General features: G+C 45.9%; 53 protein-coding genes and 5 tRNA genes (2 of these 58 cut by a window edge). 20 read left to right on the top strand and 38 right to left on the bottom strand.

Features of this window, described 5'->3' with window-relative positions; genetic code table 11:
- Window positions 1-44, bottom strand: a tRNA-Ala gene (locus B4H10_RS11145) (it extends 105 nt beyond the left edge of the window).
- Between the two features lie 81 nt (window positions 45-125).
- Complete coding sequence (locus B4H10_RS11150; RefSeq protein WP_292018862.1) at window positions 126-1,691, bottom strand: tetratricopeptide repeat protein; 1,566 nt, start codon at window positions 1,689-1,691, stop codon at window positions 126-128.
- A 161-nt stretch (window positions 1,692-1,852) separates the two neighbouring features.
- On the opposite strand from B4H10_RS11150, the gene B4H10_RS11155 reads away from it, so the two are divergent.
- From B4H10_RS11155 to B4H10_RS11170, 4 genes are all read left to right on the top strand, one after another.
- Window positions 1,853-1,929, top strand: a tRNA-Val gene (locus B4H10_RS11155).
- Between the two features lie 183 nt (window positions 1,930-2,112).
- A complete protein-coding gene (locus B4H10_RS11160; RefSeq protein WP_154662685.1) occupies window positions 2,113-2,283 on the top strand; it encodes a hypothetical protein in 171 nt (56 codons plus the stop codon).
- A 142-nt stretch (window positions 2,284-2,425) separates the two neighbouring features.
- Entirely contained in the window at window positions 2,426-3,328 is a 903-nt protein-coding gene (locus B4H10_RS11165; RefSeq protein WP_059075631.1) for a mechanosensitive ion channel family protein, read from the top strand.
- Window positions 3,329-3,348: 20 nt separating this feature from the next.
- Window positions 3,349-4,743 carry an SGNH/GDSL hydrolase family protein gene (locus B4H10_RS11170; protein WP_083237063.1) on the top strand — a complete coding sequence of 465 codons (1,395 nt, stop codon included), beginning with the start codon at window positions 3,349-3,351 and terminating at the stop codon, window positions 4,741-4,743.
- 83 nt (window positions 4,744-4,826) lie between these two features.
- Here the strand turns inward: B4H10_RS11170 and B4H10_RS11175 are convergent, their stop codons facing one another.
- The 5 genes from B4H10_RS11175 to B4H10_RS11195 are packed head-to-tail and all read right to left on the bottom strand — an operon-like array spanning window position 4,827 to window position 9,219.
- A complete protein-coding gene (locus tag B4H10_RS11175; RefSeq protein ID WP_292018863.1) occupies window positions 4,827-5,330 on the bottom strand; it encodes a hypothetical protein in 504 nt (167 codons plus the stop codon).
- An 18-nt stretch (window positions 5,331-5,348) separates the two neighbouring features.
- Window positions 5,349-6,962: an AAA family ATPase gene (locus B4H10_RS11180; protein WP_292018864.1), complete on the bottom strand. Its 1,614-nt coding sequence runs from the start codon at window positions 6,960-6,962 to the stop codon at window positions 5,349-5,351.
- Between the two features lie 5 nt (window positions 6,963-6,967).
- The gene (locus tag B4H10_RS11185; protein WP_292018865.1) at window positions 6,968-7,405 is read right to left on the bottom strand and encodes a hypothetical protein; all 438 of its coding nucleotides are present in this window, start codon (window positions 7,403-7,405) and stop codon (window positions 6,968-6,970) included.
- On the bottom strand, window positions 7,402-7,617 hold the full coding sequence (locus tag B4H10_RS11190; protein ID WP_292018866.1) for a hypothetical protein: 216 nt from the start codon (window positions 7,615-7,617) through the stop codon (window positions 7,402-7,404). Before B4H10_RS11190 ends, B4H10_RS11185 begins: the two co-directional genes overlap by 4 nt.
- Before the next feature lie 12 nt (window positions 7,618-7,629).
- Entirely contained in the window at window positions 7,630-9,219 is a 1,590-nt protein-coding gene (locus B4H10_RS11195; RefSeq protein WP_292018868.1) for a hypothetical protein, read from the bottom strand.
- 234 nt (window positions 9,220-9,453) lie between these two features.
- On the opposite strand from B4H10_RS11195, the gene B4H10_RS11200 reads away from it, so the two are divergent.
- Entirely contained in the window at window positions 9,454-10,734 is a 1,281-nt protein-coding gene (locus tag B4H10_RS11200) for a nucleobase:cation symporter-2 family protein (RefSeq protein WP_414674018.1), read from the top strand.
- A gap of 94 nt (window positions 10,735-10,828) precedes the next feature.
- Here the strand turns inward: B4H10_RS11200 and B4H10_RS11205 are convergent, their stop codons facing one another.
- Window positions 10,829-11,989 (bottom strand): pyridoxal phosphate-dependent aminotransferase, encoded by a 1,161-nt coding sequence (locus B4H10_RS11205; RefSeq protein ID WP_075581556.1) that lies wholly within the window; start codon window positions 11,987-11,989, stop codon window positions 10,829-10,831.
- 143 nt (window positions 11,990-12,132) lie between these two features.
- Window positions 12,133-13,596, bottom strand: a complete 1,464-nt coding sequence (locus B4H10_RS11210) for an alanine/glycine:cation symporter family protein (protein WP_292018870.1) — start codon at window positions 13,594-13,596, stop codon at window positions 12,133-12,135.
- Between the two features lie 500 nt (window positions 13,597-14,096).
- Between B4H10_RS11210 and B4H10_RS11215 the strand changes: the two genes are divergently transcribed.
- Both B4H10_RS11215 and B4H10_RS11220 read left to right on the top strand, forming a co-directional pair.
- A complete protein-coding gene (locus tag B4H10_RS11215; protein WP_292018871.1) occupies window positions 14,097-15,002 on the top strand; it encodes a LysR family transcriptional regulator in 906 nt (301 codons plus the stop codon).
- Between the two features lie 280 nt (window positions 15,003-15,282).
- A complete protein-coding gene (locus B4H10_RS11220; RefSeq protein WP_059075620.1) occupies window positions 15,283-16,644 on the top strand; it encodes an ATP-binding protein in 1,362 nt (453 codons plus the stop codon).
- On the opposite strand, the gene B4H10_RS11575 is transcribed toward B4H10_RS11220, so the two are convergent.
- The 13 genes from B4H10_RS11575 to B4H10_RS11280 form a co-directional block, all read right to left on the bottom strand.
- Window positions 16,612-16,692: a hypothetical protein gene (locus B4H10_RS11575; RefSeq protein ID WP_113856329.1), complete on the bottom strand. Its 81-nt coding sequence runs from the start codon at window positions 16,690-16,692 to the stop codon at window positions 16,612-16,614. The two genes, B4H10_RS11220 and B4H10_RS11575, sit on opposite strands and share 33 nt — an antisense overlap.
- Before the next feature lie 26 nt (window positions 16,693-16,718).
- On the bottom strand, window positions 16,719-16,946 hold the full coding sequence (locus B4H10_RS11225; RefSeq protein ID WP_292016935.1) for an SDR family NAD(P)-dependent oxidoreductase: 228 nt from the start codon (window positions 16,944-16,946) through the stop codon (window positions 16,719-16,721).
- A 104-nt stretch (window positions 16,947-17,050) separates the two neighbouring features.
- On the bottom strand, window positions 17,051-18,166 hold the full coding sequence (locus tag B4H10_RS11230; RefSeq protein ID WP_292016936.1) for an acetamidase/formamidase family protein: 1,116 nt from the start codon (window positions 18,164-18,166) through the stop codon (window positions 17,051-17,053).
- 8 nt (window positions 18,167-18,174) lie between these two features.
- Window positions 18,175-18,339, bottom strand: coding sequence for a hypothetical protein (locus tag B4H10_RS11235; RefSeq protein ID WP_292016937.1), 165 nt, complete (start codon window positions 18,337-18,339; stop codon window positions 18,175-18,177).
- A 182-nt stretch (window positions 18,340-18,521) separates the two neighbouring features.
- On the bottom strand, window positions 18,522-19,715 hold the full coding sequence (locus B4H10_RS11240) for a pyridoxal phosphate-dependent aminotransferase (RefSeq protein ID WP_292016938.1): 1,194 nt from the start codon (window positions 19,713-19,715) through the stop codon (window positions 18,522-18,524).
- 23 nt (window positions 19,716-19,738) lie between these two features.
- Window positions 19,739-21,187 carry a sodium:solute symporter family protein gene (locus B4H10_RS11245; protein ID WP_292016939.1) on the bottom strand — a complete coding sequence of 483 codons (1,449 nt, stop codon included), beginning with the start codon at window positions 21,185-21,187 and terminating at the stop codon, window positions 19,739-19,741.
- Window positions 21,188-21,232: 45 nt separating this feature from the next.
- Entirely contained in the window at window positions 21,233-22,087 is an 855-nt protein-coding gene (locus tag B4H10_RS11250) for a CoA-transferase subunit beta (RefSeq protein WP_292016940.1), read from the bottom strand.
- Window positions 22,088-23,218, bottom strand: a complete 1,131-nt coding sequence (locus B4H10_RS11255; RefSeq protein ID WP_059075614.1) for a CoA transferase subunit A — start codon at window positions 23,216-23,218, stop codon at window positions 22,088-22,090.
- A gap of 146 nt (window positions 23,219-23,364) precedes the next feature.
- On the bottom strand, window positions 23,365-23,646 hold the full coding sequence (locus B4H10_RS11260) for a hypothetical protein (protein ID WP_292016941.1): 282 nt from the start codon (window positions 23,644-23,646) through the stop codon (window positions 23,365-23,367).
- Window positions 23,639-23,881 (bottom strand): 4Fe-4S dicluster domain-containing protein, encoded by a 243-nt coding sequence (locus B4H10_RS11265; protein ID WP_292018872.1) that lies wholly within the window; start codon window positions 23,879-23,881, stop codon window positions 23,639-23,641. The genes B4H10_RS11260 and B4H10_RS11265 overlap by 8 nt, the downstream gene beginning before the upstream one ends.
- 12 nt (window positions 23,882-23,893) lie before the next feature.
- The gene (locus tag B4H10_RS11270) at window positions 23,894-24,418 is read right to left on the bottom strand and encodes a 2-oxoacid:acceptor oxidoreductase family protein (RefSeq protein WP_292016943.1); all 525 of its coding nucleotides are present in this window, start codon (window positions 24,416-24,418) and stop codon (window positions 23,894-23,896) included.
- A gap of 12 nt (window positions 24,419-24,430) precedes the next feature.
- Window positions 24,431-25,252, bottom strand: a complete 822-nt coding sequence (locus tag B4H10_RS11275) for a thiamine pyrophosphate-dependent enzyme (RefSeq protein ID WP_292016944.1) — start codon at window positions 25,250-25,252, stop codon at window positions 24,431-24,433.
- 11 nt (window positions 25,253-25,263) lie between these two features.
- Complete coding sequence (locus B4H10_RS11280; protein ID WP_292016945.1) at window positions 25,264-26,391, bottom strand: 2-oxoacid:acceptor oxidoreductase subunit alpha; 1,128 nt, start codon at window positions 26,389-26,391, stop codon at window positions 25,264-25,266.
- 259 nt (window positions 26,392-26,650) lie between these two features.
- Between B4H10_RS11280 and B4H10_RS11285 the strand changes: the two genes are divergently transcribed.
- On the top strand, window positions 26,651-28,600 hold the full coding sequence (locus B4H10_RS11285) for a sigma 54-interacting transcriptional regulator (RefSeq protein WP_292016946.1): 1,950 nt from the start codon (window positions 26,651-26,653) through the stop codon (window positions 28,598-28,600).
- 44 nt (window positions 28,601-28,644) lie between these two features.
- Here the strand turns inward: B4H10_RS11285 and B4H10_RS11290 are convergent, their stop codons facing one another.
- Window positions 28,645-28,848: a helix-turn-helix domain-containing protein gene (locus B4H10_RS11290; RefSeq protein ID WP_059075608.1), complete on the bottom strand. Its 204-nt coding sequence runs from the start codon at window positions 28,846-28,848 to the stop codon at window positions 28,645-28,647.
- 606 nt (window positions 28,849-29,454) lie between these two features.
- Here B4H10_RS11290 and B4H10_RS11295 point away from each other — a divergent pair.
- Complete coding sequence (locus B4H10_RS11295) at window positions 29,455-30,702, top strand: M20 metallopeptidase family protein (RefSeq protein WP_075581562.1); 1,248 nt, start codon at window positions 29,455-29,457, stop codon at window positions 30,700-30,702.
- Window positions 30,703-30,918: 216 nt separating this feature from the next.
- On the opposite strand, the gene B4H10_RS11300 is transcribed toward B4H10_RS11295, so the two are convergent.
- The 3 genes from B4H10_RS11300 to B4H10_RS11310 form a co-directional block, all read right to left on the bottom strand.
- Window positions 30,919-31,179, bottom strand: a complete 261-nt coding sequence (locus tag B4H10_RS11300) for a Txe/YoeB family addiction module toxin (protein WP_170088017.1) — start codon at window positions 31,177-31,179, stop codon at window positions 30,919-30,921.
- The gene (locus tag B4H10_RS11305) at window positions 31,172-31,504 is read right to left on the bottom strand and encodes a type II toxin-antitoxin system Phd/YefM family antitoxin (RefSeq protein WP_349678354.1); all 333 of its coding nucleotides are present in this window, start codon (window positions 31,502-31,504) and stop codon (window positions 31,172-31,174) included. The genes B4H10_RS11300 and B4H10_RS11305 overlap by 8 nt, the downstream gene beginning before the upstream one ends.
- A gap of 83 nt (window positions 31,505-31,587) precedes the next feature.
- The gene (locus B4H10_RS11310) at window positions 31,588-32,220 is read right to left on the bottom strand and encodes an NAD(P)-dependent oxidoreductase (protein WP_292018873.1); all 633 of its coding nucleotides are present in this window, start codon (window positions 32,218-32,220) and stop codon (window positions 31,588-31,590) included.
- A gap of 208 nt (window positions 32,221-32,428) precedes the next feature.
- Between B4H10_RS11310 and B4H10_RS11315 the strand changes: the two genes are divergently transcribed.
- The 4 genes from B4H10_RS11315 to B4H10_RS11330 all read left to right on the top strand — a co-directional run bounded on the left by B4H10_RS11315 (window position 32,429) and on the right by B4H10_RS11330 (window position 38,408).
- Complete coding sequence (locus B4H10_RS11315; RefSeq protein ID WP_113856338.1) at window positions 32,429-34,336, top strand: sigma 54-interacting transcriptional regulator; 1,908 nt, start codon at window positions 32,429-32,431, stop codon at window positions 34,334-34,336.
- 603 nt (window positions 34,337-34,939) lie between these two features.
- The gene (locus B4H10_RS11320) at window positions 34,940-36,136 is read left to right on the top strand and encodes a CaiB/BaiF CoA transferase family protein (protein WP_059076602.1); all 1,197 of its coding nucleotides are present in this window, start codon (window positions 34,940-34,942) and stop codon (window positions 36,134-36,136) included.
- A 25-nt stretch (window positions 36,137-36,161) separates the two neighbouring features.
- Entirely contained in the window at window positions 36,162-37,064 is a 903-nt protein-coding gene (locus B4H10_RS11325; protein WP_059076601.1) for a hydroxymethylglutaryl-CoA lyase, read from the top strand.
- A gap of 69 nt (window positions 37,065-37,133) precedes the next feature.
- Complete coding sequence (locus B4H10_RS11330; protein ID WP_113856339.1) at window positions 37,134-38,408, top strand: SLC13 family permease; 1,275 nt, start codon at window positions 37,134-37,136, stop codon at window positions 38,406-38,408.
- Window positions 38,409-38,505: 97 nt separating this feature from the next.
- On the opposite strand, the gene B4H10_RS11335 is transcribed toward B4H10_RS11330, so the two are convergent.
- From B4H10_RS11335 to B4H10_RS11355, 5 genes are all read right to left on the bottom strand, one after another.
- Window positions 38,506-39,921, bottom strand: coding sequence for a Na+/H+ antiporter NhaC family protein (locus B4H10_RS11335; RefSeq protein ID WP_075581567.1), 1,416 nt, complete (start codon window positions 39,919-39,921; stop codon window positions 38,506-38,508).
- A gap of 19 nt (window positions 39,922-39,940) precedes the next feature.
- A complete protein-coding gene (locus B4H10_RS11340) occupies window positions 39,941-41,302 on the bottom strand; it encodes an amidohydrolase family protein (protein WP_292018874.1) in 1,362 nt (453 codons plus the stop codon).
- 278 nt (window positions 41,303-41,580) lie between these two features.
- Window positions 41,581-41,666, bottom strand: a tRNA-Leu gene (locus tag B4H10_RS11345).
- A gap of 15 nt (window positions 41,667-41,681) precedes the next feature.
- Window positions 41,682-41,757, bottom strand: a tRNA-Phe gene (locus B4H10_RS11350).
- Window positions 41,758-41,762: 5 nt separating this feature from the next.
- Window positions 41,763-41,839: transfer RNA gene (locus tag B4H10_RS11355), tRNA-Asp, on the bottom strand.
- A gap of 303 nt (window positions 41,840-42,142) precedes the next feature.
- On the opposite strand from B4H10_RS11355, the gene B4H10_RS11360 reads away from it, so the two are divergent.
- The 5 genes from B4H10_RS11360 (at window position 42,143) to amrS (ending at window position 48,152) form a co-directional block, all read left to right on the top strand.
- The gene (locus tag B4H10_RS11360; RefSeq protein WP_075581569.1) at window positions 42,143-43,945 is read left to right on the top strand and encodes a sulfatase-like hydrolase/transferase; all 1,803 of its coding nucleotides are present in this window, start codon (window positions 42,143-42,145) and stop codon (window positions 43,943-43,945) included.
- Between the two features lie 106 nt (window positions 43,946-44,051).
- Window positions 44,052-44,489 (top strand): MarR family winged helix-turn-helix transcriptional regulator, encoded by a 438-nt coding sequence (locus tag B4H10_RS11365; RefSeq protein WP_059076597.1) that lies wholly within the window; start codon window positions 44,052-44,054, stop codon window positions 44,487-44,489.
- An 11-nt stretch (window positions 44,490-44,500) separates the two neighbouring features.
- Window positions 44,501-45,835 (top strand): MATE family efflux transporter, encoded by a 1,335-nt coding sequence (locus B4H10_RS11370; protein WP_292018876.1) that lies wholly within the window; start codon window positions 44,501-44,503, stop codon window positions 45,833-45,835.
- 93 nt (window positions 45,836-45,928) lie between these two features.
- Entirely contained in the window at window positions 45,929-47,290 is a 1,362-nt protein-coding gene (amrA, locus tag B4H10_RS11375; RefSeq protein WP_075581571.1) for an AmmeMemoRadiSam system protein A, read from the top strand.
- 10 nt (window positions 47,291-47,300) lie between these two features.
- The gene (amrS, locus tag B4H10_RS11380) at window positions 47,301-48,152 is read left to right on the top strand and encodes an AmmeMemoRadiSam system radical SAM enzyme (RefSeq protein WP_292018877.1); all 852 of its coding nucleotides are present in this window, start codon (window positions 47,301-47,303) and stop codon (window positions 48,150-48,152) included.
- 921 nt (window positions 48,153-49,073) lie between these two features.
- Here the strand turns inward: amrS and trpA are convergent.
- The 7 genes from trpA to B4H10_RS11415 are packed head-to-tail and all read right to left on the bottom strand — an operon-like array spanning window position 49,074 to window position 55,522.
- Window positions 49,074-49,856: a tryptophan synthase subunit alpha gene (trpA, locus tag B4H10_RS11385; protein WP_292018878.1), complete on the bottom strand. Its 783-nt coding sequence runs from the start codon at window positions 49,854-49,856 to the stop codon at window positions 49,074-49,076.
- On the bottom strand, window positions 49,849-51,033 hold the full coding sequence (trpB, locus tag B4H10_RS11390; protein WP_292018879.1) for a tryptophan synthase subunit beta: 1,185 nt from the start codon (window positions 51,031-51,033) through the stop codon (window positions 49,849-49,851). The genes trpA and trpB overlap by 8 nt, the downstream gene beginning before the upstream one ends.
- On the bottom strand, window positions 51,030-51,647 hold the full coding sequence (locus B4H10_RS11395) for a phosphoribosylanthranilate isomerase (protein WP_292018880.1): 618 nt from the start codon (window positions 51,645-51,647) through the stop codon (window positions 51,030-51,032). The genes trpB and B4H10_RS11395 overlap by 4 nt, the downstream gene beginning before the upstream one ends.
- A 1-nt stretch (window position 51,648) precedes the next feature.
- A complete protein-coding gene (gene trpC, locus B4H10_RS11400) occupies window positions 51,649-52,428 on the bottom strand; it encodes an indole-3-glycerol phosphate synthase TrpC (RefSeq protein WP_292018881.1) in 780 nt (259 codons plus the stop codon).
- A 14-nt stretch (window positions 52,429-52,442) separates the two neighbouring features.
- Complete coding sequence (gene trpD, locus B4H10_RS11405; protein ID WP_292018882.1) at window positions 52,443-53,465, bottom strand: anthranilate phosphoribosyltransferase; 1,023 nt, start codon at window positions 53,463-53,465, stop codon at window positions 52,443-52,445.
- Window positions 53,466-53,483: 18 nt separating this feature from the next.
- Window positions 53,484-54,056, bottom strand: coding sequence for an anthranilate synthase component II (locus tag B4H10_RS11410; RefSeq protein WP_059076588.1), 573 nt, complete (start codon window positions 54,054-54,056; stop codon window positions 53,484-53,486).
- A complete protein-coding gene (locus B4H10_RS11415; RefSeq protein WP_059076587.1) occupies window positions 54,053-55,522 on the bottom strand; it encodes an anthranilate synthase component I family protein in 1,470 nt (489 codons plus the stop codon). The genes B4H10_RS11410 and B4H10_RS11415 overlap by 4 nt, the downstream gene beginning before the upstream one ends.
- A 539-nt stretch (window positions 55,523-56,061) precedes the next feature.
- Here B4H10_RS11415 and B4H10_RS11420 point away from each other — a divergent pair.
- Window positions 56,062-56,589 (top strand): cob(I)yrinic acid a,c-diamide adenosyltransferase, encoded by a 528-nt coding sequence (locus B4H10_RS11420; RefSeq protein WP_292018883.1) that lies wholly within the window; start codon window positions 56,062-56,064, stop codon window positions 56,587-56,589.
- A gap of 277 nt (window positions 56,590-56,866) precedes the next feature.
- Window positions 56,867-57,671, top strand: partial view of a LysR family transcriptional regulator gene (locus B4H10_RS11425; protein WP_292016957.1) — the 5' portion only. The gene runs 185 nt beyond the window's last position; the window shows 805 of its 990 coding nt (coding positions 1-805); the start codon lies at window positions 56,867-56,869; the stop codon falls past the right edge of the window.

The following is a 57,671-nucleotide window of genomic DNA, read 5'->3' on the forward strand; positions in this document are numbered from 1 at the left end:
TCTTGAATGCCATTCAAGCGCTCTCCCAGCTGAGCTATACCCCCATGTCGTGACTACAAGGGAGATTATAGCATTTACTGATTTTCTTGTCAAGGCAAATTTTGAATCCGCCGGGAACTTCCCGTTCAGTCTTTCCAGTCTTCTGACAGGGTCGGAAGAGAAATAGGCTCATTCATTCCGCGTCCGTTTCTTTTTTCTATCTTCATACCTAATTCCTGCCGTATCTGGTCCCGGAGGTCGTTCCAATTGGCCCAGTACTGGCGCTTTTCTCCTTCCAGAGCCTTGGTAATATCGGCCAAGGCTGTCCTGTTTTTATGGCTTTTCCACTCACACCAGGCCTTCTGGGCATAGAGCTGGCTGCGGAAGGCCTGTTCCAGGGAACCTTGTCTCTCCGTATCCAGACACTGTAATGCTTTTCCCAAATACCCCGCTGCGTCTTCATATCGTCCAGCCTGGATAAGCAGCAGGGCATAGTCCGTATTCCCTCTTGCCGGATTCGTATCCTTGGCCAGCCAGGACGCATAGCGGGCCAGCCCTTCTTGTACTTTTCCACCATAGATAGAAAGCCAGCTGGCGTAATAGGCTTGTTCCCGGGCCGGGATATACGTCCGGTCGGCTTGTTCCAGCCAGTGAGCCGCTTCCAGAGGCCGCCCCTGATTATATTCCAGCAAGGCCAGATTCCAGCAGAGCCCCGCATCATGAGGCGACAGCAAAACGGCTTTTTTTAATTCATCCCGAGCTTTTCGTTCATTTCCCTGCAGGAGCCAATTATACGCCCGCAGCGCATGAAGATGGGCATTATCCGGTTTCAATCGCAACGCTTCCTCGCAGGCAGCAGCTGCCCGTACATAGTCCTGCTGTTGGTCCGCCCAGGCGGCTTCCATGACTGGGCGATACAGCACCGGATCTTGTGCTGCCTGATTGGCCGCTCCATAGGTCAGGTCTTTCAATATACCATCCCGCCACACGGTGGCAACCTGCACCATTTTCGGCCAGGCTTCAGGCAGATGCAGTTCTTTATGCATTTCCTGCCGTTGAATTCTTTCTGTCAGAAGGTGTTCCTGCCGTTCCCCTGCATCCGCCGGAAGGGGCGTAGTCATGACTTCTTTCAGCATATGTTCCAATACCTGGTTTCCCATTCCCCAGGTATTCATGGCATACCGGACATAGCCGTCGCGATCGATAAAAATCAATTGCTCCATCCGGCCCAGTTTGCTATATGAGGCCTGGTCGGTATAGAGTTTGGGTAAAGAAATATCCCAGTCCCGCAGTTCCTGAAAACGGGACTGATTGGGCGTGGCCGGAAAAACGATGTAGAAATCAGCCCGCCCTTTGTATTTCTTCTGCATTTCCTGCACAAATTGCAATTTCTTATCCAGCTGGATGCTGTGAGGAATGGGCTGGGCCATATACAATAATGCAGCCCGATGATTCTGTCCGATATTCGACACCGTCTTTTGTGTTCCCATATCATACAGCGCCACAGACGGTATCCGGTCTCCCGGTCGGACGCCACTTTCCATCGCTTTTCCAGACTGCCAGTGTACTGTCCCAGATGAACTCATACCGATACGTTGTCTGGCAGCTGGTGCCGCTGTCTGCGTTCCCGCCTCCGTGGCAGCACACAGGCTTCCCACATACAGCGCCAATGTCACCGTCAGTATCGTCATTCTGATTGACCATTTCCCCACGTTTCTCATCTCCCCTGAATCATACAGATACTATTTTATATGATATTCAGAGTATACCATAATCACTTAAACTATGGCTATATGTTATTCGTATCCCTTATTTTTTTCACAGTGAGACTTGAAAAATCATGGTAAACGATTATAATATAACTATGTTTCACGGGATTATAGCTCAGCTGGTTAGAGCGCTACGCTCACATCGTAGAGGTCGAGGGTTCGAGTCCCCCTAATCCCACCATAAGAATAAATATGCAGCTTCTGTCAAAAGGCAGGAGCTGTTTTTTTGTCGCTCTGCAGCCGGGCAAGATCATGCACAAAAGCTATGTAAATTATAGCCATATTATATTTTATTTTCATGAAAAAGTATTGTACAATACAATCACTCAAAGGGTTATTGTATTTATAAAGGAGCTAATTCATCATGAAAAGCGTAAAAGTCTGTGTTATTGCCTGCATCATTGCCGTTGCCGCTGTCGCTGGTACTGCTTTTGCCAACTATGGCAATGCTACAAATGAAAATTTCAGCAGCCAGGTCGTATATAACTACACTGCCTATGGCAAAATGATTACAGAAGCTGCATTGAATAGATAAGAAACACTTTTGTGAGTAAAGGGACGCCAATTCAGGATTACTGATGGCGTCCCTTTTTCGTGCTCATCTGTACAAGGAAGCATAAAACGTCTACAATAAGGATATCTGCCATATTTCTTCATGACAGGAAGGAGCGTTTATCATGAGTTTAGCCGCAAATACCGCTGATACGGCCCAGACTGCAGCCTCTGCCGTAAAGGCAGATGTGCAGAACCAGGTCACCCAGAGTGTCTCCGCTCTGGATCAGTTAAAAGAATTTTTATTGAACCACGGTCCCGATGTCATCTATGCCATCATCATCTTTATTATTGGCCGCTATATCGCCAAAGGATTCAAAAACGTAGCCATCCGTATGATGACCCATGCCAATTACGATCATACGGTCATTACCTTTGTCAGCCAGATGATTTATTATGCCATCATGGCTCTGGTCATCCTTTCGGCTCTCAATAAAGCGGGAATCCCGACCAATTCGTTTTTAGCTGCATTTGGTGCCTTCGGTCTCGCCGTTGGTCTGGCCTTGCAGAATAATCTGTCCAATTTTGCTTCTGGCCTGCTCATCCTGATTTTCAAGCCGTTCAAAGCCGGTGACTGGGTATCGATTGGCGGCGTCGAAGGCAGTATCAAAGGAATCCAGATGCTAAATACGGCCGTTATCACGAAAGACAACAAAACCGTATTCATTCCCAATTCTATCATCACCTCCAATCAGGTCATCAATAGTTCCTATCAGGATGAACGGTATATTTCTTTCTTGTTCGACATCGGCTACGACAATGATCACCATAAAGCGATCGCTATCCTGAAAGACATTTTCCAATCAGACAAGCGGATTCTGAACGCCGATACGATGGAAATCGGCATCAAGGAATTTGCTGACAATTCCGTGCGTATCGCCGCGTATCCTAAAGTAGCCAATGCCGATTATCTGCCCGTATTCTATGATACCATGTCCCGTGTCAAAGACGCCTTTGATGCCGGTGGCATCGATATTCCCTTCCCACAGCGCGTCGTCTATGTGCGGGAAGAAAAGAAAGAAAATTAGTATATAAAAAGAGGTATATTATGTCTGTATTCCGCACAGTATCTGTCTTTATCCTGATTGCCCTTTCCTGTACCCCGGCACTGGCCCGTACGCCGGCAACTCCCGTGAATGCATCCCATGCCACGCGGACCGCAGTCCATGCCAAAGCGGCTGCATCCGAGCTTCCCATGGTTCAGGGCATTCCCCTTGACCAGGTCCGGGAATTGTATGATCAGGAGCCGCCCCATATTCTGTCTCATTACACGGAAGAACAACCGGCTTCCCTGCGGCCAGTCCTGCGTTGGGACAAAGTAAAAGGAGCCGTATCCTATGAAGTAGAAATCACGCCGCCTCAGATGCCTTCTCAGACGATACGTCATATTTTCGTTCCCGGATATAATGCCGTTCTCCCGGCCAATACGCAAAAAGGGACGGCAACCTGGCGCGTCCGTGCCCTTGATTTCGACTACAATCCTATCACAGCCTATTCACCGGAAGAACCGATGTACGTAGACCCGCAGCAGCAGCCTGCGCTCTACCCTCATCCGCTCAGCAAATTTAACACGGGGAATGGTGCAACACTGCTTTATCCAGTATACAACTGGGTTCCCGTGACCGGGGCCGCATCCTATAAAGTAGAAATTCTCACATCCCCCGACGTAATGCCGGATCAGGATGCACCGGACAATCTGGTTATGGGCCGCGGCACATCTCATTGGTTCGACTGGTATGACGACAGCCCCCGTATGTCCACCCAGACTTTGTACTGGCGCGTCCGTGCTTACACCAAAGACAACCAGCCTCTGGGCGTATTCTGCCCACCCCAGCCAATGATGATTAATCCGGATAAACCGTATATTATAGGCACGCTGGGTGACAGCATTACCCACGGCGGCGGAGACCTGTCCTATTCACCATCAGACTGGGAATTCAGTTATCAGCATTACCTCGATTTTGATACCATTAACCTGGGAGAAAGCGGCGATACCAGTGAGATGACACGGGAACGCTTTGAAAAGGATGTCCTTCCCTTTCATCTGAAATACCTGATCATTATGACCGGCAGCAACAGTCTTCGCGGCTGGACCAGTGCCGACGATGTCATCAGCGACCTGGCTGCTATTAAAGAGAAATGCCTCGACCACGACATTCAGCCCATTTTCCTCACGCTGCCACCTATCAATCCGGCCAATATCAAAAAAGCCTTTGACGAACCGACAGCGGAAGACTGGCGGGAACGTTTTCAGAAGGTCAATGCATGGATACGCCAGCAGACCCATATTGATCTGTCTGCCAAAATCCCGGAAGACCAGGAATTACCGACTGCACTGGGTATCGATGGCATCCATCTGAACAGTACGGGCAAACAGCTCATGGCCGAAGCCATCAATGAACAATGGGCTTCGGTGACAGGAGAAACTCAAGAAACTCGATAAAAACAACGAACCGGCTTTTTTCTATACATATCATGTACGGAAAAAAGCCGGTTTGTCATGCAATATCCACGGAATAATCAGAGTTATGCCTCATCCATGATGACGGCCACCGAACCATCTTCGCTTATGGCACGGCAGGCATTTTCATAGACTTCGACGAATGCATAATTACCGTGCAGGGCCAGTCCTCTGGCCTTTTCCATATATTCCGGCAGCGATTCGCCCCGCTTGTAATGTTCGATGATGTCCCCCGTTAAATCCAGCGTATGGACTTCATAGGGATCACCCAGGTAACACCGGGATACGATGCCAATCAGCGTGCCCCGGATGGCGATTTCCGGAAATTCCTCTTCTATGATTTTCATAAATTTATCGAGCAATTCCGGGCTGAGATGAGCGCCTCCGGCATCGAGCCGGCGCAGTGCTTCACAGTATTCCCGTGAGCGTGGCCTGCGCAGCAGGAGAGCCAGTTTTCCCGTATCCATCTGCATTTTTCCCCGCTGGCGGCGCGGTACCACCGAAAGCCGCGTATGGTTTTCGGTTTTCGTATCGGCCTGCGTCCGGGGACGCAAAATAAAACGTGCCATTCCTATCATCTCCTTACGTTAGTGGCGTGTCAGGACGCGCCGTACATGGAGACGGTCCGCCTGTGGCAGTGTTTCTTCTCCGATTGGACGGCCAGAAGCCGGAACGGCCCGTTCTCTGCCCCAATCGCGGATAGCTTCGATTTTCTCCGGACTGGTTTTCGACAGGGGAACGACATTTTCAAAGGTCGAAATCACATCGTCATCGCTCAGTTTCCCGTTTTCATCAGCCAGGCGGTGATAGGCCAGTTCCCGGACAGTAGATTCCAGATCAGCACCGGTAAAGCCGTCACTCAGTTCCACCAGCTTATCGGCAAATTCCGGAACAGCAGCCAGCCGGGCATGGAGATATCTATCAAAATAGAGCGCCAGGATTTCCCTGCGCTCTTCCGCTGTCGGCAAATCGACAAAAAAGAGTTCATCAAACCGGCCGCGGCGCAGCAATTCGCTGGGAAGCATGGAAACATCATTGGCCGTAGCTACGACAAAGACCTGTTTTTTACATTCCTGCAGCCAGAACAAAAACTGCCCCACCATGCGGGTCGATACGCCTCCATCATTGGACGAGCCGGCGCCGGAAAGGCCTTTTTCGATTTCGTCGATCCAGAGGATACATGGCGACACATTTTCCGCCGTCGTGAGCGCATCTTTCAGCTGCTGTTCCGACTGACCCACATAGCTGCCCTGGACGGTAGCGAAATCGAGGCGGTACAAAGGTAACTGCCAATTTGCTGAAATAGACTTGGCCGACATAGATTTGCCGCAGCCGGGTACCCCGACGAGGAGAATGCCCCGTGGCGGCTGCAGATGAAGCTGGCGCATCTGTTCCCGTTTTTCCGGCCGCAGCAGCTCTTTCTTTTCATCGAGCCAGTTGCGCAGGCCCTGAAGACCTCCGACGTTTTTCATATCAGGATCGACATCAATTTTTTCCAGGCCGGAAATATTGGAAAACAGGCGGTTTTTGGCAGACCGCACTTCGGCCATGTCTTCATTGCGGATTTCTCCATTGGCGACGAGAGCGGCCATGACATTTTCTGCTTCAATCTGGGTGACGCCAGCCAGCGTTGCCGCCGCGTCACGCATTTCCTCTTCGCCCCATTCGATAGGCATTTCCTGACGGTAATCGTCGATGAACCGCTTGATGATGTCATACATTTCGTCTTCTCCGGGAAGATCCAGACTGACGATGAGGCCATGGCGCTGCAGTGTATTCCAGACGGGCTTATTAGTCAGGACAATCAGACAGGTACCGTGTTCGACCGCCAGATTGACTACATCGAGAAGGCGCTGGGCGTCGGATGTATCACTGCTGATATCCGAAACTTCTGTCAGTACCAGCGTCTGATTGTCCCGGTGCTGGGTCCGCATCATATCGGCCGCGAAATCAAGCGCTGACACAAAAGACACCGCACCTTCATCGACCGCATCACCGGTGCGGATATCGTAAATGCCACGGGAAAAGGTATGGACGAAGAAACTTCCCTCTTCTATCATCGTATCCTTTACCATCTCTTCGGCAATATCCCGCAACAGCCCCAGTATACGGCTGCGTTCAATCGTATTGACAACAATCAGGGGAATACGGGCAATGAGGTACCGTTTCAATTGCTTTTTACATTCACTTTTATTGCTCATTTCGTTTATCTGCTCCCTTTATTCCGGCGCCGCAAAAGTACGTCCAGTTCACCACTCGGGTCCTGCCGGGCCGACTCTTCAAGGGCGTCGTCCATATTCTGGCGTGTTTTCTGCAATTCGTCCTGCAGCATCTGCTTTTCTTTTTCGGGCAGACACCGCATCTGACTGGCCTGAAACAGCAAATCGAGATCCCGGTCCAGTTGTTTCAAAGCCTGTTCTATAGGAATTCCATCGTCCTGGGCCTTACGGAAACGTTCTCCTATATAGTCAAACCGGGCGTTAAAGGCTGCCATGAGGCGGCTGGCAAACCGGCCGGCAACAATATCACACCAATGGAGCCGTCCCTGCTGCATGGCCGGTATGGTTTCCTCATCATTCCGGCCGGCTGCAAATTCCTTCAGAACAGGGATCCATTCTGCATAAATACCTGGTACCCTGCTCATTCCCGATACCTCCGTACGACACCGCGGGGAGGGAGAAGATCCCAGTCCGGAAGTCCAGTGATACACTGGGAATGTACCGTTTTATCCCCTGCCGGCCTGCTCTGCGCCGGTTCAGCTAATTCCGATGCCGGCTGTGGTGTCTCTTCCTGCGGGCGCCTGATCTGTATATGCCTGCGCCCAGACGGACGCTTTATATCTTGTCCTGTTTCCATGAATAGTACCTCCTATATGCGGATCCGCCGCGCACTTTCCTGATTGCGGCGAACATAGTCCGATGCCGAAAGTCCATCGAGAAATGCATGCAAATCCTGCTGCCGTTCCATGCCTTTTGTATAGTAATCGTAGAAATCAGCCGTTTCGGCCATGCAGCGGCAGATGCAGTTTTCTTCTTCCCAGGCGTATTGTTTGAATTGTTTCTCCAGTTTCCGCCGTATGCCAAAGGTAGCATAGTATACTTTAAAGGACAGCCCTGCCAGAATCAGTACGCAGGCGGTAATGAAGATATACTGATGGCTGGCATAGGCAGCCGTGATGGCGTTCATCAAAAAGGCCGTAATCCCTGCCAGGATTGCCGTCACAATCAGGCCTCCTATCGGACCGGCAAAGGCCATGCAGAGCAGGGCCACACCTGCCAGCAGCATAAAGGGATGATTATCCAAGACCCAGCCGCCACCATAGTACAGAAGTGCCCCGCCGCCGATGATGCAGAACAGCATGGCGACCACAGTCCATCCCGGCCGGTGCTTGCTAAGTTCTTCCTTCTGCCAGGCATCAATAATGGTATGCAGGGCCGAGAGATGATCCCGTTCATTTCTCCCATCTATGGAATAGAATGTCAGTTTATCCACATGGCCCTCATAGGACAGATTAGAAAAAAATTCAAAGGAATCGGGGAGTTTCTGGACCGTTTCCCCCTGCGCATCGTCAGCGGCGCTGCGGATCCAGTCTTTCGATGACGCTATCGCATACTGCCGCAGGGATATGACTGCCTTTTCTCCGTCATCGAGGCACCAGTCCGTAAGCCAGGAAATATACGGCTTATATACAGACGGCTGTTCTTCTTCAGAACGGTCGGCTTCAATGAATCGTTCCAATAAAACACTCTTGGCCTGTTCCTTTGCTACGGACGCTTCATCATCGTCCATGAGTTTCTGCAGGTCATCCAGCGCCTTCCCAGGCAGATGCGCTCCTTGCAGCAATTCTTCTACACTGGCCTTGGGAGCCTTTTTCAACAGTTTAAACTGTTCGTCTTCATTCAGAGTAACGGAACTGCGCTCCTTATCAAACCAGTCATGCCAGGTCTGGATCTGCTGCTGTATCAGCCGGGCATCCTGGCATTGCTCACTTTTCCAGTCATTCAACCTGCCTTCTACATGGCGAGATCCGGACATGTTCATCAGCCCGTCGGTATACGCTTCCATACAGTACTGGAAATGCTCTGCCAGCGATGAACCATCCTGCTGTCCCAGATACCGTGCCAGCCAGACATCTGCCGCATGGTCCCGTTCTTCCCGCAGGGAAAGGAGGAAAAAGAACAACGATGTCTTCTGGTCATCGGCCTGCAGTGCCCGTCGCAGAGCCTGCTGTGCTTTCACCCGGTCATCGGCAAGCCAGCAGATAAGTGCTGCCAATCCATATGCCATCCAGTAATCATCTGCCGAAACGAGCAGTTCTTCTGCTTTCTTTTGCAGCGTTTCTTTCGTTAGCAGCCCTGTATCCATATTTTTCAGTATACCCTGGGTCATTACCCGGACATCACGTCTGGACAATAATGCCGTCCGCGATGCGTACTCTGATTGTCCATATGCAGTCACACCTACGCGCCCCCTGAACTATGATATAACTATGTTATATTATACAAGATGTTCTTCTGCAAAAAAAGTGCCTTTCTCCCATTCGGTCTGCAATTTTCCCTGCCATTTCTATTCTTCATACTACAAAGGTGTCAAAATATGCTATAATGCTTATTATTCATTTTTAATTATTCCCATAGAGGTGAAACCATGGACTCTCACTCCACTTCTGCAACCATTCATCCTGTAGATGAAATGCTGCCATACGGCAAGCTCTTTGCGTTCGGCCTCCAACACGTCCTGGCCATGTATTCCGGAGCAGTTGCCGTACCGATTATCCTGGCACAGGCCATGCACCTGCCGCCGGAACAACTGATTCATCTGATCAACGCCGACCTTTTTACCTGCGGCATCGCCACCATTATCCAGACGCTGGGCTTCTGGAAAGTAGGTGCACGTATTCCCATGATTCAGGGTGTTACCTTCGCTGCCGTCACACCGATGTGCCTCATCGGTGTCCAGCACGGTCTGCCCGTCATGTATGGTGCCATCATCGCCGCCGGTCTGGTGACTTTTCTCATCGCTCCGTTTTTCAGCCGCTTCATCCGCTTTTTCCCGCCCGTCGTGACCGGTACAATCATCATGATCATCGGGATCACCCTCCTGCCCGTATCCGTCATCTGGATTGGTGGCGGCGGCAATACCAGTGACCCCGCCTTTGCCGGTCCTATGAACCTGTTTCTTGCCTTTATCACCCTGGCTATTGTCATCGTACTCTACCGCTATGGCAAGGGATTTGTCAGTAATATTGCCGTTCTTCTCGGTCTGATTGGCGGTACGATCATCGCTACTGTTCTGGGGCAGACGAATTTTGCCGAAGTCGGCCGCGCCAGCTGGGTCGGTATCGTCACTCCTTTTTCTTTCGGTTTCCCTGCCTTTGATATTGGCTCGATTTTATCGATGATTGTCGTCATGTTCGTCACCATGGTCGAAACAACCGGGGACTGCATTGCTATCGGGGAAATCGTCGATAAACCTATTGGCCGCAAAGATTTGGCCCGTTGTCTCCGCGCCGATGGCCTGTCTACGGTAATCGGAGGTATCTTCAACAGCTTCCCCTATACAGCGTTTGCCCAGAACGTCGGCCTTATCGCCCTGACCCGTGTCAAAAGCCGTTTTGTCGTCACCGCTTCCGGCATCATCCTCATCGGTCTTGGCCTGCTTCCCAAAATGGCCGCCATCGTCGCCTGTATCCCCAACTCCGTACTGGGCGGTGCCGGTATTGCCATGTTCGGCATGATCATCGCCAGCGGCGTCCGTTCCTTATCGAAAGTAAAATTTGAAGGCACTTCCAACCTGATGCTCGTCGCCATCAGCATCGGTGTCAGCATGATTACCCTTACCGTTCCCAATTTCTTCCACTCCTTCCCTTCCTGGTCCCAGATTGTTCTGCACAGTGGCATCACACTGGGCAGCATCACCGCCGTCGTCCTCAATATCATCTTTAACGGTATAGGTAAACAAGAGGAATCGTAATCTGCTTTTCGTTTCTCACAAAAGGAGCATTCTCTGACAGCTCGTTCTTCAGAGAATGCTCCTTTATGTCTATCCGTATACTGCGTGTCCCCTCTTACAGCGATTTAATAAATTCCCGGATTCGTTTTAGTCCTTCCCGGATATTGGCTTCACTCGTTGCGTAAGACAGGCGGATGAATCCTTCGCCATTGCTGCCAAATCCCGTTCCCGGAACGGTGACAACGTGTTTTTCATCAAGCAGCCGGTTGCTGAATTCTTCTGATGAAAGGCCGGTACCGGTAATATTGGGGAACATATAGAAAGCGCCTTTTGGTTCCCGGCAGGTAATCTTGCCGTGCATCATCGTATTCAGCCCTTCGAGCATCAACTGCCGCCGTGCCCGGTACTGTTCCAGCATATCCGCTACAGGCTGCTGACTTCCCGTGAGCGCTGCCAGAGCGGCCCGCTGCACCGGTTCGAAGACGCTGGATACGGCATTTTCCTGCATCTTTATCATGCCTTTGATGATTTCTTCATTAGCTACGGCAAACCCGATGCGCCACCCCGTCATGGCATAGGCTTTGGAGAAGCCATCGACGATGATGGTCCGTTCTTTCATGCCCGGGATTTCTGCTATGGATACGAATTCTTCGTCCGTATAGATAAGGCGGCGGTACATTTCATCGGTAATGACATACAGGTCATACTGTATCGCCAGCTGTGCAATAGCTTCCAAGTTTTCCCTTGTCGCCAGTCCACCTGTCGGGTTGGAAGGGAAGTTCATGAGGATAGCCTTTGTCTTCGGTGTAATCGCCTTTTTGATATCATCGGGATCAAACATGAAATCATTTTTTTCATATACATCGACCAACACAGGCTTGGCATACATTTCCGATACAAATCCGTTGTAATTTGCCCAGTAGGGATTGGATATGATGACTTCATCTCCCGGATCCAGAAGCGTCAGAACCGACAAAAGCAATGCTTCACAGCCGCCAACCGTAACAATGACATTATCCCGGCTGTACGCCATCCCCCGTGGCCCGTACGATGCCGCAATGGCATCGCGCAGTTCAGGAATCCCCGCATTGGGTGTATAAAAGGTCCGGCCGTCCTGTAAAGCCCGGACTCCCGCCTCAATGATGTGTTCCGGTGTGATAAAATCTGGTTCTCCAAAAGCAAAACTGATGACATTGTCGAGTCCGTAGGACTTACCAACCATGCGGCGGATTGCAGAGCCTTCCACACTGGAAATACGTTTGGCTAATGGTTTCATACAAATTCCCCCTGACACATAAATATATATTTTAAATTTTAATGATATGCATTAAATTCGCTCTATATTTTCCTGATTTTTGGTCAAATATAACGAGCACCGCGAAAACAGCTGTGCTCGTTAAAAATGTTAAGTTATGAATGTTATTTATGTTCTGCTTCTTTTTCTGCAGCCAGAGTGACTTCATCGCGCCAGATGCCCAGGCGTGCCACGCAGTCGGCAGCCGATGCATCCCATTTTCCATCTTGGAGGCGCTGTTTGTAATCATCCACCAGAATCTTGACTTTGCCACTCAGGAGGAATACGACAATGAGGTTGCAGATGACACACGTACCATAGAAGAAGTCAAAGGTAGACCACAGGGTCTTTGCTGCGCCGATAGCTCCGACGACGGCCCAGGCACAACCGATGGCATAGTAAATCTTAATCCAGACGCCTTCCAGCCCCAGTGAATTGAGGCAGATGCCGCCGTAATAAATATTGACAACACAGGTCGTAAAAGCAAAGAAGGTAATAATAACCGAAATAAATACAGCCCCGACGGCTACACTGCCAAAGGCAGAGGAAAAACCGGCTGTCGTAAGGGCAGCACCGGAAATACCCGTATTCCACAGGCCCGATGTCATGACGACCATAGCCGTCATGGTGCAGACGACGATGGTGTCAAAGAACACTTCAAAAATTCCCCACAGGCCCTGTTTGACCGGATGGTTGACCGATGCCGACGAGTGAGCCAAAGGCGCCGTACCTGTACCGGCTTCGTTGGAATAAATACCACGGGCCAGGCCCCAGCGGACGGCCAGCATGACCGTACTGCCAGCAAAGCCGCCGGTTGCAGCCGTACCGGTGAAAGCATCTTCAAAAATCATGGCAAAGGCCGCTGGAATCATGCTGGCATTGGTAATCATGACGAAGATAGCGCCGATGATGTAGATGACAGCCATGAAGGGAACGACGAGATTGGCAAAGTTAGCTATACTCTTGAGACCACCCAGGAGTACGGCCGCCATGAGAATTGCAACAGTAATGCCGACGACATAGGGATTAATGGCAAAAGCCGTATTGACAGCATTAGAGATTTCTGCCGCCTGGATAGACGGGGCAAACATCATGCCCGCAGCCATGACAACCGCCCAGAGGACGGACAGCCAACGCCAATTTTTCCCGAGGGCATTCTTGACATACCAGGGAAAACCACCATGCCAGACCCCGCTTACAGGGTCTTTTTCACGATAAGCCAGTCCCAACGTAACTTCCGAGAACTTGACGATGAGGCCCAGCATGGCGATGAACCACATCCAGAAGACGGCACCAGGACCGCCCGTTGCGATAGCGACGGAAACGCCGGCGATATTACCGACACCCAGTGTCGATGCCAGAGCCGTACAGGCCGCCTTAAACGGCTTGATATTGCCGTCACCAGAACCTTTGTCAAAGATTTTGCCAAAGGTATTCTTCATGACATGCCCAAAATACGTAAACTGAAAGAATCCCAGCCGGACCGACATAAAAACAGCCACAAAAGACGTGCCGATGAGCAGCGGCCAGCCCCAGACAAAGTCGGCATAAGCCATCATACCTTTTGCAATCAAACCAAAAAATTCCATACGCATTACACCCCCACAAAATATATAACTTCCCTCTGAAATAATATAAGGATAATATCAATGAGAGCATTATGATGGGGAAGTCAGAAACCATCCTGCTCTTTACATCCCTATCCATCATACCGAATCTATATTTGTTTTCCGAATGAATATCTGTCTATATTGTACAGACTGTACAGCCTGTTGTAAAATTCAAAATTCCGAAAAAAATATTATTAAAACTAGATATTCAGCTGTATCTTAAAAATATTAGGCATAAAATAACAAACTATCTCTATCTTTTTTAATAAAAATAGAATATATTAAGGAAAATCATATTTTGAATCACGTATTATTTTTCGAATTGTATTTTTTATATATAATTTTTCATTTTTTCTATCCATTGTTCCATAAAATTTATAGAATAGTTTAAACATTTTTAGTTCAGATGATTTGTCAGTATACTTGCAGACGATTATAATAGTGGCGTACATTTTCCGTATCATGGGGGGACTGTCATCATGACGAATCTGGAAATTGAAACGTTTCTGACTATTTGCTGGCACAAAAGTATTTCTAAGGCGGCTGAAGCACTGTATATCAGTCAGTCTTCTCTGAGTACGCGCCTGAAAAAGCTGGAACAAGAAATCGGATGTCAACTCGTCGCCCGACGCAACGGGGCCCGTTCATTGGAACTGACTCCGGAAGGAGCGAAATTTTACGAATATGCCTGTCAGTACCGGGAACTGACCCGGCAGATGCTGGCCGTATCTCATAGCAAAGGGCCAGAACAGTTGCGTATTTCCGTCGTCAACAGTATCGGGGCGTTCCTGTTCCCTCCCGTTTACGGGCAATTTCTCCGTCAGTATCCCCAGTACCGGCTGGAAATACAGGAGGCCGATAATGTACCGGCCCTTGCCAACAAAAAAATGAACAGCGGCCTGGTAGACCTCATGTTTCACAGCGACATCCAGCCATCAGAAACGCTGCATATCTTTCCCGTCTTTAGTGAACCCATGGTGCTGATCTGCTCGACCGATTCGCCGTACCCCGAACTAGTAAACAGGGAAGAGCTCCTCATAGACAGGGAAATTTTCACAAAATGGAGCGACACCCAGTACGAATGGCACCAGAATATGTTCGGCCAGGATATCCGGCCGCTCGTCCATTTAGAAATCATGAGCAACTTCCGGATTTTCACATCCCAGCCCAATTGCTGGGCCATCGTCCCCCTGAGCGTTGCCGAAGGAATTGCCGACAACGCTTCCATCAAAATATGCCGGACTGAATTCAAAATACCCAAGCGTGTCACCTACTGTGTCGCTACCCAGGCAGCCCGGACCATGCCGAGTACCCAGGCCTTTCTGGCCTGTCTCCATGAAGAATTGGAAAAAAAGCCGCCCTATCAGCTGGATATCTTGTATTGATTTGTAACCGGTCTATGCTTCGGTGAATACCTTATTGATATTCAAAATAAAAACACGCAGCAAAAACAGGCTCTATGCCCGTCTGTTTTGCTGCGTGTTTTTTTCATTTCCTCATGAAATGTGTGCGCTACCCTTAATATTCGCTCATGAAATGTGTACTCCTTACCAAATATTCGCTCATAAAATGTGTGAAATCGTCTGATATTCGCTCATGTTTTGTTGCAGCCATTGCAGAATATCGGTATAATATACAGTAGGAATACAGGAAGGAGGCCGGTTTATGTTATATTTAGAACGTAAAATTGACACCTTTTTAATACATTGGAAGGAAACCAAAAACAAAAGCCCTCTTATTGTCAAGGGAGCCCGACAAGTAGGAAAAACAGAATCCATCCTTCGATTTGCCCGCCAACAATACGCCAGCGTTATTTATATCAATTTCGTAGAAGAACCAAAATATAAAACCATAACGGAAAATGGCTATAGCGCAAAAGAAATCATCAAAATGATTTCCCTTTTGGACCCATCCAAACGATTTATTCCCGGCAATACGGTCATCATTTTTGATGAATTACAGGAATTTCCAGACATTGCAACTTCCTTAAAATTTTTTAAGATAGATAACAGATTCGACGTAATCTGCAGTGGCTCCATGCTGGGAATACAATACAAAAAAATTGAAAGTAACAGCGTTGGATACAAAACAGATTATGAAATGCACTCTCTGGATTTTGAAGAGTTTCTCTGGGCCCGCGGTTATGATCATTCTATCCGCACCACACTGCTCAATCACATGGTCACGCAAACCCCATTCAGTCCAGGAATCTTATCTACCTTCTTTTCTCTTTTTATGGATTTCTGCATTCTGGGCGGTATGCCAGCCGTCGTACGGGATTACATTGCAAATCAGACATTTGAAGGCTCTTTGAATACACAAAGGCAATTATTAGCCGATTATAGGGAAGATGTCCGCAAATATGCCAGTGGTGTTGATCAGACCAGAATTTTAAATGTTTTCGAACATATACCCGTCCAATTGGCCAAGGACAATAAAAAATTTCAAATCTCCAAAGTAGCTCCCAACGCCCGTTTTAAGGACTATAGAGGATGCATAGAATGGCTGCATGACGCGGGTATTATAAATATATGCTACTGTTTGTCTTTTCCAGAACTCCCACTAAAAGGTAATTATGAAAGTACAAAATACAAAATTTATATGAAGGATACCGGCCTGCTCGTGGCCATGCTGGATGAAGAAGCACAGGATGATTTAAGGGTAAATAAAAATCTGGGAGTGTATAAAGGCGCTCTATATGAAAATATCGTAGCCGAAGCTTTGGTAAAATCCGGCTACGATCTGTATTATTACAAAAAAGAGAACGCCACATTGGAAGAAGATTTCTTCGTCCGCACAAAAAACAGTCTTGTACCCGTAGAAGTAAAATCAACCAATAACAAATCAAAATCACTGCATACCCTGCTCAACAGCAGAACATATCCCGATATCCGGTTTGGCATAAAATTGATTCGCGGAAACATCGGTCATGCAGAACAAATTTTAACCTTTCCCTATTTCTGCACCTTCCTGCTCAAAGAATACTTACAAGCATCAGCTGGCAGTCCATCCACCATCGATGCATAAATCGGCACCAGTAATATAGCTGGCTTTTGATAAAGCCAGGAACAACACGGCGTCGGCAACTTTGTTTCACCGTATCAGCCACCAGATTCTTTATTTACACCCACCTTTCTGACATCACAAGCTAAGACATTGACCGTCATGCCAGCAGCCTTCAACTCATCGGCCAGCGCCTGGTATTCATCGGGATGTCGACTGACAATCACACAACGCGCTCCCGCTTCCCAAAACCTGCGTACAATCGATTCGCCAATCCCTTTGCTGACACCAGTAACCACGACAATCTTTCCAGCAAACTCACCCATCCTGTCATTCTCCCTCATGTATAATAGTAAAAAAATTTTACTATATATAATTTCGCCGGCATGAGGAAAATATCCTTTAGGGAATTGTGAAAAATATTTTTGCTCTACAAACTATACTGTTCTTTGATCATATCCCATAGCCCCAACTTTTTCAGTTTTTCTATAGGAGCTCTGAATGTAGCCGTCACGGTTCCCGGAGCCCGGCCAATTTCTAATCCGCCACTAATAGTAATGCGATTCATGACCTGAGGCACTGTCATATCAAGTAAATCTGCCGCACGTTGCATGGCACATTCAATAGCAATATTCAAATTAGCTCCTGTCCCTATAAAAGAAATAGGAGCAGCTTCTTCAAGTTTCACCCCCCATTTATCAGCCTCTTGTTGTGCCAGTATCCTTTCTGTATCGGTAAGCGGCTTAGCAAGATACGGCAAATCTTCCAACAGAGGCAGCAAGATTGGACCATCAAGAGTCAATCCTTTGATGACCGAAACCTGCAAAATCGCAATACCCGATACATCACAGGTATGACCGGCAATTTCTCCGTCTCCCTGCAATGCGTGCATATCACCTACGTAAACACCGCCACCGGGAACACGAACTGGTGCAATGAGTACAGATCCTGCCCTGACTCTGTTAATATCCATATGCCCATCGGTGACAGTTTTCAATTCTTCTTCACTTTGCGCATATTCATGAGGAGCGCCTACAAGAAATTGTCCAAAATCACGGGCATTATGAGAATCCGGAGTATTGACAGGCGGCGTCGTTCCTAATTGCCCTAAAAAAGGTCTCAATCGTGTAGCTATACCTGGCAAATCATGTGGGGCCAGTGTTACCACAGGATTCTGAATAGAATTATCTGGCGTCTGCATAAATGTACGACCAGAATGAGCTGCCGCTTCAGCTCCTTTTTGATCAAGTGTGACCCCGATTGTGTGATTATCATCGAATGCAATCGTATATCCACTGGTGAAAGCGAAAGGCGCTACAGGAGCATCACAGTTTTTGCAACGAATAGCATCCTGTCCAATTCCCTTAATGACCGTCTCCTCATATAAAGTGCCACACTGAGGACATTTCCCAGCAACAAATGGATCCCCCAGACACCTATCAGGAAAGACTTTATCATTACCTGACGCCGTACCATGCGATGTAATTTGAACCGAAACAATCTTAATCGCAATTGCATCTCCAACCTCAGCATTTTCTACTTTCACAGGTGTTGTCACTTCGTGACCCCACGGATAGCAGGGGTTAACATTGGTCCCCAACAGCCCGGTGCTGTGTTAGCAACAATATATCCTCCATCCGCTACCGGGCCTGTCATAGGAACATTTGGTCCTAAAATACCGTTTGTAAATGTGTTGACAAAAATTGTACGTTTAGCCATATTGCCACCTCCTCACAGAATATCTGTTTTTATATTGCCTATATATAATTTATTCTCCTAATCAACGCAATTTCCTTTTCAACATTTTTCCAATTCTCATATATTGCATAAAGAATATTGGCGACACGATAAATTTCTTTGTACGTGTCGCCAAATTCAAGTATAGAAAGAAAGTTTTAGGGTTATCTCTTTATTTCCTGAACAAGTTCAGAAATCCTGTGTACACCTTCGATAATATTATCTTCCGAAGTAGCATACGATATTCTGATGTAATCCACATAAGCATCACCGAATGCTTTGGCTGGAACTGTCGCTACATACTTCTCTTCCAACAATACTTTAGCAAATTCATCACCTGACAGCCCCAATTTAGAAACATTAACCAATAGGTAAAATGCTCCATCCGGTTTAGAATAAGTCAATTCAGGAATTTTAGATAGTTCCTTTACAATCAAATCACGTCTCTTAGAAAAAGTTTTAACCATCAAATCAACGGCCTGCTTTGTATTTTTACTTTCCATTGATTTACTTAATCCCACTTGTATGAATGTTGTACCACTTGTAGTCGAATATTGATGCGTGCGCATAATCACATCCGCCAGATGTTTAGGTGCAGCAATATACCCTACTCTCCATCCTGTCATTGCAAAAGTTTTAGAAAATCCACTGACTAATATAGTTCTTTCTTTCATATCGGGAAAATTAGCAATGGAATAAAATACTGAATCCCCATATACTAATTGACTATACATTTCATCCGATAAAATAAGGAAATTATTTTCTCTTGCCAATTTACAGATTGCAGCCAGTTCTTCACGTGTAAATACGACGCCACTAGGATTATTGGGATTATTAATGATTAACATCTTAGTTTTAGATGTAATCGCAGCTTGAATAGCTTCTATATCTAATCGGAAATCTTTCAATGGTACATCAACAAAATGTGCTTCGCACATATTAACTAATGATTTGTAATTTACAAACGAAGGAGTAAGCACAATCACATCATCATCAGGATCAACGAAACTTAAGATGGTATTATTTAACCCTTCTGCACCACCTGATGTCAAAATAATTTCGCTGTCCGGATCATAATCCACACCGGTTTCATTTTTAATATAATGCTGCAATGTTTTACGTAAGCCAGGATAGCCCCGATTGGAAGTATAGTGTGTAAAATTGTCTGTTAATGCCTGAATAGTAGCACTTTTTATATCTTCCGGCGTATCGAAGTCCGGTTCTCCAATACTTAAAAATATTACTGGATTTCCTTCATTCTTCAAGATAGTTGCTCTTTCTAAAACCTTACGAATTGCTGATGGATGTACATTTTTTAATCTCCGGGCTCCTATTGAAAAATCATATGCATGTTCCATAATATCCCTCCTATCCATTTGCATTAGTCTACTTTACTTTCTTCCTTACGATTATCAGCAGCCGCCTGAGCAGCCAGATAACTTTGTCGGAATGATTTGCCACTGACCATAATACCTATAATAATGAGCAACGCACTTGATCCTAACCCCAGATACAAAGGATTAATAGTTAAATGCAATACCATTTTAGAAATGATTGGCAGTAATGTACCACAACAAATAGATGCAAAAGCCCATTTAGGAGTTAGCCATCCCGGTTTAAAGACAGCAAGCGACAAAGGTACAAATACACCTGCTCCACGAAGAATCATGGAAAGGAAATTTAATTCCAAAATAGTCGCATTTAAATATAAATATGAGAAATAGGTGCCTACTACCATCGTAATAAGAATCGTGAGCCGATTCGTCAACAGTATTTTTGAATTAGATTTAACATGCATTAAATTTCCTACAAAGTCACTGGCAAATAAAGTGCCAATAGCCAGTGCCATCCCGGCAGTTGAACTGATAATTGCCAGTAAAATTCCCGCAATAGCTACACCGCCTAACCAATCAGGAAAATATCCTAAGAAAAAAGTAGGAAGTGCCTGAATAGGTATAATTTCCGGATGTGTCGCATGCATAAACATCCCAATAGCAACGATAGGCAAGCCTATAGGGATAATAATTGCTGAAGCCGTAAAAGCTCCACGCGCCGCTGTCTTTGCATCACTTGCAGAAAACAAAGCTTGAATATATGCCTGTGCCGATAATATACCTACCATCATTGAAAAGATATTTCCCAAAACTTCTGCCGTACCGCGACTAAATAAATTAAACCAAGGGTCATATGGAAACATTGCATGGAATTCATCGCTAGGCATAGATGCTAAATATTTAATAGCAATAAAACCACCTATTAGCAGAGAGCCCCATAGTAAAGCCATCTTTATCAAACCAGTTAAACTATTCCCTTTCTGACCGCTAAAAAACACAGTAGCAACGACAACAAAAACGAAAAGCACAGAAGATACTTCCGGGGTAATGCCTAATACTTGAATAAAAATCTGAATAGCTGCAATTGTCCCAGGCAATTGAGAAATGAGCATACTAAGGATTGTTGCAACACCAACCATGACCCCTGCCCATTTTCCATAATGAAGTGTGAAAAATTGTGGCAACGTTTCAAGACCTGTTCTCCGTAACGGTTTAGCATAAAACAGTCCCATCACGAAAAAAGCAAGTCCAGCACCTAACGCATACGCCCAACCAGCTAATCCTACTTGAAAAGCCATCTGTGCCGTGCCGACAGTCGCTCCTCCACCAATAATGACACCAGCAATACTACCAGCTACACGTGGCGCAGTCGCTTTTCTCCCCGATAAACTAAAACCAGCTGCAGAATTTACGCCTCTTGCAGAATACACTGCCACACCAATAGTAGCTAAAATCGTCAATGCAATCGCTGCTAAGTGCATGAATGAAACTTCCATTCAGCTCACCTCTTTCTCTACAACATTAATCTTCCTTTGCCATATTTATTTTCTCTTACTCTTCCTTCCCAGATACATACGCGAAGGATCTACTTTCATGCGGAGTATTTCCAATTCTTTTGCCGTCGGTGGAGTAAATGGTTTTGCTCTGGATATGTCTAAATCCCATCCCGTATTTTCTTTTACTTGTTCAGCCGTTACCCCTGGAAAAGTTTCACTCAGGTATAAGATTCCTGTCTCTGGATCTGAGCGCAAAATTGCCAAATCACTGATGACACAAACTTCCCCTCCACGGAAAATTCCTTTGTTAAACCGATTTTCACTGCCAGCTCCACGGATTCCACACGGACTCGTCAAATATTCAACATGTTCAGGAAAGCGCCTTTTTTCATGCACCATGGAAACAATAATTTTATCTGCCAGACTGGCAATATTATTAGCACCACCACTTCCAGTCATCCGTGCTTTCGGTCCTTTTCCCGTATCAGATACTGCCGCCGGCCAATATCCTCCTAAAGAAGTGGAATTTAAGTTGCCATACATATCACATTCTGCTGCACCTAAAATCCCAACCGTACAATATCCCCGGCAGGCAATAGTGCCAAATGCATCGGCCAGTGTCGATAATGTAGCTGCCCTATAAGACGCTCTTGGATCCGCAACAGAAACTGGCAGGTGTTCAATATCCGGGTCCACGGTTCCAGCCTCTAGAATAATCATCATATCAGGTGCTGTTGTCCGCTTGGCCAGTGATGCAGACAATAATGGCAGTCCCGTTCCAACAAATGCACATGCCCCATCCGGTAGTTCCCGTGCCGTGGCTACAGCAAGTAATTCCATAAACGTACTTTGATCCACTAGTAATTTTTTTTCTTTTAAATACTTTTCATACTCGTTCAATCATTTCACCCCCGTTCCAAAACGATCAACTTCCGGATTGTAATGGTACTGTGGATCCGTACGCAGAGACCATAATTTATCCCATCCAACTTTTTTTTCTAAGAATTCCCAATCATCTTTTGTGTCGGTTACATAATTCAGCCAATATTCCTTTACAACTTCTTTGGGCTTATGATTAACTACTTTAGTATAATTTCTAAACCATTCATAATCATAATCATAATAATTGGGCACACACGTTGGATATGCACCAAATGGTTGTTCCACAATGGCAGAAACAAATGCTCCTGGAATCTGATTATGTTCCGGATTTGTCCTGATTTCATCAGGTGAACAAATTCTTTCACATTCCACTATCAACGTGCGCCCGCACAAAGTTTGATCTATATCCGGACCAATCAATCCCTCCATCCGAACTGTTCCATCTAAAGCAACGCGCTGAACATGAATAACACATACCTCTGGCAGAATAGGCGGAACTAATGCAACCTTAACGCCTTCATTTCCCGTATATGCTGTTGACCGTTCTTTATATTTCTCATACAAATTCGTGGTATTGGGACACGAATCATCACCAGATTTAAACGTTCTCGGCCGGAGTCCCCAACCATCAAAGGGGTCATCAATTACGCAATATTTATGCGGTGGAATCCCCGGATGTTTCCATTCACCCTGCGCATTTTTTCCTCGCAATCCGGCTTTCCCGAAGACATCATATGTCATCAGATCGCTGCCCATATCAGTCATGCATGGCATAAACGGCAAGCCGTATTTACCTGCGATTGTGCGTAAGGCAAAACTCCAGTTGGAGTAGTCTTCTATCAGTTCGATTTCGCCATTCTGGATAGCCTGGCGGATTGCATACGCTACAGGCATTCCACCTTCCAAACCAATATACGTTGATTCGAGCCATTTAATCAGGCCTGCTCCTGCCAGCATTTCTTCTACATAGGTACCACCGTTCATGGTTACATACAGATCACCCACCCCCTGCCGGACAATCTCTCTGGCAATCGTGTTGGGCCTGCGCAAAAGAGTAAATCCCCCAAAGGCTATATGGGTACCTGGCTTGATATATTTTTGTACCGCCTCTTTTGCAGACATGACTTTATCTTTTAAGTCTTCTCCCATTCCGTTCACCTCGCTTAAAACGTTGTTGCAATTCTTTTATTTCATCATATGTTAAATATAAGTCTCCGTATCTTTTAGTTCTTGTATCGGACTTAATACACTTTTTTATTATTTTTTTCAAAATAAACTTTTTCCTGTCTGATATATTATTTTTCACATCCGATTTCCTGTACATATGTCAAAAGTAGTGATAGTTCATCATGAAAATGATTCAAATATTTATATTGCCGTTGCAGCTCATTACATATCAATTTCTTTTTTTCAGATGATAATTCTGCATCAGCAAAAGAGCTCTGCAATATATCCGCTTTTTTCAATAAATCACCTATTTGTATTTCAGGTTCTGCCAAATTATTGACAAGTCCGTTTCCAAGTAGGAGAACTCGTAAAATATCTGGCCAGTTTCCCATTTTTTTATGTTCATCCATGCTGCATACTCCCATTTTCGTGTATCGTAATAACAAAATCCGGACAAATATTGATGCATTTCAAACATCCAATACAGGTTCCATCTTCATTTACTTTCATATAATCATAACCTTGTGAGTTAACCTTACCAGAACGGCAGAACATCTGCTGCGGGCATACCATTTCACAATAACCACAAGACTTGCATAACGTTGAATCTATTTCTGGAAAAAATTTTCTATTTTTTGCATCCATAAAGTTCACCCCCTACGTCATAGTTCTAGCCGTTTCCATACCAACCTTCACGGCTTCAATATTCATATCTGCAATAGCTGGTTTAAATTTTTGTTTAATGACTTCGGCCAAACTTGTAAAACTGACAACGGGCACTTTTTCAATCATGGCACCGATTGCCACTAAATTAGCCATTTTAGGTGAACCAAGTTTCTGAGCTATTTCATGGAAGGGAATCCCATGCCAGCCCAAGGCATCACAGTTTTTCATCATGCCACAATCATATAAAACATTTGTTTTTATGTTTTTGTATTTATCGATTGCAATATCATTTAAAGCTATAATAATGTCAGGATGTTGAACTTTCTGATATAAGATTTCACTGTCACTTATGATGACTTCTGCCGAACTAAATCCGCCACGCTGCGCTACCCCATAGCTTTGGGTCTGCAACGCATTTTTTCCGTCTATAATCCCCGCCTTAGCTATCATGATTCCCGATGTCACCAAACCTTGTCCACCGGTGCCTGCAAAAATTAATTCATAGGTGTTTTTCATTGTATCCGCCCCCTATTTTCCCTGTGCCATATGCTGCCTGACAGACTGATACCGTGTCATGAAATCCGGTTCATCCCGGTCAACTAATTTTCCAGTTATGTAATAGCCTTTTTCTGCCGCATGATCTATTTCATTATATTTTTTTGCTGAAACGCCTTTTTCTTTTAGCATTTCCATCATCTTCACAGGCGTCTTCATTTGATTTCTGGGTCCGAACAAAGTTGTACACGGGCTGATTACTTCAATCATGGAAAACCCTTTTTTCTGTAGACCTTCTTTAATGCGGGTTTTCAATGCCAATCCCTGATAAGCTGTTTCTCTGGCAACATAATTAGCCCCGGCTACTTCAACGAGTTTACATAAATCAAATGCCCGTTCCGGATTACCTGCAACAGACGTCTGAGTTATAGCATGAGCTGGCGTCAATGCCGACATTTGTCCACCCGTCATTCCATAATTGCAGTTATTGACAACAATCGCCGTCAAATCAATATTCCTCCTTGCTGCATGAATCAAATGATTACCTCCGATAGTTGCGCCATCACCATCTCCCATGATGACAATAACGTGCAAATCCGGATTCGCAGCTGCAATTCCTTCTGCAAAAGGAAGCGCTCTCCCATGCGTAGTATGCAACAGATTTCCCGTCGTAAATTCGCCGGCTTTTCCCCAACATCCAATACCCGTAACAAGAACGAAATCTTTCTTTTCATATCCCAATTCTTCAATAGCCCGTAACATAGAACTCAATGTAATGCCATTACCACATCCTGCACACCACATGAGTGGCATTTTAGCTTTATTTAAAAACTGCTTTCCCGTTGCATATGCCATAACCATGCCTCCTACTCTATTGCCTGCATAATCTGTTGCGGCGTAATGCCTACACCACCACAAACATTTACACCAATAACCGGAATACTCAGATCAAATATCTTACGTACCTCTCCAGCAATCTGCCCAGAATAGTTTAATTCCGGAACGATTACTTTTTTTACCTGACCTGCATATTGAGCAATTTCCTGATTTGCAAAGGGCCATACCGTCTGCAATTGTAATACGCCAGCCTTTATTCCTTTTTTACGTGCTTCCTGAGCCGCTACTCTCGCCGCACGTACAGGAGATCCAGTAGCAATAACAAGCACGTCACAATCATCTACATCAAATTTCTTAGTAAAGATAATTTCTTCTCTATGCATTAACAATTTCGAATGAAGTTGTGCTACACGATGTTCACAGTTTTCTGGAGAATTATTGGCAAAACCATTTTCACCGTGCATCGTGCTGTTAATCCGTACAGTATATTCACTGCCAAACGCCGCCATTTCCGGAACGGCACCCGGAGTAAAATCATATTGCATGAACTGTTCCGGTGCACAATCCGGTGTTTTTCTATTTACGATTTCCATTTCACCTGGTTCAGGAAGAAGTACACTTTCACGCATATGTCCCACGATTTCATCAGGAGCCAGAATAACGGGAACTCGGAATTTTTCTGCCAAGTTAAAGGATTTGACAGCCAGTTCATAGCATTCCCGCACAGTTGCAGGTGCCAGACAGATGATTAACTGATCTCCATGACGCCCCCACCGGATCTGCATAAAATCAGCCTGTGCCGGTTTCGTTGCCAAACCGGTACTAGGGCCTACGCGTTGTACATCCACAACAACAAGGGGAATCTCACCTACGATGCCTACTCCCAGATTTTCCTGCATTAATGAAAACCCTGGTCCACTAGTAGCGGTAAAAGATTTCACCCCGGCTGCCGAAGCGCCTATGATAGCAGCCATACTAGCCAATTCATCTTCCATCTGCATGTACGTACCGCCAAGTTTTGGTAGTTCTCGTGAGCAAATAGCGGCAATCTCCGATGAAGGAGTAATAGGATATCCGGCAAAAAAGCGTGCGCCAGCGTAAAAAGCTCCTTGCGCTAATGCTTCATTGCCCTGAATTAATTGAGCTGTCCGTGTCATAATTACTCTCCTTTCAAGCTTTTCGTACTGTAATCAATCATTCATCATTCTATGTGAAATATTTATGCCAAAATAATTGAATTCCTGATTATCAATTATTCTCCTATTGCATTCCGCACGGTTATGCGGTATATTACAATTATTCATTGGTATTTTTTTCAAAAAAATCAACAAATACATTCTATTAATTAGCTTATTTTTGTTTAAAATTTATACTCTGTCTATTTTTTTTACGCATTTATGTGAGGATGAACAATTTATGAAACGGGCACAAATATTACTAATTTCAACTTACGCAGAATTGACAATGCAAGCAAAAAAGATTGCTAGAGAATTAGGCATTCCCATTGATGTATATGAAGGCGGCATTTTAAATAATGGTCATATCTATGCTGCCGCAAAAGCCGATTTATACGACGTTATCATAAGCATCAGCGGAACTGCCGAAACGATAAAAAAAATGGTTACAACTGTGCCAGTTCTTTCGATTGAAACGACATCAGGTGATATTCTAAGGGCACTAGGACAGGCAATCCGTTTTAACAAACCATTAACCTTAGTCAGCTATCAAACCAGCAAAATAAATGAATTAGAGGATTTAACCCAATTATTAAATGTAAAGTATCAACTTCTGCCTTATTCTTCAAAACAAGAATTCGAATCACAAATTTCACGTGTAATGGACTGGCATGATACGACTATAGTTGGACATGGTGGCTGTGTACAGGAACTGGCGCACCAAAAAGATATGGATTACGTGTTGATTAAGCCGAGTTATACCGCCATAAGACAGACACTCAGTTCAGCTAAAAATATAATAGAGGCCATTAATAAGGACAAATTTCAAAATAATCGCTTGACAAGCATCATCAATTATTCTTTAGAAGGTGTCATATCTGTTTCAAAAACAGGCGATATCACCTGTTTTAATACGGCTGCAAAAAAAATTTTTAATTTAGAAAAATCACCAAAAACAATCCATGATAAAAATATACCTCCACTTCTAAAAGAACTATTAGGGGACCGGTCCTTCATCCACGATAAGGTACTAAAAGCCACTCCGCAAAATCTTATTTATAGCCGTATTCCCATAAATATTAACAAAGACCTCGAAGAAACCATCATCATGGTACAAAGAGTATCTTACTATCAAAAAATAGAATATAGTACGCGTATGCAATTAGCTGCCAGAGGCTTAGTTGCCCACCATACATTTTCAGATATTATCCACTCCAGTCATATAATGGAGATTGTCATAAAGAACGCCAAGCGTTTTAGTAAGACAACGGCAACTATTTTGATTCAAGGAGATACAGGAACTGGCAAGGAATTATTTGCACAAAGCATCCATACGGAAAGTCAGGTAAAAAACGGCCCATTCGTCGCTATCAATTGCGCAGCCCTTCCAGAAGATTTGTTAGAAAGCGAACTGTTCGGATATGAAGAAGGCGCCTTTACCGGTGCACGAAAAGGAGGAAAAATCGGATTATTTGAATTGGCCCATAACGGAACTATTTTTCTTGATGAAATCGGAGAACTCCCTTTATCTATCCAAAATCGTTTATTGAGAGTCCTTCAGGAAAAAGAAATCATGAGAATCGGTGGAACCAAAGTGATTAAAGTAAACGTCCGTGTCATCGCCGCTACTAATAAAGACCTGTACGATCTCATGATGCAAAATAAATTCCGTCCAGATTTATACTTCAGATTAAATGTCCTGACATTAAAAATACCAGCCTTACACGACCGTCCTGAAGATATCAAAGGCTTAATCTGTTTCTTTTTACAGAAATATAATGTCCAATACAGCCGGAATATACTGATGTTTTCGCCCTTAGTATTATCTATATTAAAAAAATATCCCTGGCCTGGAAACATCAGAGAATTAGAGACCTTTATTGAGAAAATTGTAATCACAGCCGATTCTGACACCATCGACGAAACATTTATCAAAAATACACTAGAAGAATATACAGGAAATCACTTTAGCCTGGATAACTCAAAGCCTGATACGACTGTAATTCCTAAAGGCAATTTTTCCGAAGATCAAAGTCATATCGTTGTGAAGATTAATACATTAGAGAAAATGGAGGAAGAAATAATCAGACTGCTTCTGCAAAAAGAAAACGGAAACAAACAGAGTTTAGCTACCAAATTAGGGATTAGTCGTGCCACAATCTGGAATAAATTAAAAGAAAAAAAGGAATAAAAAGAACCCTGTCAGCACTTCCCCTATTGCTGGCAGGGTTCTTTCTATTCATCCTTCAGGCCTGTAATGTAATCCAGGGACACGTTATAAAAACGTGCTAATATAATCAACTTCTCCACAGAAATTTTTCGTTTTCCTAATTCATACATACCGTATGCTTCCTGTGTGCAATTTAAAAGTTTAGCAACTTCTCGTTGAGATAATTTTCGTTCCCGCCGCAATATTCGCAGTCGAGCATAGTATTCCATATATCTTTCCCCACCCTCCTATAATTATCTTAATTTAGTATAATACATTTTGCATAGTTTTGCAAAAATATTATCTATACGTTTTTCTTATTGCTTTAGGAGGTTCAATTTTTCTCACTTATATTAATAAAGATATCCTACTTTTTATTATAAATATTTAAGTATTGTGTCGCATTTTTTCTTCTCAACATATAGACAAAATACATATTTTCGCCATATAATCTATGTGTTATAATCATTTTCTGTAAAGTGCAGTATTATATTATGTTTATTTATGCTAATTAATATTAATATTTATATATTTTTAAAACAAATACTAGATACAAATCTATTTCATCCGATGTTTATTTCGGTGATTTATCAATCAAAATATAATTATATTATCATCGCAATTCATTGATATCCGGAAAGACATTCAAAGTTTTTATACACGAATGAGTTCCGATAAATATTTCTAAAATAAATGATAAAAAAATCATCCATTTGTTTTCTCTTTACTTTGATATATACCGTGATATAATGAAGTTGCCTATAGCAAAACAAATATTTTATTTAAAAATCTTTGCTAAAAGTCTGAAAATATTTCGAGAGGGGCTGTCTTTTCCAATGATTAATGTAAAAGCGTTAGCAGATGCTCACTATGATGAATTAGTTAAATTACGTCGTTATTTTCATGAACATCCGGAATTGTCCAACATAGAAGATGCGACATGCGATACAATCCAAAAAAAGTTGGAAGAATATGGAATCCGCACCGAAGTCGTGGAACACGGTGGCGTTTTCGGTTTTATTGACAATGGCCCTGGTAAAACTGTTCTGATGCGTGCCGATATTGATGGTCTTCCTATTCAGGAAACAGAAACCAATCTGAATCAGAAACGTGTATGTGTTTCCAAAAATCCTGGTGTAATGCACGCCTGCGGTCATGACGGCCATATTTCTATGCTGCTCACAGAAGCTAAAATCCTGCAGGAAATCAAAGACCAGTGGTCCGGACGCGTCATTTTCATGTTTGAACGAGCCGAAGAAGGCTCCGATGCGACACAGCACCTCATGCCGTACCTGCTCAAGCAGAACATCGATTACTGCTATGGCACCCATGTCCGCTGGGATGTACCGGCTGGTAAAATCAATGTAGAACAAGGAGCAGCCATGGCCGGCGGTTTTGCCTTCCAGATTAAAATCAAAGGTCACGGCGGTCATGGTTCCCGTCCAGACCTGTCCCAGAGCCCTATTGACTGTTTCCATGCATTCTATGGCAATCTGCAGGCACTGCGCATGCGCGATGTCAATCCGCTGGAATGCCTGACTCTTTCTATCGGTACAGTCCAGGCCGGCTCTGCCTATAACGTCATTCCGAATGAACTCTTCTTCGGCGGTTCATCCCGTTTCTTCAGTTATGAACATGCTGGCAAAAAATTCTACGATGACTTCCTCAAACTTCTCAAAAACGAATGCGACAACTACGATTGCACTTATGAACTGGTCCGCATGAAACAGCCGCTCTTGGAAGTCCGCAATAACCCGGTCTGCGGCGATTATGCCCGCAAAGCTGTTGCCAAATATCTCGGCGAAGACGCCCTGTACGATGTAGAACCTTGGATGGCTTCCGAAACCTTTGGTCTGACTTTGTCCCTCTTCCCGGGAGTCTTTACCTTTACCGGCATTGCCAATAAAGAAAAAGGCTGCGGCGGAAACCATCATACCCCCCAGTTTGATATTGATGAAGAAGGCCTGCGTGCCGGTGTCGTTGCCGGTGTCGGTTATACTCTTGAAATGCTCGCTGCCAAACCGGAAATCGAATTCAAACAGAATACAGAAGATCCGGTACAGCTCGGCCTGCGTGGTATGTAAGTCACAGCGAATCACCATAAAAAAAGTGGGGCTGTAACAAAATGAGCTTTATGAGCTCATTTTGTTACAGCCCTCTTTTAGTTTTCAGTTTGTAGTGGATAGTTTGTAAAAAGGATACGATAAAATAAAAGTTTTTCTTCAAACTTCAAACATCTCAATAAACAAGATGGCATATGTTTGCAAATGGTATTATGTTACAGCCAGTTCCTGTCTGATTTATTTTTTATAATGGTAACGACAGGCTAGAATATTAATAGTTTCCTCTTCTATGTTATAAATTAACCGATCTTTTTCATTGATCCGGCGACTCCAAAAACCTGCCAACGGTCCTACCAGTGGTTCTGGCTTACCAATCCCCGTATTGCCATTGCGGCTGATATCCTGAATCAACTGATTGATCCGTTTTAGCGTTTTCCTGTCTTCTTTCTGCCAATACAAATAGTCCTGCCAAGCATTATCCGTAAAGAGTTTATTCATCATCAGGCTCCAGCAATTCATGCATCCGGCTCTTTCCCGTTTCTAACTGCTGTTTTGATTCCATCAGCCAGCGATAGTTTTCTTTATTTCCCAGAACATGAATATTTTCCATCAGATTATTATACATATCTTCAGACAGGACAATGACATTCTTATTTCCCTTGCGCGTTACAACGAGCGGTTCATAATCTTCCACGATTCGATCCATATGCGCCTTCATGTGGTCACGGAATTGAGTATAATTGACAGCCATCATTTCAATCACTCCCTTTAATTTGATTATAACGTACGAATTTCTGTACGTCAATAAATAGGAATATATCATGAAAAATCCCCTCTTACAGGAAAATCTATAAGAGGGGAGGGTAAGGAGCAGGATGGCTATTCCTGCGTTATATTCAAAATGTCTCAGGCACGAACGACGGAGATGCGCTGCTTAATATGCTGGCCCTTTTCGATTTCATCGACCATGGCAATAGCATAATCAGCATAGGAAATAATCGATTCCTGCTTGCTATTCAGGGTGAATTCTTCACCGGCCAGGAGGTACTTACCTGTCCGCTGACCATCGGCCTGAAAATCAGCAGCCGGGCTGATATAGGTCCATTTCACATCGTTTCTCTGGCGTAATTCAGCCAGGGCTTTGCCCATGGCATTGGCCAGCGGTTTGAAAGCATCGGGGAAATCCGGCGTATTAACGAGCTGGGTCGTATGGTCTGGGTCAACATAGAGCGAACCAGCACCACCGACGATGAGCAGCCGGACATTCGTCCCGGAAAGGATATCGGCCAGATGAGCGGTCGTCGTCGAATGTCCCGGCAGTGCTTCCGGCGTCCAGGCCCCAAAGGCATCGATGACGGCATCGAAGCCCTGCAGGTCTTCTTTCGTCAAAACAAGGATATCTTTCTTAATATACGTCTTGGCTGGCGTTTCATTGATATCATGACGACCAAAGGCAACTACTTCATGACCTCTCTGTAAGGCTTCGGCAATAACTTTTTTGGCAACGCGGCCATCGGCTGCTACAACTGCAATTTTCATAGTATGTGCTCCCTTCTGAGAAGCCTGGCTTCTCACGACCTAATGTATTTGATGTAATATTTTTAATTACTTCTTGTAAGTGATACTATACCAGGTTCTCTGATTAATGTCAACTTTTTCATTACATTTAATCTATATTTAATTTTTAGAAGTTTCATGCTATACTACAGGTGTGTGATAAGTCGGAATACAGGGAAAAGAGAATATTATGACACAGATACTTTTAATCTCCCCGTCAGAAATGCTTGCAGAACAGATGAAAACTATTGCTGAGGAACGCGGCATAGGAATTGAAACTTGTACAGCAATTCTTGAAGAAGCAGAAAGTATTGCTATCGATGCAATAAAAAGAGGCATCAAGGTTATCATCAGTCGTAGTGGCATGGCCTTTTTATTAAAACAGAAATGCCATATTCCCGTTGTAGATACAAAGCTGACCAGCGGCAGTTATATCAATGCGTTTGAAAAAATCCGTATGGTCAATGGTCCAGTAGCATTTTTCTCTATCGATAAAATTCAAGATAACGTTCGATCTCTTTGCTATTTTCTTCATGTGGACGCCAACTACTACTATTTCAAGGATACGGAAGGTGCCCAGGCCGCCGTTAAGCAGGCCATAAAAGACGGTAATATCTTCGGTGTTGGCGGCGTCCTGACAAAAAAATTTGCAGAGAAATTGCAACTGGATTACTATACGTTGGAAAATACGCGGGAAGACATTGAAACGGCTTTGGATACGGCTCAGCAAATTCTACAATCCGTTTTGGAAGGAGAACGACGCAATCATATCTTGCAATTGCACTTAAAACGATATGAAACAATCTTTAACTATACTCACGACGGCATTATCGCTATCGATAAAAAAGGTAAAGTTGAAGTAGTAAATAAGCAGGCTGATGATATTCTTCCATTAAAAAATAAGCCATACGAAGGCCGTCATATTGAAGAAATTCTCCCAGAGACAAAACTACCTTCAGTCCTGCAAAATGGCAATAAAGAATTAGATGAACTGATGAAAATCGGCAACGTGATCATCAACACCAACCGTGTTCCTATTATTGTCGATGGAGAAATAGAAGGCGTCGTCGCTACCTTCCGGGACATAGAATCTATCAAAAACAGCGAACAGAAAATCCGCAGCAGCCTCCATCGCAAAGGGTTGGCTTCCCGCTATCGTTTTGCCGATATGATTGGAGAATCCCGCGCTATCCGCCGTGCCATCCGCATCGCCAAAAGCTATGCCCATACGAATTCCAATATTTTAATATCTGGTGAAATCGGAACAGGAAAAGAAATGTTCGCTCATGCGATTCACCATGAAAGCAACCGCCGCAATAAACCATTTGTTACCATCAACTGTACTAATTATTCATCACAAGCGTTACAAGCCGATCTCCTCGGGTATGAAAACGGTTTTTCCCCCTTTGGTATCAAAGGGAGTAAAGAAGGGGCATTTGAACTGGCTCATGGAGGTACGTTGTTTCTTGATAAAATAGGAGATTCCCCACTAGAAGTCCAGTCCTTATTGGCCCGAATTATTGATGCCAAAGAGGTACGACGGATTGGCGGCGACAAGGTCATCCCCATTGATGTCCGCATCATTGCTTCCACCAGTCATAATCTGACTAAAGATGCCAGCCAGGGCCACTTCCTAGAAGAACTCATGTATTCACTCAGTGTGCTTACTTTGCACATTCCTTCTCTTCATGAAAGGGACATGGATTATGTACTATTTTGTGATACCTGGTTTCATCGCAATTTTGGAGCCGATTACGTTCTATACAAAAAAAAGATTGATATTATCGTTCACTATTTCCAAGGATATGAGTGGAAAGGAAACATCCGCCAACTATCGAATATAATAGAACGGATCAGTGTCTTGTTAAAAAATGATATGACCGTAGAGGAAATCATATCCACTCTGCCCCATGGAGGAAACGAACTGATTCGGAATCAGAATGTAACATTAGGCAAATGGACTCGCTCATCTATTGTCGAAGCATTGACAGCCAGTCATCTTAATATATCCAGAACCGCCCGAATGTTGAATTGCAGCCGCAGTACATTATATAAAAAGATGAAGGAATTAAACATAAAAGTCAATAATATCCGATAGATTTATAAATATAGTATCAAAGGCATAAAGACACAGATTTTTCAGGAAGCATCCCGACAGTAGGAATGTCTGATATCCACTATTCCAACCAATATTTTATACGTTTTACTTGAAGAAGGAACCATAACAAGACGAAATTTTGATTTGTTTTGTTATGGTTCCTTCTTTTTATATACATATTTCTTTAATGCAATTACAGCATATTCATTAAAATAATTCCAACATATCATCAGTTTAAAAGTTTCCATTAAATTTTTTTCTTTTCTAAACAAACTGTACAAAAATGTATTGAGCACTTTGTACAATAATGGCCATTAGTCAACATATTTGCAGTCGTTTGCACGATTACTTTATTTAAAGACAGTGCTTTATTCAATTTATTATAACTTTATGATATTTACATATTGATACACAATAATACATTTTGATGCACTTTTGTACAATTACATAAATCTATTACATTTGATAATATCATAAATGCGGTTGTATAATGTGCTCGTCAAAAGGAAATCCAAAATACATATGTCCGGACAATTAACGTAAATGGGTTTCCAAACTTATCACACAAATTTATTAAAACTGTATTCCCGAAGGTGATTAATTATGACTAAAAAAGCATTAGAAGATATCGTTGTACTTGATTTGACCCGTGTTCTCGCTGGTCCGTATTGCACAATGATGCTGGCTGATTATGGTGCCAAGGTAATCAAAATCGAAATGCCCGGAAAAGGTGATGACACTCGCAGCATGGGGCCGATTAAAAACGGAGCCAGCATGTATTATGCCAATGTAAATCGCGGCAAAAAAGGTGTAACGCTGAACTTAAAACCTGAAGAAGGCAAAAAGATCTTTAAAGAAATGGTTAAAAAAGCCGATGTCGTCGTTGAAAATTACCGTCCCGGCGTCATGGATAAACTAGGTGTCGGCTATGATGTACTGAAAGAAATCAATCCCCGCATCATCTATGCCGCCGTTTCCGGTTTCGGCTGCTACGGCCCTAACCATAAACGTCCTGGCTACGATATCATTGCCCAGGCTACAGGCGGCCTCATGAGCATCACCGGTGAGCCGGGCGGCCATCCGCTCCGTGTCGGCAATGCAATGGGTGATGTACTTGGTGGAATGAACCTCACAATCGGCATTCTCATGGCACTGCATGCAAGAGAACTGACCGGGAAAGGCCAGCGTGTTGATGTCGCTCTCGTCGATTCTGTCGTATCCAGTCTGGAAATCGGCATCCAACGGTTCTTCGCATCGGGCAAACAACCGGAACTCATGGGCAACCGCTATGCATCCGCTTATCCCTATGACTCCTTCAAAGCCAAAGACGGTCTCTTTGTCATCGGTTGCGGTAACGATAAGCTCTTCACTCTGCTGTGCAATAAAGTCCTGATGCAGCCGGAACTACTGGAAGATCCTCGTTTTGTAACAAATATCAAACGTTGTGACCACCATGCAGAACTCAAACCCATTATCGAAAAATGGTCTTCTCAATATACTATTGATGAAGCTGTCGAAAAAATATTAGCCGCAGGTGTACCGGCCGCACCAATAAACGATTTGCCTAGAATCACTACTGACCCCCATATTGCTGGAGCCCGTGAAATGTTCGTTCCTCTCCATCATCCGGTTATCGGCGATATGAAAGTAAATGGCAACCCGGTGAAATTGATGGATACAAAAGTAGATATCAGTGTTCCAGCTCCCGCACTTGGTCAGGACAATGTAGAAGTGTATGGCAAGGTGCTAGGTCTTACAGAAGACGAAGTTAAGCAGCTACAAGATAAAAAAATTTTGTAATGTCCAGTGAGGAAGTGTATATATCATGACACAAAAAATAAATTTTGTTGAAGTCGGTCCCCGCGATGGCTTCCAGAATGTAAAAGAATTTATTCCTACAGAAGAAAAGTTGAAAATAATCGATATGCTCATCGACGCTGGTGTCAAATCCATGGAAATCGGATCCTTCGTCCATCCCAAAGCCATCCCCCAGATGAAGGACATCAAAGAAGTCGTCACGAAAACGTTAGAAAAACACGGTGATGAAGGCATCGATTTCTTCGCTCTCGTCCCTAATCTCTATGGTGCTAAAGCAGCTGCAGCCTGTGGTTTAAAAAAAATCGATACGGTTATTTCCGTCAGCGAATCTCACAACAAGGCAAATATCAACCGGACCGTAGAAGAATCCCTACAAGGGCTGGCAAAAATTCGTGAAGAATTACCCGATATAGATATTATTCTCTCTATGGCTACAACTTTTACCTGTCCCTTTGAGGGCATAACCCCCGTAGAAAATGTATTGCGCATCATCCGCCGAGGCGTACAGCTGGGTATTCACAAATACTGCTTAGCCGATACAATTGGTCAGGCTGATCCTAAAATGGTCCGCGATACTATAGCAATTGTAAAAAAAGTATTCCCAAACGAATATTTTGAAGTGCACATCCACGATACCCGTAATATGGGCGTAGCTTGCACGCTAGCAGCGATTGAAGCTGGAATTCCCAATGTCCAGGCCGCCTTGGGTGGTCTGGGAGGTTGCCCCTTTGCACCAGGTGCTTCCGGTAATGTCGCCTCAGAAGACTTAATTTACATGTTCAATGCTATGGATATGGAAACGGGTATTGATTTTGATAAGATGCTTGCTGCCGCAAAATACGAAACGACGATCATAGACGGAAATTTCAGCAGCCACCAGATTCATATTGGTGAACCTTGCTCTAAATAATTTTACATTATCCCCTAGGTTCTGCCCGGATACATATAATCTGGGCAGAACAGAAAGGAGTTGTTCATCATGAGTATGGATTTATTAGCAATTATCCTATTTCTCGTGGCGATTATATTAGCATTTGTCCGTCATGTCAACATTGGTATCGTAGCCTTAGCAATGGGCGTAATTTGTGTACGAATCTTTGGACTAACGGATAAAAATTTAATTAGCGGTATCAGTAGTGGCATGTTCTGCACACTAGTTGGGATTACACTCCTGTTCGCCATTATCAAACAGACTGGTGCTCTGGATTTGCTTGCCAAAAAAATAGTCTCCAGTACCGGGAATCGTGTCTGGCTTCTCCCCATTACAATTTACATCGCTGGTTTCGTTATCGCCGGTGTCGGTCCTGGGGCAATTCCAGCACTAGCTATTATCCCTGCATTGGCTGTCACCACAGCAATTCAAGTAGGATATGATCCACTAATGCTTGCCCTGATTGGCGAATTCGGACTTATGGCAGGCCGAATGACCAGTATCACCCCTGAAGCAGCCATCATTACTAATGCCGCAACCAGTGCCGGATTTGGTGATGTCATGCCAACGGTATTAGTTTGCCAGACACTAGTAACGTTTGTTTACGGTATAGTTGTGTTCATTGTATTTAAAGGATATAAATTAAAAGCCCCAAAACAAAATTTGACAGATACAAAATTGCCCTCTTTCACCAGAGACCAAATTTTATCCTTGCTAGGAATCCCACTCATGTTATTACTTATGATTGGGTTCAAAGTAAATATCGGTCTGGCTGCATTCTTTGCTTCTGCTATTCTCGTTTTATGTGGCGTAGCTAAAGATGGAGAAGCCCTGAAAGCACTGCCATGGAGCACAATTATCATGGTTGTTGCCGTCGGTGCCCTACTCGGAGTAGTTAACAAAGTAGGCGGTATCAAGCTTATGAGTTCTGCTATTTCTTCTATTATGACCAGCAGTACAGCTGTACCTCTCATGGGTATCTCTGCTGGTTTGCTCAGCCTGGTCAGTTCGGCACTGGCCGTTGTCTACCCGACCATGATGCCTATGTGTCCTGATATTGCCGCCCAGGTAGGTGGAGTCAGTCCTGTTGCACTAATGGCGGCTGTTGGTGGCGGCGGTTCACTCGCCGGTCTTTCTCCTATGTCAACAGGCGGTGCCTTGATTCTGGCAGCATTAGGAACAAACTTAGACAATTTCACCTCTACGCAGCAAACAAAGGTATTTGTCAAATTGTTAATTTTTGCCGGCGGTGCCTTAGTCCTGCTTGCTATTATATCAGGTCTGACCTATGGTCCTATTGCCGACATGCTATATCACAGCTAACTTCCTATGCATGCATCCCATACGCTGTACACACATTAACGAAAAACGCGTATCAGTCAATGGCTGGTACGCGTTTTTCCGTTAGTATATATTCTTCTTACATGATGAATCCGCAGACAACATATAATACCATAGAGACGCAGGCAAAGCCTAATACATAAGGCATCTGTGTCTTGATATGGTCCATGATGTTACAGCCCGATGTAGCGCAGGACATGATGGTCGTATCAGAAATAGGCGAGGCATGGTCACCAAAAATGGATCCGCCAAACATGGCTCCTGCCGTAAGAGGAATGCTTACACCCATATTAATCGCCATAGGGAGGGCAATAACGGCCATGATAGCCATTGTCCCCATGGATGTCCCCGTTGCAAAAGACAAAATCATGGCGATGATGAATGTCAGAAGCGGCAGGAGAGACGGTGTAAGGAACTGCATAAAGATAGACGACAAGTAGGCACCGGTTCCCAGCTGTTTTACCAGAGGGCCCAATGTAAAAGCCAGGCACAGGATGGTGGCAATGCCAAACATGGTGCACATGCCTTTCAGTATTTCACTGGTCAATTCTTCCAGAGTAAATACTTTTTCCACAAGGCACATGACGGAAATAGAAAGTACGGATAAGACCGATCCCCAGAGCAATGCCTGCATGCCAGCGCCTTTGGTGAGGTTGCCCGAACCGGTTACGTAGAGGACACCGATAATGGTCACAATCATGACGACAATGGGCACAATCATGTTGGCCAGATGCGGTTTTGCTTTAGGCGCCAATTTAGTCGCATCCTGGGAAGCATTGGCAGCTACATGGGACGGATCATCAAGAGAGCCCGTCTGAGACGCCCGTTCTTCCGCTTTTTTCATCGGTCCGAAATCGACAGGAGCCAGGCAGGAAATCAGGGCAAAAACGACAGCTATAATACAATAAAAATTCAAAGGAATGGACTGAAACAGAACAGTAATGGCCTGATCGGCAGGAACGCCGCCCGATGTCAGATAGCCTGTCATCGCTCCAAGCCAGCCACTGAGTGGCAGCAATACGCACCAAGGTGTCGATGTGGTATGAATGAGAAATGCCGCTTTTTCATGAGACACTTTCATGCTGTCATTGAGGGGTCGGGCAATAGACCCTGTGACCATACAGCTCAGCGAGCCGGACGTGAAGATGACAATCCCCAGAAGCCAGGTAAAAAAGGCTGCCGCTTTTTTGGAACGGATGATGCTCTTTTTGCGGACCATAATATCGACGAAACCTTCGATACCGCCGGACCGTTCAATGAGATAGAGCATCGCCCCAATCAGGAGCAGGGACATGATAACAATCGTATTGCCATTGCTGGCAAAGGTCTTTACGACATTATAAAAGGTTGCATTAATCCCCGTAAAAATATCCGGACTGAGCGTCATGCTTGCCATGAAAATCCCGACCAGGAGAGCGATAAACACATTTCGTATAGCCAGAGCCAGTACAATTGTCACTAGCGGTGGTATAACTGATAGAAAACCATATTCCATACTATATTTCCCCCTTAAATTATTTACGGACAGAACGTCCCAGATGCCACTGGGTCACCTGACAATCCTGGGCTGCCACCTGGCCGCCGAGCAGGACATGTGAAATCCCCCTGCCCGGCAGAACCGGATTCTCAAAGGTCGCTCCGTCGGCAATGACGTGAGGATCAAAAATGACAACATCGGCATCAGATCCGGCTGCCAGATTTCCCTTGTGGGAAATACCCATGCGCGCCGCCGGCATAGCCGTCATTTTGCGGACGGCTTCGTACAAGGAGAGTTTTCCTGTGCGGACAAACTGGCTGAATACGCGGGGAAATGCTCCGGCTGCACGGGGATGGCCCTGCCCATGATTCAGGATACCATCGCTGCCAATCATGACACCGGGATTGCAAAGTGCCATATCAACTTCCTGCTCTTTCATGACATAACAGACGGTGAGATATTCCGGATGGGTCCGGCGCACTTCTTCAAACATCGCCTTCGTACAGCGCCGTCCCTGATAAGTTCCTTCACAAATCTGCACCACATCATAATCGCAATGGTATCTCTGAAGCCACCCATCATCATACGTCGTCGAACCGATTGCCGTAGAAAAGGCATAATAGGGATAGCAGTCACAGGTCACGTCGAGACCGTTCAGGCGATAGGCATCGATCATCTGCAAAAACTCTTCCATCTGACCGAATGCCGCCATGGATCCGATGTGGGACACTTCCGCCGGCAGTCCCAGTTCGCAGGCCACATCAAGAAATTCCCGGCCCGCTGCAAATATGCCTGCCGCATCATCCCGGACATGGGCTGCGATAAGTCGCCGGTCTGACACGCAGGTCCGGGCCGTCGTCACAAATTCCCGGCGGTCGATTCCTGGCACATAGCGCATCCCATAGGAAATACCAAAGCAGCCAGCATCCAGTGCCTGCCGACAAAGCGGCACCATGGCCTGCAGTTCATCATCTGTCACATGACTGTACTTATCCGTATGACCGACAGCTTCCCGGAGCCAGCTGTGCCCGACCAGGAGAGCCACATTAACGGGAGCTCCATCGCGGTCCACGATATCCAGATACTGTATAGGATTATAGCGGTTAACACCACATTCACCGCCCAGGACCGTTGTCACACCCATGCGCAGCATACAGCCGAAAATGGCGTTGTTTTCGTTCTGTTCCAGAGTGCCCTGGGGCGTTACAAAATCTTCATGCATGTGGATGTCGATAAAGCCCGGAGATACGACCTGACCTGCCGCATCAATGATCGTATCGGCTTCCGGTTCCTCCGTTGTCACACCCAGCACGTGATCATCCTCCAGCACCAGATTCAGTTTCGCCTGTACCGCATTAGCCGGATCAATGAGAAGGCCATTTTTAATCAGGGTTTTCAAAAAATCACATTCTTTCCCAGAAAACACGATGCGCATTAAAAACGATAATGATTCAATCGTGTTTATATATATTTTTTCATTTATAAGCCTTGAAATTATTTTTATCTTAGCACGTATCACGTTTTATGACAATAAAAAATGCCCCCCAATGGCGATAAAAAAATACGATGCACTCAATCAAAAAACTGAATGAATATAATTCCTGGCAGAAGCAGATTATTCCACATACACAATAAAAAAGGTTTCCAGTAAATCTACTGAAAACCTTCGCTATCTGTTGGTGCGGTCGATGGGACTTGAACCCATATGAACTTACGTTCACTACCCCCTCAAAGTAGCGCGTCTGCCATTCCGCCACGACCGCATATGAAATTGTTTGTGGTGCTCAGGGACGGAATTGAACCGCCGACACGGGGATTTTCAGTCCCCTGCTCTACCGACTGAGCTACCTGAGCGAATATGGCGACCTCGATCGGATTTGAACCGACGATCTTCGCCGTGACAGGGCGACATGTTAAACCGCTACACCACGAGGCCGTTTCCACTTCCAGTTCCGAGGCCTGAGTGCCTCGAACAAAAAGAATTGTATCATGTATCGCGCACTTTGGCAAGTACTTTTTTTAGTTTTTTTCATTTTTTTGGTGAAAAGAACCATTTTTCCTCTAGGTAAAGAACTTATAATGATGTATAATAAGGACGGTCCGCTATTTACAGGATTCTTACATGAAGCACCCGGACTTTTTACAAATAGATATTACGTCAGAAAGGCAGCGTCATCCTATGTTAGGTTTTCACAAAAAACGTCCTGCACCTTCATGCAGGAAAAATCAGGATTCTTCAATGGCCAGGGGCAATACCGGACGCCAGATTTTCTACCTTATTTGTATCTTTGCCGTCATATATGCATTATGCTTCCAATGGGAGCTTCTCGTGTCACTAGGCCTGGGTGAAGATAACATCGAAGATATGACCTTCGGCCTCATACCGGCCGTTGCCGCCGTTACGTTATCGTTGGCTTTATACTGGAAACACCTGACTCTTTCAGCCATCCTCCCCAATGCCATCATTGGCATTTCCTGGATTATAACAGGTCCCGTACTGAGTTATAATACATTATTAAATAGTAATACCGTCTATTTAAACAATATTTATGACATTTATGTGGGGCTGTATTTTTTTGCTATTTTGTTTTGCCTTTCTATGGCATTGCGCCAATATGCCCCACCAAAAGTGCAGATGGTTCTCATGACACTGATCCAGCTTTTGGCCATTTCGGTCATCGTCCTGCAATGGGGATATTATTATCTTTATCATTCCTCCATCACCACATCGGGCGCCCTTCTGATTTTTCAGACCGGCCCTGCGGAAGTAAAGGAATATTTCGGTTCCCTCGGTTTGGGTAATATGCTGCTCGCTCTTTTCTTTGTAGCAGCCCTGATTGCCTTTTTTGTCATCTGCCAGTATCTGCAGCAGCCATTACCTCGCACGACGTTATACCGCAAAGTATTGCCACTGCTCTCACTGGTCATTGTGCTGCCTTCCATCGGCGCCCTGGGAGAAGAAATTTTTCCGGAATGCTTCCCCATCCGTACCTTCCTGGATACTCATGATTATATGGAACGGTCCGCACTCTATGCCGAGAACCACTCCAGCAAATTTGCCAATCTCCAGGCAGTCCAACTGAGTCCGGCGCAGTATCCCGATACAATCATCGTCGTCATCGGTGAATCGGAAACGCGGACACTCATGAATGCCTATAATCCGGATCATGTTCCCAACACGCCCTGGCTGACGTCAGAAAAAAGCAATCCCCGTTTTACCTTGTTTAACAACGCTTACGCCTGTGTCTGGTATACCGTCCCCGTTCTGGAACATGCCCTGACAGAATCTAATTTCTATAATAATAAGGAATTTAACCAGTCTATTTCTATCATTGACATGGCAAAAAAAGCCGGGTATAAAACGTACTGGTTCAGCAATCAGGGATCTGTCGGCGTCGCCGATACGCCCATCACCTTGGTTGCCAATACAGCCGACGTATCCGAATGGGTAGACCGGGATCTCAAAGAATCGACCCATGACGAAGCCCTGCTGAAATTCCTCAATCAGGTAAATCCCGATGAAAAGAATTTCATTGTCCTCCACATTATGGGCAGCCATATCGAATACCGCAACCGGTACCCGGCAGAATTCCAGCACTTCAACGATGGTAAGATCAATGAAGAAGCCGATTTTGACAACACCGTTCTCTATACGGACTGGATTCTCCAGCAGATTTATGATTATGGCCGTCAGAATCTGAACCTCGATGCCATGATTTACTTCTCCGACCACGGTTCCGATCCGGACGTAGCCCGTGCCCCGGACGGCTCCAGCTTTAAAGTCCTCCGCATCCCTATGTTCGTCTACTTATCAGACGCTTATACGGCGCGGAATCCGCAAATCACCCGCACCGTCAAAGAGCACCAGAATGCGTATTTTACTAATGATCTGGAATATGAATTTATCTGCGGCATCCTCAATATGCAGTCGCCCAGCTACGACCCGTCGTGGAGCCTCGCTTCTGATCAGTGGCATCTGGAACGTCAGGACCTGCGTACCCGCTTTGGCCGGGACAGCCTGATGGATGATACGGAATATTAGAATTCTGGCAGGGTGATGATACAACGCCCAGTTTGACAAAAATCCGAAATCGTATTACTATGATAATAATACGGTTTCGGATTTTATTTTTTAGAAAGGATTTATTATGCCCCATCACACAACAGAAATGCGCCAGCTTATCCTGGCATTCAACCGGATTGACAATGTCTACTATCAGTTTGCCCGCAACAGTTCCATTGGGGAAAACAAGCTCATCCTGCTTTATGCACTGAATGATGGACAGGGCCATTCCCAGAAAGAAATCAGCGAAAACTGGTTACTACCCCGGACTACGGTCAATTCCATCATAAAAGATTTAGAACGGGACGAGCTGATTACGCAGGCAGCGATTCCCGGCAAACGACGTGAAAAGAAAATCTGGCTTACAGATAAAGGCATCGCTTACGCCAATGAAGCCTTAAAAGTCATGTACCAGTGTGAATCCGGGGCTCTGGACGCGGTATTGCAAGTATATCCTTCTTTTGTAAACAGCATGAAGTGTTTCAGCCGGGAGCTGGAACAGCGTTTAAAAGACATGCCGTAAAGGTATCCCCTATGCGTATTCAGTTATCAGATCACTTCACGTACCGCACGTTGCTGCGCTTTTCTCTCCCGTCTATGATTATGATGGTATTCACATCCATCTACGGTGTCGTAGATGGATTGTTCGTTTCCAACTTCGTAGGATCAACTCCTTTCGCTGCTGTCAATCTGGTCATGCCTGTCTTATATTTTCTCAGCGGTCCCGGCTATCTCCTGGGGACAGGCGGTACAGCTGTTGTCGCCGCGACGCTGGGCCAGAAGAAACGCCACCTTGCCAACGGATTTTTTTCCAGTCTGATTCAGACCACTGCTGCAGCCGGTATCATCGTCCTGATACTGGGCCAATGGATGCTGCAGCCGGCTTTACAACTCTTCGGCGCCCAAGGAACGCTTCTGGCAGAAAGTCTTCACTACGGACGAATCGCCCTGCTAGGCGTTCCGTTTCTGATGCTGCAGGATGCCTTTCAAAGTTTTTTTGCCGCAGCCGAAAAACCGCGTCTGGGATTGGAAATCATCATTGCCGCCGGCATTACCAACGCCCTTCTCGATGCCCTGTTCATCATCGTTCTGGACTTGGGCCTGACAGGAGCCGCTGCTGCCACGGTACTCGGCATGGCCGTAGGCGGACTGCTTCCCGTCCTGTATTTCATCCGCCCCAACACGAGTCTCCTCCGCCTGGGCAAAGGCATTTATTCAGCCCGGATACTGGGTCGTGCCTGCCTGAACGGCTCTTCAGAAATGGTAAACGTCGCCGCCAGTTCTCTCGTCACATTCCTATACAATTATCAGCTTCTGAAATGGGCGGGCCCGGACGGGGTTGCCGCCTATGGCGTCGTCATGTACCTCAGCTTCATTTTTGCCGCCGTCTATATCGGATATGCTATGGGAGCATCGCCAGTCATTGCCTATCATCTGGGAGCGAAAAACCGGGAAGAACTGCACAATTTGTTCCGCCGCAGCATGCATATCCTGGCCGCGTTTAGTCTCACGACGTTTTCCATCACCCAGCTGTTCGCCTCACCCCTTACCGCTCTGTTCGTCGGTTATGACCAGCACCTGTGGGCTTTTACCCTGCAGGGCATGCGCTGGTATAGTCTGGCATTTCTGTTCAGTACCTTTAATTATTTCGGCTCCGCCTTTTTCACGGCCCTCAACAACGGCCTCGTTTCAGGACTTCTGGCATTTGTCCGGACACTCGTACTGGAACCGCTCTGTATCATCATTTTTCCTCTTTTATATGGGACGACCGGTATATGGGCGGCTTTTCCCATAGCCGAAATCTGCACCTGTCTGATTACGGTATCCACATTTTACAGACTGGGTTCCCGCTACGGCTATCTCCATTAGGCATGGACGTCTGTTTTTCTCCTGAAAATAGTGTAGAATATAGTATATAAGAATATATCTGATTTCTATTCCTTCCACAAAGGGGGTTTTCCTATGGATACGACTTGTCTAGGCGCCGCACTGCTGCCACATCCGCCCATCATGCTGCCGGAAATCGGCCAGCAGGAACTGAAAAAAATGGAAGCTACTGTAACCGCTGTTTCAACGGCTGCATCGCTTCTGGTGGAACGCCGGCCAGAAACGCTGGTCGTCATTACCCCACATAATTATGTCTTTTCTGACAGCGCGGCTATCTTTCCCGCAGCCCGGATTCACGGGGACCTGGGAAAATTCGGTTTTCCTGACCTAACCATGAACGTCAACACCGACATGGAACTGGCTGAAGAAATCCTCCGTCAGGCTGATGGTCACACACCTCTATACCGGATTGATGAAGAGTGGGCCGAAAAATACGGCCATGCCATCTTCCTGGACCAGGGCGCGTTCGTCCCCCTGTATTATATGAAGAAAGCCGGATTTGACGGTCCTGTCGTCCTGCTGTCGCCCCGTTTTGACGATTATGAAAGCATGACGGAATTAGGTCACCTCGTCGTCCAGTCTGCAGCCAGGACCGGCCGTCGCATTGCTATCATCGCCTCTGGTGACTTGTCCCACCGCCTTTCTCCCGGATCACCCAATGGGTATTCCCCATCGGGCGCTATCTTCGACAAAACCGTCATGGAAGGATTGAAAAAACAAGATCTCTCCGGCATCCGCGCCATGTCATCCCAGCTCATTGAAGAAGCGGGAATGTGCGGCCTCCCCTCGGTCTACTTTCTCTTTGGAGCCCTGCGCTGCATGCATCCATCGATGCCTGTATTCTCTTATGAAGGGCCTTTCGGAGTCGGATACGGCGTGGCACTCTATCTTAATGAAAGCGACGGCGCCCAGGTCACAGACCGGGCTGTTCCCGATATTCGCGTGCGCCTGGCCCGGGAAAGTATTGCTTATTATCTGGAACATCACAGCGTAATGGCCGTGCCAAAAAATCTTCCGGAAGGCCTGACAGACCGGGCAGGTGCTTTTGTTTCGCTTCACAAAGGCAGCATGCTCCGCGGTTGCATCGGGACATTTCTTCCCATGCAGATGAACATTGCCAGTGAAATTATTCATAACGCCGTCTCTGCCGCCACCAGAGACCCCCGTTTCTATCCGGTCCGGCCGGAAGAACTGAATGAATTGTCTATCTCCGTTGACGTACTCGGCGCTCCTGAAGCCATCACTTCACCGGACAAACTGGACCCGAAAAAATACGGTGTCATCGTCATGAGCCATGCCCGTACAGGTCTGCTGCTCCCGGATCTTCCTGGTGTCGATACGGTACAGCAGCAGATAGATATTGCCAAAGAAAAGGCCGGCATCCCGCCACAGGTCCGCCCTGATTTATACCGCTTTACGGTAACCCGTTACAAGTAGGTGATGCCCCATGGAAGCTGCATATTACAAGCGGGGAAGTGACCAGGTGATTCAATGCCAGCTCTGTCCTCATCACTGTCATATACGAGAAGGGGAAACAGGATTCTGCCGCACCCGAAAAAATGAAGATGGGACCCTTCTGGCCCTCAATTACGGTCAGTGCACCTCCTTGGCGCTGGATCCTATCGAGAAAAAACCGTTCCGGTATTTTCACCCTGGCAGTCAGATTTTATCTACTGGCTCGTGGGGCTGCAATCTGACCTGCACATTTTGTCAGAACTGGCGCATATCCCAGGGCAGCCCTTCCTGGCAGGAATTGTCTCCCCGGAGAGCAGCCCATCTGGCCCGGAGCCTGAAAGAACGGGATAATATTGGTCTTGCCTATACATATAATGAACCGTCCGTGACCTATGAATGGATACGGGATACAGCACCACTGATCCGCGAGGCCGGGCTCTATAATGTGATAGTAACCAATGGATACATAGAAGACTCGCCTCTCCAATCGCTTCTCCCGCTTATCGATGCCTGGAACATCGATTTGAAAAGCTGGAGTGATGATTACTATCGGCGTATCTGTCAGGGCACATTATCCCCGGTTCTTCATACTATCGAAAAAGCAGCCGCTGTATCTCATGTAGAAGTAACCTGTCTCATTCTTCCCGGAGTCAATGATAATCCGGAAGACATGGTCTCTCTCGCTTCGTGGCTGGCATCCATCCGTCCGGATATTCCCCTGCATATTACACGATATTTCCCACGATATCACTGCACGCTGCCGCCGACTCCCATAGAAACATTGAAAACACTGCAGCAGATTGCCTGTCAGTACCTGTCCCATGTCCATATGGGAAACGTATAAGGCGTGACATACCGTCGTGTTTATTCTATCATGGAATTGTTTTAAATATTTTACATACTCATAGGCTATTATTCCTTGTTTTTTCTCCTGAATATGGTATACTAACAACAGCCTTGCAAGGTAATTGCAAGGCAAACGGAAAAAGGATACTACCTTCTTTCCCTCTTATTTCCATTCTTTTCAGAATGAATAGTATACCCCAATACGAAACCCAATGAGTTACGAAAAAAGCGAGACATTAACCCCTGTCTCGCTTTTTTCATGCAATAATAGAATAGATTTTTCTGTAATTTTTTAATAATTGAATAAGACAAGCAGAATATATTATGGTATAATGTAGTCAAGAAAGAGAAAGGGGTGAGTCCAATGGGTTCAGAAGAAACAGCAGCCACGTATAAGTCCGACGAAAAGGGAGAAACAAGTAATACCGTAAGAAACGCAAGCGGAACGACAAGGCACGTAGCCTGGAGAAAGGAAAGACGAATTTCGTTGGACTGTCATGCATTATCAGACAATACAGTGTTCTGACCAGCCACTCCGACCAGGGAATCAGACGAACAAGGTAATCACTACGCAAAGGCATCCGGACCGTCAAGACGGGAGATGGATACGTACTAACCGGCGGTGAAGGTATCGGTCGGAAAGCACGGATACGAAGAATCCTGTTTACACTGTCATTGTTCGTTACAAGTACAAAAAGCAGCAGCATCTAAATCTTCGTTTACATAGATTACAACTGAATCGGTTTATGGTTTATGTAGTAAGCGAATGATTGTGTGTGATTTTTTGCGAGGTTAAAGATACCAGAACCAGAATAACTCATATCGACTGCACATAAGAAAGAAACGTAAGAAAACCCGGCGGGCATATGTCGTGTGCCCGCCGGGTTCATTTTGTCTCTGCAACTCCTGTTTCGTATATTTATTGTATACCACGCATGGTTGCTTCCTTCATGGCTTTTACATAATCATAAATATGAGGAGCCGCATCATCTCCATATTGGGCAATAATCTTGACGATAGCGCTGCCGACGATGACACCATCGGCTATGGCACCGATTTTTTCGGCCTGTTCTGTCGTATTGATGCCGAACCCTACTGCCGCCGGCACATTAGTCACATGTTTTACGACATCGATGATTTCTTTGAGGTCTGTTTTGATTTCCGTACGTGTCCCAGTAACTCCCAAAGAGGAAACGATGTACAAGAACCCTTCTCCCACTTTTGCTATTTTTTCAATGCGATCTTTCGATGTCGGTGCAATCATAGAAATGATATCGATACCATGCGCTTTAGCTGCCGCCGCACATTCTCCCCTTTCTTCATAGGGCATGTCGGGAATGATGATGCCATCCATTCCCGTTTCTTCACAACGGGCGAAGAAACGGTCCGGCCCGTAGTGGAAAACGGGATTCAGATACGTCAGGAATACGAGTGGAATCTGTGTTTCTTTCCGCACTTTTTTTACCAGTTCAAACACGTCATCTATGCGCGTGCCGGCTTCCAGTGCCCGCAAATCAGCTTCCTGGATAACGACGCCTTCGGCAATCGGATCGGAAAAAGGGATTCCGATTTCTATTAAATCGACGCCAGCCTTTTCCATGGTCATAATATATTCATAGGTTTTATCGAGTGACGGATCCCCGGCAGTCAGAAATCCGATAAACGCCTTGCCATCTTTAAATGCGTTGCCAATCTTACTCATGGATGTCCCTCCCTTTATATCTTGCAATCGCCGCTACGTCTTTATCTCCCCGGCCGGACAGGCAGACGATGATGATATCGTCTTTATTCATCTTCGGTGCTATCTGCATCGCATGGTACACGGCATGAGCACTTTCGATAGCGCAGATGATGCCTTCCGTGCGGGCCAGATATTCAAAGGCTTCTACGGCCTGATCATCTTTGACCGGTACATACTGGGCGCGGCCCGTTTCATGCAGGTAAGCATGTTCCGGTCCGATACCGGGATAATCGAGACCGGCTGAAATAGAATATACGGCATCGATCTGTCCATCGTCGTTCTGGCAGAACAGGGACTTCATGCCGTGGAAAATACCGACTTTACCTTTGGCAATAGTCGCTGCATGGAGTTTCGTATCGATCCCCTTGCCGGCAGCTTCACAGCCAATGAGTTGTACGCCTGTATCAGGGATAAAATGATAGAACATGCCCATGGCGTTCGATCCGCCGCCTACACAAGCCAGAACGGCATTCGGCAGTTTTCCTTCTTTTTCCAGAATCTGCTGCCGGGCTTCCTCGCTGATGACGGCCTGGAAATCACGGACCATCATCGGGAACGGATGGGGACCCATGGTCGAGCCGATGACATAATGAGTATCATCGACACGGCTGACCCATTCGCGCATCGCTTCGTTGACAGCATCCTTGAGAACACGCGACCCCGATGTAACGGCATGGACTTTGGCTCCCAGTAATTCCATGCGGTACACATTCAGTGCCTGGCGCATCGTATCTTCTTCCCCCATGAATACTTCACATTCCAATCCCAGGAATGCCGCTGCCGTAGCCGTAGCTACCCCGTGCTGCCCGGCACCTGTTTCGGCAATGACCCGGGTCTTACCCATCTTTTTTGCCAGCAGGCACTGGCCGAGAGCATTATTGATTTTATGGGCACCTGTATGGTTCAGGTCTTCCCGCTTCAGATAGATTTTGGCTCCCCCCAGGTCCTTTGTCATCCGGTCTGCATAATACAATAAGGACGGTCTGTTGGCATAATTGTCCAGTAAGTCTTTGAGTTCCGTCTGGAACTGGGAATCATTCTTGTAATACGCATAGGCCTTATCGAGCCTTTGTATTTCATTCATCAGTGTTTCCGGTATATACTGACCGCCGAAAGGGCCGAATCTTCCTGTTGTCATAATCGTTCCTCCTGTTGCATCCCGCTGCGTGCGTATGCCATAAATTGTTTCATTTTTTCGTAATCTTTGACGCCATCCGTCTCTATTCCGCTGCTTACATCGACAGCATACGGATGGTATGACAATGCCTGTTTCACATTTTCTGCGCGAAGCCCCCCCGCCAGAAAGAATGGACGGTGGATGTACGGCAGCAGTGACCAGTCAAAGGTCTGCCCGGTCCCGCCAGTCCCGTGATCGAGCAGTACATAATCGGCACTACTCCCCCCAATGGCTGCCAGTTGTTCTGTTCCGTCCAGAGAAAAAGCCTGAATGACTGGAACGGAAATGACTTGTCGCAATTTCCGTATGTACGCTTCATCTTCACTGCCATGGAGCTGTACCAGCTGGATGGTTCCCCTGGTCACTAAATCGGCAATATGCCGTATGTCTTCGTTTTGAAATACTCCCACAACCTGGATTTCCGGCCGGAGATGGTGCCGCAAGCTGGCCGCCAGTTCATCGGTCACGCGCCGTTTCCGGCCGGCAAAGACGAATCCGGTATAATCCGGGCAAAACTCATTGGCCCATTCAATATCACACAATCGTTTGAGGCCACATAACTTGACTTTTACCATGTCACACACCTGCCAGTTCAGCCAGCTTGGTCTTCTTGTCGGCTGCCCGCATCAGCGTTTCTCCGATAAGGACGGCATCGACGCCGTGTTCCCTGAGAGTCTTCGTGTGAGCTGCTGTCTTGATGCCGCTTTCGGCAACAAACAGGATGGAGTGAGGTACCATCGGCCGCAGGTGACAGCTCGTAGAAAGAGATACGGTAAAATCTTTCAGATTGCGGTTATTGACGCCGATGATACGCGCCCCGGCCGCTATGGCCCGGCGCACCTCCTGCTCATCGTGTGCTTCTACCAGCGCCGAGAGGCCCAGCGAATCAGCCAGCTGGAAGAAGCAGCGCAGCGTAGCGTCATCGAGGATAGCGCAAATCAGCAGTACCGCTGCCGCTCCATTGGCCTGGGCTTCGTATATCTGATACTCATCGATGATGAAGTCTTTCCTAAGGACAGGAATCGTAACTTCCGCCGCGATATCTTTCAGATACGAAATACTGCCTTGGAAATAATCCCGTTCGGTCAGGCAGGAAATAGCCGCTGCCCCAGCTTCTTCATAGGCTTTTGCAATGGCGGCATAGGGAAAATCGGGAGCAATTAATCCTTTCGACGGCGAGGCCCGCTTCACTTCGCAGATAAAGGATAAGCCCGGCTGCGATAAGGCCTGTTCAAAAGGGTAGCCGACCGGCTTAGGCGCCTTCAAGGCCAGCTGCTTCATCTCCTCTGGTGAAATAGCCGCTTTATCAGCAGCGAGGCGCTTCGAAACGGCTGCCGTAATATCATCTAAAATCATGGATCTGCCTCCCATCAGCGATTGCTGACTTCGATGCATTTATCAAGGACGGCCGTGGCCTTACCGCTATCGATGAGCGAAGCAGCCAGTTTGATGCCGTCGGCGATGGAATCAGCCTTGCGGGCTACGAACAGCGCCGCGCCGGCGTTAAGCAGTACAGCATTTCGTTTTGTTCCTTGAATCTTGCCTGCCAGAAGATCTCTTGTAATCTGTGCGTTTTCTTCCGGTTTACCGCCAATCAGGTCTGCTTTTTCCCCCGGCATCATACCGAAATCTTCCGGCCGGATGGTAGAGGTCCGGTAATAACCGTCACGCAATTCACAGATTGTCGTCGGGCCATTCGGCGATATTTCATCGAGTTTTTCTTTGCCATAGGCGACAATGGCCCGTTTGACACCAAGGGAATCTAGGACTTTTACCAACGGTTCTACCAGGTATTCATCGTAGACGCCGAGAAGAAACATTTCCGGTTTTGCCGGGTTAGTCAGCGGCCCGAGGATATTGAAGACCGTACGGAAGCCCAGTTCTTTGCGGATGGGACCGACGTATTTCATGGCGGCGTGATATTTCTGAGCGAACATAAAGCAGAAATTCGTTTCTTTCAGCATGGTCAGAGCCAGCTGCGGATCTTCCTGAATATTGATACCCAGCGCTTCCAGGCAGTCTGCCGTGCCGCACAGCGACGAGGCAGCGCGATTGCCGTGCTTAGCTACTTTGACGCCCGCTGCGGCAATGACCATGGCGGCCGTCGTGGAAATATTGAAGGTATGGGCGCCATCACCGCCGGTACCGACGATTTCCAGCACTTCCATGCCCGGATGAGGAACGGGCGTCGCAAGAGAACGCATAGCTTCAGCACATCCCGAAATTTCATCAATGGTTTCTGCTTTCGTACTCTTTGTAGAAAGCGCGGAAAGAAAAGCCGCATTCTGCGTCGGCGTCGTTTCCCCTTTCATGATTTCCAGCATGACCGTTTTGGCTTCATCGTACGTCAGGTCACCTTTGCTGACAATTTTAATAATCGCTTCTTTAATCATGATAAATCCCCCTCTGTCCTATATATGCATATTTAAGAAATTTTGTATCATAATCGGTCCCTGCGGTGTCAGGATAGATTCCGGATGAAACTGCAGGCCATATGTCGGATAGTCTTTGTGGCGTACCGCCATGATTTCCCCATCCTCCGTCCGGGCTAGAACCTGTAATTCATCGGGCAGCGTATCCGGATCCAGTGCCAGCGAGTGATACCGGCCCACATCGATACGTTTGCCGAGGCCGGAAAACAATGGATCTTCCGTGTCAACTTCCACGATGGACTGCTTGCCATGCATCAATTCTTTGGCGTAGGTAATCGTACCGCCATAGGCTTCACATAAAGCCTGATGGCCCAGGCAGACGCCGAGGAGTGGCACTTTGCCGGTAAAATAGGTAATGGCCTGTTCACAGATTCCTGCATCGGCCGGTCTTCCCGGTCCCGGAGAAATGATGATGTGGTCCGGCTTCATGGCAGCAATCTCTTCTACCGTCTTTTCATCATTGCGGATGGCCAAAATATCCGGGTCGAATTGTCCCAGGAGCTGATACAAATTATAGGTAAAACTATCATAGTTATCGATGAGTACAATCATTGGTCTATCCCTCCATCGGCCTTTTCCAGTGCGAGTACGACGGCTTTTGCCTTATTGATGCATTCCTGATGTTCTTGTTCCGGAACGCTGTCCGCTACGATGCCGGCACCAGAGCAGACGAAGACGTGATTTTTTTTCTTGTACGCCAGGCGGATGCCAATGCAGCAGTCCATGTTTCCCGTAAAATCGATATAGCCGATGGCCCCTCCGTAGACGCCCCGTTTATGACCTTCCAGTTCATCAATGATTTCACAGGCCCGGATTTTGGGAGCTCCGGAAAGCGTCCCTGCCGGCAGCACGGAAGCAATGGCATCGACAGCCGTCTTGTCTGGCCGTATCCGGCTGTGCACAGTCGAACCGATATGCATGATATGGGAGAAGCGGAGTACGTCGAGATATTTTTCTACGTGGACGCTGCCAAATTCACTGATGCGTCCCAGATCATTCCGCCCCAGATCGACAAGCATATTATGTTCTGCCAGTTCTTTGGCGTTATGGAGCAATTCCTGTTCCAATGCCTGATCCTCTTCCTGTGTCTTTCCCCTGGGCCGCGAACCAGCCAGTGGGAAAGTAAATAAGTTGCCATCTTCCAGACGGGTCAGTGTTTCCGGTGATGAGCCGGCCAGTTCGATTTCATCACCAGAAAAGAAGAACATATACGGCGATGGATTCAGCGTGCGCAATACGCGGTATGTATCGAGCAGGCTGCCTTCGGCTTCGGCCATCATGCGGTTGGAGAGGACGACCTGGAAAATATCACCTTCCCGGATATATTCCTTTCCTTTTTCCACCATGCGACAGTATTCGTCTTTCGTAAAAAGAGGCTTAAATTCACTTTTGAGTGTAAGTGGAATATTCCGGGCTTTTTCCCCTTTGCGTATGAGTACTTCCATGCGCTGTAATTCCAGCATAGCCCGATTATAATTTTCATCAGCCGATTCCAGCCGTACGTTGACGATAAGGTAAATCTGTTGTTTGAGATTGTCGAAGACGATGACCTTATCAAACAGCATGAGGTCAAAATCATTAAATCCATCATCATCTTTTGCCTGCAGATTCAGGGATGGTTCGGCGTATTTGATGAAATCATAGGCAAAATATCCGACAAGCCCGCCTGTAAAGGGCGGCATGCCATCGATACGCGGTGCTTTATTATCATCCAGGATCTGACTGATGAACGTTTCGGGATGCTGCGAGCGGACCGTAACTTCTGCCCCGGTCTTGATATGAACGACGCCGTCCTTGCAATAAATACCCATCTGTGGATCGTATCCGATAAAACTGTACCGACCCCAGCGCTGGCTGTCTTCCATACTTTCCAGCAGGTAGCAGTGAGAACTGACATTCTTGACGATGCGCAGCACTTCGACTGGCGTACGTACGTCAGCATATATACTGCGGCACAACGGTACGACTTTATATGTGCCGGCATATTGTTTTATTTCTTCCAGACTCAGCGTTTCCATTGGGACCTCCTCCATTCAGACACCAAAAAACCGCCCCTGACAATTGTATATATTGTCAAGGACGGTTAACTTATACCGCGGTGCCACCTTGCTTCAGGATCTGACTCCTGCTCTCGACGGAATACCATCATATTCCCGGCAACTGACGTATGCCTCCACGTCGCAGAATACTCGGCATCAGCCTTTGACTGCGCCCTCAGCGGTCCATTTAACAAGCTGCTTACGGCCGGCTCTCAGCACCCCGGCTCTCTGTACGTGCACGTCATGTTTTTACTTCCGCCTCAAAGGTTTTGGGACGATGTTCATTTGATGTACCAAATCATACACCGGGATACGAGCCTTGTCAAGTACCAGAAGACGAAGTAAAACGTGATACGCACAAATTTATTTTTATGCGCCACAAAACCGGTATCAGCGATATGAAAAAATGTATGTATGACTATGACAAATTCCATTGTCTCCCCTAATTCGTGCATCTGTGCAAGCCTTATTTTCTGTGCTATACTGAAAAAAATACTACCTGCGAGGAGGGATTTGATATGGACACAGGGCTCATTCATATTTACTGCGGTGACGGCAAAGGAAAAACGACGGCATCCCTGGGGCTGACGATCCGCTGTGCCGGCCGCGGCGGCAAGGTATTATTCACCCAGTTCCTCAAAGATATGGAAACAGGAGAACTGGCTTCGCTGGCCTGCATCCCCGGCATCACGGTCATCCGTGGCAAGGGATTTAAAAAATTCACCTTCCAGATGACACCGGAAGAATTGGCAGAAGCCAAAAAAATCCAGACACAGATGTTCGATGAAATCGTAGATACGGTACGCAAGGATCCGCCGGATATGCTCGTCCTCGATGAAATACTCGTCACCTGCAGCCTGGGCCTTCTCGATGAAGAAAAAGTACTGCAATTCCTGCGCACAAAGCCAGAAAAACTGGAAGTCGTCATGACGGGCCGCAATCCGTCACAAGCCCTTATCGACATGGCTGATTACGTATCGGAAATCTGTAAGCGCAAACACCCCTTCGATAAGGGGATAGGCGCCCGCGTCGGTATTGAAGAATAAGCCATCTATTCATGCTGAACCAAAGCTGATATAATGCGAAAAACCTGGCATAAACGTTTCCTGGCCAGGTTTTTCTTTATGACAAAAGCACTATTTATATGTAATAAACTACATATTATTCCATCACGGTTCCTGTACTTTTTATACTATCTCACTTTGTTCCGCCACTTTTCCTTTAATTTTAGGAAACACTCTGTTAAAATAATGATATACACTATATGTCGGACACTTTTTAGTTTATGTATATAGATTACCCATATATCAAGGAAGTGGCAGTATGACCTTACAACAGCTTCATTACATTGTTGAACTATCAAAGCATAATTCTATTTCAGCGGCCGCCCAGGCTCTGTTCATTGCCCAGCCCAGTCTTAGTACAGCTGTAAAAGAGCTGGAGAAAGAATTTCACATTACCATTCTGGAACGAAACCGCCATGGCATCAGTTTTACACCGGAAGGGCTGGAATTCCTCAATTATGCCAATCATATCATCGAGCAGACGACAAGCCTGCGCGAACATTTCAGTCCTCAGCAGGAAGGAGAAAAAAAGCTGCGCCTGTCTATTTCTTCCCAGCATTATATGTTTGCCGTCGATGCCCTCACCGATTATCTGCAGTCGATTATACGGAATCCCCGGTACACCATCACCTTCCGTGAAGGCCGTACTTCCCAGGTCATTCAGGATGTCATCACTCAGCGCAGCCAGATTGGCATCATTTTTATTTCCAAAATGACACAGAAATTCATGGAACGGACTCTCCGCAAAAATGGGCTGGAGTTCACAGAGCTCTTTTCCTATCCGCCTTATGTATTTATGAATACGGCTCATCCATTATCCAAATACGATTCCCTGTCGATAGAACAGCTGGCACCATATCCCTATATCCAGTACACTCAGGAAGAAGACTCGTACCAGTTTTCTGAAGAAATCATTATCCCCGATATCAATCCCGAACGGGCCATCAATATCACCGACCGTTCCACCTTATTCAGTATCATCGCTTCGACCGATGCCTATACAGTCGGTACGGGTATCCTGTTCCGCGCATGGGATTATTGGCCTATCGTGTCTATTCCTATGA

Origin of the sequence: Megasphaera sp. UBA4382, from assembly GCF_002391155.1 — a bacterium.
Lineage (GTDB): Bacteria > Bacillota > Negativicutes > Veillonellales > Megasphaeraceae > Megasphaera > Megasphaera hexanoica.

Excerpts from the sequence above, each read along its gene's own strand:
- B4H10_RS11160 (WP_154662685.1), top strand. The coding sequence starts at position 2,113 with ATGAAAAGCGTAAAAGTCTGTGTTATTGCCTGCATCATTGCCGTTGCC.
- B4H10_RS11165 (WP_059075631.1), top strand. The coding sequence starts at position 2,426 with ATGAGTTTAGCCGCAAATACCGCTGATACGGCCCAGACTGCAGCCTCT.
- B4H10_RS11170 (WP_083237063.1), top strand. The coding sequence starts at position 3,349 with ATGTCTGTATTCCGCACAGTATCTGTCTTTATCCTGATTGCCCTTTCC.
- B4H10_RS11175 (WP_292018863.1), bottom strand. The coding sequence starts at position 5,330 with ATGGCACGTTTTATTTTGCGTCCCCGGACGCAGGCCGATACGAAAACC.
- B4H10_RS11180 (WP_292018864.1), bottom strand. The coding sequence starts at position 6,962 with ATGAGCAATAAAAGTGAATGTAAAAAGCAATTGAAACGGTACCTCATT.
- B4H10_RS11185 (WP_292018865.1), bottom strand. The coding sequence starts at position 7,405 with ATGAGCAGGGTACCAGGTATTTATGCAGAATGGATCCCTGTTCTGAAG.
- B4H10_RS11190 (WP_292018866.1), bottom strand. The coding sequence starts at position 7,617 with ATGGAAACAGGACAAGATATAAAGCGTCCGTCTGGGCGCAGGCATATA.
- B4H10_RS11200 (WP_414674018.1), top strand. The coding sequence starts at position 9,454 with ATGCTGCCATACGGCAAGCTCTTTGCGTTCGGCCTCCAACACGTCCTG.
- B4H10_RS11205 (WP_075581556.1), bottom strand. The coding sequence starts at position 11,989 with ATGAAACCATTAGCCAAACGTATTTCCAGTGTGGAAGGCTCTGCAATC.
- B4H10_RS11210 (WP_292018870.1), bottom strand. The coding sequence starts at position 13,596 with ATGGAATTTTTTGGTTTGATTGCAAAAGGTATGATGGCTTATGCCGAC.
- B4H10_RS11215 (WP_292018871.1), top strand. The coding sequence starts at position 14,097 with ATGACGAATCTGGAAATTGAAACGTTTCTGACTATTTGCTGGCACAAA.
- B4H10_RS11220 (WP_059075620.1), top strand. The coding sequence starts at position 15,283 with ATGTTATATTTAGAACGTAAAATTGACACCTTTTTAATACATTGGAAG.
- B4H10_RS11225 (WP_292016935.1), bottom strand. The coding sequence starts at position 16,946 with ATGGGTGAGTTTGCTGGAAAGATTGTCGTGGTTACTGGTGTCAGCAAA.
- B4H10_RS11235 (WP_292016937.1), bottom strand. The coding sequence starts at position 18,339 with ATGGCTAAACGTACAATTTTTGTCAACACATTTACAAACGGTATTTTA.
- B4H10_RS11240 (WP_292016938.1), bottom strand. The coding sequence starts at position 19,715 with ATGGAACATGCATATGATTTTTCAATAGGAGCCCGGAGATTAAAAAAT.
- B4H10_RS11245 (WP_292016939.1), bottom strand. The coding sequence starts at position 21,187 with ATGGAAGTTTCATTCATGCACTTAGCAGCGATTGCATTGACGATTTTA.
- B4H10_RS11255 (WP_059075614.1), bottom strand. The coding sequence starts at position 23,218 with ATGGGAGAAGACTTAAAAGATAAAGTCATGTCTGCAAAAGAGGCGGTA.
- B4H10_RS11260 (WP_292016941.1), bottom strand. The coding sequence starts at position 23,646 with ATGGATGAACATAAAAAAATGGGAAACTGGCCAGATATTTTACGAGTT.
- B4H10_RS11265 (WP_292018872.1), bottom strand. The coding sequence starts at position 23,881 with ATGGATGCAAAAAATAGAAAATTTTTTCCAGAAATAGATTCAACGTTA.
- B4H10_RS11270 (WP_292016943.1), bottom strand. The coding sequence starts at position 24,418 with ATGAAAAACACCTATGAATTAATTTTTGCAGGCACCGGTGGACAAGGT.
- B4H10_RS11275 (WP_292016944.1), bottom strand. The coding sequence starts at position 25,252 with ATGGCATATGCAACGGGAAAGCAGTTTTTAAATAAAGCTAAAATGCCA.
- B4H10_RS11280 (WP_292016945.1), bottom strand. The coding sequence starts at position 26,391 with ATGACACGGACAGCTCAATTAATTCAGGGCAATGAAGCATTAGCGCAA.
- B4H10_RS11285 (WP_292016946.1), top strand. The coding sequence starts at position 26,651 with ATGAAACGGGCACAAATATTACTAATTTCAACTTACGCAGAATTGACA.
- B4H10_RS11290 (WP_059075608.1), bottom strand. The coding sequence starts at position 28,848 with ATGGAATACTATGCTCGACTGCGAATATTGCGGCGGGAACGAAAATTA.
- B4H10_RS11295 (WP_075581562.1), top strand. The coding sequence starts at position 29,455 with ATGATTAATGTAAAAGCGTTAGCAGATGCTCACTATGATGAATTAGTT.
- B4H10_RS11300 (WP_170088017.1), bottom strand. The coding sequence starts at position 31,179 with ATGAATAAACTCTTTACGGATAATGCTTGGCAGGACTATTTGTATTGG.
- B4H10_RS11305 (WP_349678354.1), bottom strand. The coding sequence starts at position 31,504 with ATGATATATTCCTATTTATTGACGTACAGAAATTCGTACGTTATAATC.
- B4H10_RS11310 (WP_292018873.1), bottom strand. The coding sequence starts at position 32,220 with ATGAAAATTGCAGTTGTAGCAGCCGATGGCCGCGTTGCCAAAAAAGTT.
- B4H10_RS11315 (WP_113856338.1), top strand. The coding sequence starts at position 32,429 with ATGACACAGATACTTTTAATCTCCCCGTCAGAAATGCTTGCAGAACAG.
- B4H10_RS11320 (WP_059076602.1), top strand. The coding sequence starts at position 34,940 with ATGACTAAAAAAGCATTAGAAGATATCGTTGTACTTGATTTGACCCGT.
- B4H10_RS11325 (WP_059076601.1), top strand. The coding sequence starts at position 36,162 with ATGACACAAAAAATAAATTTTGTTGAAGTCGGTCCCCGCGATGGCTTC.
- B4H10_RS11330 (WP_113856339.1), top strand. The coding sequence starts at position 37,134 with ATGAGTATGGATTTATTAGCAATTATCCTATTTCTCGTGGCGATTATA.
- B4H10_RS11335 (WP_075581567.1), bottom strand. The coding sequence starts at position 39,921 with ATGGAATATGGTTTTCTATCAGTTATACCACCGCTAGTGACAATTGTA.
- B4H10_RS11360 (WP_075581569.1), top strand. The coding sequence starts at position 42,143 with ATGGCCAGGGGCAATACCGGACGCCAGATTTTCTACCTTATTTGTATC.
- B4H10_RS11365 (WP_059076597.1), top strand. The coding sequence starts at position 44,052 with ATGCCCCATCACACAACAGAAATGCGCCAGCTTATCCTGGCATTCAAC.
- B4H10_RS11370 (WP_292018876.1), top strand. The coding sequence starts at position 44,501 with ATGCGTATTCAGTTATCAGATCACTTCACGTACCGCACGTTGCTGCGC.
- amrA (WP_075581571.1), top strand. The coding sequence starts at position 45,929 with ATGGATACGACTTGTCTAGGCGCCGCACTGCTGCCACATCCGCCCATC.
- amrS (WP_292018877.1), top strand. The coding sequence starts at position 47,301 with ATGGAAGCTGCATATTACAAGCGGGGAAGTGACCAGGTGATTCAATGC.
- trpA (WP_292018878.1), bottom strand. The coding sequence starts at position 49,856 with ATGAGTAAGATTGGCAACGCATTTAAAGATGGCAAGGCGTTTATCGGA.
- trpB (WP_292018879.1), bottom strand. The coding sequence starts at position 51,033 with ATGACAACAGGAAGATTCGGCCCTTTCGGCGGTCAGTATATACCGGAA.
- B4H10_RS11395 (WP_292018880.1), bottom strand. The coding sequence starts at position 51,647 with ATGGTAAAAGTCAAGTTATGTGGCCTCAAACGATTGTGTGATATTGAA.
- trpC (WP_292018881.1), bottom strand. The coding sequence starts at position 52,428 with ATGATTTTAGATGATATTACGGCAGCCGTTTCGAAGCGCCTCGCTGCT.
- trpD (WP_292018882.1), bottom strand. The coding sequence starts at position 53,465 with ATGATTAAAGAAGCGATTATTAAAATTGTCAGCAAAGGTGACCTGACG.
- B4H10_RS11410 (WP_059076588.1), bottom strand. The coding sequence starts at position 54,056 with ATGATTGTACTCATCGATAACTATGATAGTTTTACCTATAATTTGTAT.
- B4H10_RS11415 (WP_059076587.1), bottom strand. The coding sequence starts at position 55,522 with ATGGAAACGCTGAGTCTGGAAGAAATAAAACAATATGCCGGCACATAT.
- B4H10_RS11420 (WP_292018883.1), top strand. The coding sequence starts at position 56,062 with ATGGACACAGGGCTCATTCATATTTACTGCGGTGACGGCAAAGGAAAA.